This is a genomic window from Promicromonospora sp. NPDC057488 (assembly GCF_042802395.1).
Classification (GTDB): Bacteria; Actinomycetota; Actinomycetes; order Actinomycetales; family Cellulomonadaceae; genus Promicromonospora.
The window spans coordinates 1-43,184 of the sequence record NZ_JBHVEG010000036.1 but is presented as its reverse complement, the minus strand read 5'-3'; the positions used below and the strand labels follow the sequence as shown (position 1 = coordinate 43,184).

Here is a 43,184-nt window from a genome sequence, read left to right as displayed (position 1 = left end):
GGTCCATCGATGGACCGATCTCGATGCAGAGTGCCGACTCTGCGGCACAAACTGCCGACTCTGCGAGACAAACTGCCGACCTTGAGCCGCCGACCCAGGAGACTGCCGACCTGGTCGGCACTGCCTGGCCATACAGCGCCTGATCACACCGGACCTAGTCATACAGCGCCTCCAGGGACCAGGCGCCCGCCGACGACGACAGCAGCAGGCCGAGCGTGAGCCCCTCGTCCCGGGCCGAGCCGTCGACGACCACCTGCAGGAACACCCGGCGTCTGCCGCGCGGCGTCCACCAGCGTTCGGCGACCGGCCAGGGCCCGGCCCAGTCGACGACGGCGGCGTCGAGACCGGCCCGCGGGCCGCCGCTGGATGCCCCACCGCCACGTACACCGGCGCGCGCGTCTCCGGGCACCGCGCCGTCACCGAGACCGCCGTCACCGAGACCGCCGTCGTCGAGCCGGCTCTCGCCCAGACCACTCTCGCCCCGGCCACTCTCGCCCGGACCGCTGCCGCCCGGACCGCCCTCGCCGAAGAGGTCGCCGGCGCCGTCCTCGGGCACCACCACGCGGGCCGGGTCGCCGCTGACCGCCAGCCGCACGTCGACGACGACGGGGCGCCCCTGCGCGTCGAGCACCCGCGCGGGGACGGGTTCGGGCAGCACGACCGACGGCGCGGGCGGCGGCAGGGCGCCGGGCCAGGGCCGGTCGGGCTCGCGCTCGGGCGGGACCTGCTCGCCGTAGGGCACGAGCTGGACGCGGTCGCGGGGGTCGCGCCCGCCCTGGAGCCGCACGGTGAGCACGGCGTCGCCGCCGAGCAGGGCCTGCACGCGCTCGACGGCGCGGCGGGCGCGCAGGTCCTCGCCCGCGCCGGGTCCCCAGAGGCGCGGCTGCAGGGCGCCGGCGGGCGCGACCTCCTCGGCGGCCAGGGTCAGGCCCGCGATCGGGGCGGGCTGCTCGCCCCGCCCCAGGGACGACGCCGTGAGCCAGCCCTCGAGCTGCCAGCGCACCCGGTCGGTGATGCGGGCGGCCGACAGCCCGCCGAGGGTGTCGTCGGTGCGCCACAGCCGTTCCAGGGTGCGGGCCTCGCCGGTGACCGGGTCGACGGCGCGCGCCGTGATCCGCAGCCGGCCGCACGCCAGGCCGCGCCGGTGCAGGTCGTCGTGCAGGCGCTCGGCCAGGCGGCGGGCGGCGAACGTGGCGACGTCGACCCGGTGCGCCGGCGGGTCCAGCTCCTCGGCGACGGTGAGGTCCTCGACGAGCCGGCGCCGGGCGGGCGGCCGCACGTCCTGCCCGCGGGCGAGGCGCTGCGCCCAGACGCCGAGGTCGCTGAACCGGGCGGCGACGGCGGCGTCGGGCAGGGCGGCCAGATCGGCGAGCGTGCGCACGCCGAGCCGGCGCCACAGGTCGACGAGCTCGGTCAGGGCGCGGTCGGCGGGCCGGGCGTGCACGAGCACGGCCGCGGGGCGGGGCGCGAGGTAGTCCCGCGAGTCCCCCGGCGGCACGACGGCGTCGTCCCGGGCGGCCAGGACGGCGGCCAGGAAGCCGTCGGCGACCCCGACCTGGCACTCGTGGCCGGTGCGGACGGCGACCTGTTCGGTCAGCTCGCGCGCCAGGTCGTGCTCGGAGCCGTGGTAGCGGGCCGCGCCGCCGGACGGCAGCAGGAGCAGCCCGGGGCGGGCGATCTCCAGCCCGGAGACCACGGTCTCGGCGGCCACGGCGACGGGTTCGAACTCGCGGGCGTCGCGGGCGTCGTCGGCGGTCCAGAGCTGCAGGTCGGGGCAGCGCCCCTGGGCCTCGCGGCGGCGCATGCCGCGGCGCACCCCAGCGCTGCGCGCGGGCGCGGACACGGCGACGACGCGGCCGCCGGGGCCGCCCGTGACGGCTGCGGGCACCTCGGGGCCCAGGCCCGCGACGACCAGCGCTGCGACGACCGGCCAGTCCGGCACCCAGAGGCAGGCGGTGCGGGTCGCGGCCGTCATCCCACCAGCTCCAGCGGCGTCCGGCCCTCGGCGGCCTCGTCCCGCGCCACGGCACCGGCAGGCGGCCCGGCCGCCCGGCACACCGGGAGCTCGACGTCCAGGTGCACCGGGCGCGCCGCGCTCCCCCGCCCGGTGCGCCGCACCCGCAGGGTCCGGCGGCGCAGCCAGCCCACCCCGTGGTCGACGCCGGCCCAGTCCCCCGCGGTGGCCTCGAGCACCACGTGCGCCCCGGCCCAGCCGCCCGCGGCGCCCGACGAGGCGGTCGGGAGCAGCACGGTGCCCCGGTCGCGGGCGCGCGCCGTCAGCCGACGGCGGTCCTGGTCCAGGAGGGACACCTCCGGCCCGACCACGACCACGTCCATGCCGTCGATCAGCGCGGCGAGCACGGCGGGCGCGTCCACCCCCGACCCGGCGGGCAGCGGCACCACCAGGGTGCGGCTCAGGTCGCACCCGGCGTCGGCCGCGGCGGCCAGCCCGGCGGCCGGGTACCCGACCAGCACGGTCCAGGCCCCGTCGCGGGACGCCTCGGCGAACAGGGTGAGCAGCAGCGACGTCGAGCCCCGGACCACCACGGTGGTGCCGGCCCGCAGGCCGCCGTCGGGCAGGAGCGCCGCGAGGTGCGGGTGCACGGGCAGCACGCGCGTGTCCTCGCCCGGGTGCCCCACCCGGCTGCCCGACGACGGCGCGGGCTCCGCCGCGGGACGCACCTCGGCGGCCGCGGGCCGGGCCTCGGGGGCAAGCGGCACCGGCTCGGGCAGCAGCCCGCCCCGCAGCGCCCGGACCTGCACCCGGGGCTGCTCCTGGCCCGGCTGCTCGTGCGCGCGCTCGGCCCGGACCGCCTGGACGACCCGGGCGGGCGTGGCCTGCTTGCGCACGCCGGTGCGCGCCTCGGCCGACCGCAGTGCCGCGAGCGCCTGCGCGTGCCGGCTGCCGGTGTCGGCGGTCCCGGCGTCGGCTGCGGTGTCGGCCTTCGAGGAGATGGTTACGACGGTCATGTCCCTCCAGCGATGGTGCCTGCCGGTGGAGACCGGTGGTGGAGCACTTTACGAACACGTGTTCGATAGAACACCAGTACACCGCCCCTGGCGCGCGCTGTCAAACCATCCGGTCGGCAACACTGCCCGTGCGACGGAGGCCCGGCCGGGGACGACGTGGGCCGTCCCGGCGCACGATCCCGACCGCCGCGGGCAGGCGTCCAGGGCGACGCAGAAAGGCATCCCGGACGACGGCAGGTGCCCCAGAGCGACACCGGACGGGCCTCCCAGAGAGCGATGCCGGGCATGCCTCCCAGGTAAGGCATGCCCAGACAGCAGGTGCCGGCAGGGCCGAATTTCGTTCGGCTCAGGGTCGGGTCTTCCGGCTGAGCCGAACAGTTCGCCCATGCTGAACCAGGCGTGGCACGGACGAGCGATCTTCAGCCCTCCTGAACTCTCCGGCTGGGCTGCATCACTCAAGCCTGAGATGAACGTTCTCCAGCGGAGCCGACACCCTCTGGCTGACCATGCCTTGCCTGCCGGAGCCGCGCCCGACCAGCCCACCAACCAGGCAGCCCAGCCAGACCGGCGGGGAGACAGGCACGCAGACAGACAGACAGGCCGGCTAGCAGGCGGGCAGACAGACAGGCCGGCCAGCAGGCAGGCGCCGCAGCACCGCGGCCGGAGAGACGTCGAGGCCCGGACGCTCCCCGCACCGACATCGGTGCGGGAAGTGCCCGGGCCCAGGAGGAACCGAACAGCGGGCCGTACATGGCCCCCACAAACGGCCGGTCAGGTTTCCAGCACGTAGAGCGACAGCGTGTGCGCCACGAGGGCGGGCTTCTCGGCCCCCTCGATCTCGACGGTGACCTTCGACGCGAGCCGCACGCCGGCCGCCGTCGGCTCGGCCGAGAGGATCCCGGTGACTGCCCGCACCCGCGCGCCCGAGGGCACCGGGCTGAGGAACCGCAGCCGGTCCATGCCGTAGTTCATCACCATGGCGACGCCGCCCACCTCGACGAGCGAGGACGCCAGCCGCGGCAGCAGCGACAGGGTCAGGTACCCGTGCGCGATCGTGGAGCCGAACGGTCCGGCGGCGGCCCGCTCGGCGTCGAGGTGGATCCACTGGTGGTCCTCGGTCGCGTCGGAGAACGCGGCGATGCGCTCCTGCGTGACCTCGAACCACTCGCCCGTGGCGGTCCGCCCCACGGCTCCGGCGAGGTCCGCCGGCGAGGCGACGGCGATCACGCTGTCCACGCTGGCGCTCATGCCTTGGGGCCACCCGCCACGTACAGCACCTGCCCCGAGACGAACCCGGACTGCTCCGCGCAGAAGAACGACACGGCATTCGCGATGTCCTCGGGCTGGCCCACGCGCCCCACCGGCACGTCCTTCGCGGCCACGCTCAGGTAGTCGGACAGCGACACCCCGATGCGCTCGGCGGTCTCGCGGATCATGTCGGTCTCGATCACGCCGGGCGCCACGGCGTTGGCGGTGACGCCGAACTTGCCGAGCTCGATCGCCAGGGTCTTGGTGAAGCCCTGCATACCCGCCTTGGCGGCCGAGTAGTTGGCCTGGCCGCGGTTGCCGAGCGCGGAGGTCGAGGACAGGTTCACGATGCGGCCGTACTTGGCCTCCACCATGTGCGCCTGCACGGCCCGGGTCATCAGGAACGCGCCCCGCAGGTGCACGCCGAGCACGGCGTCCCAGTCGGTCACGGTCATCTTGAAGAGCAGGTTGTCGCGCAGGATGCCGGCGTTGTTGACCAGGACGGTCGGCGCGCCCAGCTCGGCGGCGACGCGGGCCACGGCGGCGGCGACCGACTCCTCGTCGGCGACGTCGACGCCCACGGCGAGCGCCCGCCCGCCGTCGGCCACGATGGCCTCCGCGGTGACCTTGGCCTGGTCCTCCAGGAGGTCCAGGACGGCGACGGCGAAGCCGTCCTGCGCGAGCCGGCGGGCCGTGGCGGCGCCGATGCCGCGGGCCGCTCCGGTGACGATGGCTGTACGAGTCATCAGGGGTTTCCTCTCGTTGCGTGAACTTCAGAACATCACGAGCTGCCGCAGCGCCGCGCCGGAGGCGAGGCGGTCGAGCGCGACGGGCAGGTCGTCCAGGGTGATGCGGTCGGAGACCAGGCGGTCCAGCGGCAGCCGGCCGGCCCGCCACAGCTCCACGTACCGCGGGATGTCGCGGCCCGGCACGGCCGAGCCGAGGTAGGAGCCCACGACGGTGCGCGCCTCGGCGGTCAGGCTGAGCGGCGAGACGCTCGCCCGGGCGTCGGGGTGGGGCAGGCCGACCGTGACGGTGGTGCCGCCCGGGGCCGTCAGCGCGTAGGCGGTCTCGAACGCGCGCGCCGAGCCTGCCGCCTCGATCACGACGGGCGCGCGCAGCCCCTGGTCGGCGGCCTCCTGCGGCCCGACGACGAGGCTCGCGCCGAGCTCGCGCGCCAGGTCGAGCTTGGCGGGCACGGCGTCGACGCCCACCACCTCGTGCCCCAGCGCGACGGCCACCAGGAGCGCCGCCATGCCGACACCGCCGAGCCCGACGACGGCGACCCGGTCGCCCGGCGCGGGCCGCCCGGCGTTGACGACGGCGCCGCCGCCGGTCAGGACCGCGCAGCCCAGCAGGGCGGCGACGTCGGGCGGGACGTCGTCGTCGACGGGCACGACGGAGGTCTCGGAGACCACGGCGTGGGTCGCGAACGCGCTCACCCCGAGGTGGTGGTGCACCTCCTGGACGCCGCCGGCCCCGCCGTCGGCCCGGGACAGCCGCCGTCCGCCGCCCACGAGCGTCCCGGCGGCGTTCGCCGCCGAACCCACCGCGCACGGCAGCCGCCCGTCGGTGGCGCACTGCGCGCACTGCCCGCAGCGCGGCAGGAACGTCATGACGACCCGCTGCCCGACGGCGAGGCGCGCACCGGGGCCGGTGGCCTCCACGATCCCGGCGGCCTCGTGGCCGAGCAGCATCGGCACGGGCCGGGCGCGGTTTCCGTCCACGACCGACAGGTCGGAGTGGCACAGCCCCGCGGCCTCGATCCGCACCAGCACCTCGCGCTCGCCGGGCGGGTCGAGCTCCAGCGGCCCGACCGTGACCGGCCTGGACTCGGCATAGGGCGCGGGCGCGCCGCAGCGCTCCAGCACCGCACCGGTGGTCAGCACACGCGCTCCCTTCAGAGCTTCTCCAGCACCATCGCCATGCCCTGGCCGCCGCCCACGCACATCGTCTCCAGACCGTACTGGCCCCCGGCGTCCGCGAGCGCGTTGATCAGGGTGGAGGTGATGCGCGCGCCGGTCATGCCGAACGGGTGCCCCACGGCGATGGCGCCGCCGTTGACGTTCAGCCGCTCGGGCTCGACGCCGAGCTCGCGCGCCGACGGGATGACCTGCGCGGCGAACGCCTCGTTGATCTCCACGCGGTCCATGTCGTCGACCGTGAGCCCGGCGCGGCGCAGCGCCTGCCGGCTGGCGTCGACGGGGCCGAGCCCCATGATCTCCGGGGACAGCCCGCTCACGCCGGTGGACACGATGCGGGCCAGCGGGGTCAGCCCGAGCTCCTCGACCACGCGGCCGGAGACGATCACGACCGCGGCGGCGCCGTCGTTCAGCGGGCAGGCGTTGCCCGCGGTGACGGTGCCGTCGGGGCGGAACACCGGCTCCAGCGTCGCCAGCGTCTCCACGGTGGTGCCGGGCCGCGGGCCGTCGTCGGCGGCGAGGACCGTGCCGTCGCCCAGGGTGACGGGCGTGATGTCCCGGGCCCAGAAGCCGGACGCGATCGCCGCCTGGGCGCGCTGCTGGCTGCGGGCGGCGAACTCGTCCTGCTCGGCGCGCGTCACGTCGCGCAGGGCGGCGACGTTCTCCGCCGTCTGCCCCATGGCGATGTAGGCGTCGGGCATTGCGCCCTCCAGCCGCGGGTCGGTCCAGAGCCCGGTGCCCGCCCCGGCGCGCTTCTCGGTGCGGGCCAGGGCGTCGGCGAAGACCGGGTTGTGCAGGTCCACGCCCGGGATGTAGTCGCTCGACCCGGTGGCGAACGAGCTGACCGACTCCACACCGGCGGAGACGAACACGTCGCCCTCCCCCGCCTTGATCGCGTGGAAGGCCATGCGAGTGGTCTGCAGGCTGGAGCTGCAGTAGCGCGTGACGGTCGCGCCGGGCACCATGTCCCAGCCGCACAGCACGGCGACGATCCGCGCCAGGTTCATGCCCTGCTTGCCGCCGGGCAGGCCGCAGCCCAGCAGCAGGTCGTCGATGCGCGCCGGGTCCAGGCCCGGCACCTGGTCGACGGCGGCCCGCACCATCTGGGCGGCGAGGTCGTCGGGGCGGACGTCCTTGAGCGACCCCTTGTGGGCGCGCCCGATGGGCGAGCGCGCGGTGGCGACGATGTACGCCTCGGTCATAACTCCTCCTTGAGCCAGTGGTGAACCAGGTGGGCGGCGCCCCTCAGACGAACGCCGCGTGTCCGGTGATCGCCCGGCCCACGATGAGCTGGTTCATGTCCTTGGTGCCCTCGAACGTGTAGACGGCCTCGGCGTCGGCGAAGAACCGGGCCACGCCGTGATCCAGTGTGATCCCGTTGCCGCCGCACGCCTCCCGGCACAGCGCGACGGTCTCGCGCATGCGGGTGGTGACGAACGCCTTGGCCATCGCGGCGTGGGCGTCCTTCTGGGTGCCGAGGTCCTGGAGCTGGGCCACGCGCACGCACATGGCGAAGCTCGCCGTGACGTTCGCGTAGGCCGTCGCAAGCTTGTCCTGGATGAGCTGGTAGCTGGCGATCGGGTTGCCGAACTGCTCGCGCTGCCTGGTGTAGGCCACGGCGGCCTCGTAGGCGCCGATCATGGTGCCCAGCGCCTGCCAGGACACGCCGTCGCGCGTGATGCGCAGCACCTTGGCGACGTCGCGGAAGCTGTTGATGCCCTGCAGCCGGTCGGCCTCGTCGACGCGCACGCCGTCGAGCACGATGTCGGCGTTCTGCACGATGCGCAGGGACTGCTTGCGCTCGATCTTGGTGGCGGTGAAGCCGGGTGTGCCCTTGCGCACCAGGAAGCCCTTGACCTGGTCGTCGGCGGTGTCCTTGGCCCAGATGACGACGACGTCGGCGAACGTGGCGTTGCCGATCCAGCGCTTGGCGCCGTCGAGCACCCAGGTGTCGCCCGTGCGGGTGGCCGTGGTGCGCAGGCCCTTGGCGGTGTCGGAGCCAGCCAGCGGCTCGGTGAGCCCGAACGCGCCGATCAGGTCACCGGCCGCCATGGGCGGCAGCCACCTCTCGCGCTGCTCGGCGCTGCCCCCGACGCCGATCGAGGTCATCGCCAGGCCGCCGGAGACCCCGATGAAGGTGCAGAACGACGAGTCGACGCGCGCCGTCTCCATGCCGACCCAGCCGCGGAACACGGCCGAGGTCTCCTCGCCCTGCGTCTCGGCCCAGCCCGAACCGATGGTGCCGAGCTGCGCGTACGGCTTGAACAGGTGCACGGGGCACTCGGCGCGCTCCCAGTAGTCGTCCGCGATGGGACGTACCTCGCGCTCCATGAACTCCCGGACGGCCAGGGCCTTCTTCTGCTCGGCCGGGGTGAGCAGGTCCTGGAACGCGTAGAAGTCCGCCTCCAGCAGGTCCGTGGCGGGCGGCTCGGGTGCGAGCGTCATCGGTTCTCCGATCGTCGTCGATCTGTATGTCCAGTATGCATCATTCTTGAATATGTTGCACCGATCCCCTGGGGTCGGTCTACGCTGGCTCGATGGGCTATCGGCACCCCTTCCCGCTGCGCTGGAACGACAACGACCAGTACGGCCACATGAACAACACCGTCTACTACGAGGCCATGGACACGGCGGTGAACACGTGGCTCATCAAGCACACCGACCTCGACCCCGCGGGCGCCGTGATCGGGCTCGCCCGCGCCTCCTCGTGCGAGTTCCTCGCCCCGGCGTCGTTCCCCGAGGAGCTGGAGGTCGACGTCGCCGTCGGCCGGCTGGGGCGCACCTCGCTGACCTGGGACCTGGCGATCCTGCGCGCGGGCGCGCCCGACCGCAGCGAGGCGTACGCGACGGGCGCCTTCACGCACGTCTTCGTGGACCAGGTCGAGCGCCGTCCGGTCCCGGTCCCGGACGCGATCCGCACGGCGGTGGAGCGCCACCTGGGCGTCACCCCGCCGAGTCAGTAGCCGGGGCCGGCGGCGCGTGCCGGGCCGTGAGCTCGCGCTTGAGCACCTTGCCGCTCGGGCCCAGCGGCAGGTCGGCCGACACGTGCACCACCCGCGGGTACTTGTACGCCGCCACGTGCTCGCGCATGTACGCGACGACGGCGGCCGGGTCCACCTCCGCGCCGTCGGACGGCACGATCGCGGCGTGCACCTCCTGCCCGCGCGCGGCGTCGGGCACGCCGAACACGGCGGCCAGCGCGACCCCCGGGTAGCGGGCCAGCACGGCCTCGACCTCCGTGGGATACACGTTGTAGCCGCTGCGGATGATCATGTCCTTCTTGCGGTCCACGATCGTCACGATGCCGTCGGCGTCGACGGTGCCGAGGTCGCCCGTGCGGAACCAGCCGTCCACGACGGCGGCCGCCGACGCGTCGGGCCGCCCCAGGTACCCCTTCATCAGGTTGTGCCCGCGCACCACGATCTCGCCCAGGTCGCTCTGCTCCGCGCCCGCCGAGCCCGGTGCCGGGACCGCCAGCAGCTCGACCCGGTCCTCCACCTCGGCCACGGCCACCGCCACGTCCACGCCCCACATGGGGCGGCCCACCGTGCCGGGCCGGATGGGCTCGGACGTCACGTTGAAGGTGCACGACGGCGACGTCTCGGTCAGCCCGTACCCCTCGTGCACCTGCGCGCCGAACGCTTCCTCGAACGCCTCCAGCAGCGCCACCGGCAGGGCCGCGCCGCCCGAGACGGCGAACCGCAGCGGGGGCCGCGCCGCCGTGCGCCGGGCCGCCTCGACCATGCCGGCGAAGTTGGTCGGCACCGCCGTGAACACGGTCGCGCCGTGCGCCACCAGCAGCTCCAGGGCCTCGTCCGGGTCGAACCGGGGCAGCAGCACGATGGACGCCCCGCGCCGGAACGCCATGTTCAGCACCGCCATCTGGCCGAACGAGTGGAAGAACGGCAGGCCGCCGTACACCACGTCGTCGGGCCGCAGGTCGAACGAGTCGATCAGCGAGCAGTGCACCTGCTCGACCATCGCCAGGTGCGAACCGACGGCGCCCTTCGGGGTGCCGGTGGTGCCGCTCGTGTACAGGATCGTGGCCGCCGCCAGGGGGTTCACGCCCGCGTGCCGCTCGATCGGGGTGGCACCGGCGGCCTCGTCCTCCAGCCGCGCCACGGGCGTGCCCCGCTCGGCGAGCTGGCCGGCAGTCTCCGACGGCAGCAGCACGGTCAGCAGCGACACCCCGGCCCGGGCGGCCGCGGGCGCCGCCTCGGCCAGCATCGGGGCCGCGACCACGACGACATCGGCCCCGGCGTCCCGCAGCACGAACTCGATCTCGTCGGTGCGGAACAGCAGGTGCACCGGCACCACCACGGCGCCGAGCGCGAGCGTGGCGTAGTAGACGCGCGCGAAGTCCGGGACGTTCGGCACGATCATCGCCACACGCGAGCCCGGCCCGATGCCCCGGGCCGCGAGCGCCCCCGCGTACGCGCGGGTCTGGGCCCAGAGGTCGCCGTAGGTGGTGGCCTGACCCATGAAGTACAGGGCGGGCCGCTCGGGGAAGCGGCGCGCGGTCTCGGCGAGCATGCTCGCGATGGACAGGGTGCCGTACCCGGGTCCGTCGACGGCGGGGTCGGGCGCGGCAGTGGCGTGGGTCATGTCGGGTCTCCTTCGACGTTCGACGGGGTTGACCGGGTGGGCGGGGCGACGCGCGCCAGGTAGGGCGCACGCCGCCGGAGCTCGGCCCGGCCGAGCGAGGCGAGGTGCACCTCGTCGGGCCCGTCCGCCAGGCGCAGGGTGCGCACGCCGGCGAGCAGCTCGGCCAGGGGGTGGTCGCCGGAGACCCCGGCGGCGCCGAACACCTGGACGGCGCGGTCCAGGATCTGCCCGACGGCGCGGGGCACCGCGATCTTGATGGCCTGGATCTCGGTCATGGCGGCCTTGTTGCCGGCGGTGTCCATGAGCCAGGCGGTCTTGAGCACGAGCAGGCGCAGCGACTCGATCTCGATGCGCGAGGTGGCGACCCACTCGCGCACGACGCCCTGGTCGGCCAGCGGCGCGCCGAACGCGACCCGCTCGGACGCGCGCTCGCGCACCAGGTCCAGGGCGCGCTCCGCGGTGCCGAGCGCGCGCATGCAGTGGTGGATGCGGCCGGGCCCGAGCCGGGCCTGAGCCATGGCGAACCCCTCGCCCTCGCCGCCCAGCAGGGCGGACGCGGGCACGCGGACGCCGTCGAACGCGATCTCGGCGTGGCCGCCGTGGTCGCGGTCGTCGTAGCCCAGCACGGTCAGCCCGCGCACGACGGTGACGCCGGGGGTGTCCCGCGGCACGAGCACCATGGACTGCTGCCGGTGCCGGGGCGCGTCCGGGTCGGTCTTGCCCATCACGACGAGCAGCCCGCAGTCCGGGCTCATCCCGCCGGTGGCGAACCACTTGCGGCCCGTGATCACGTACTCGTCGCCGTCGCGCACGATCCGGGTGGCGATGTTCGTGGCGTCCGACGACGCGACGGCGGGCTCGGTCATGCAGAACGCCGACCGCTGCGTACCCTCCAGCAGCGGGTCGAGCCAGCGCTCGCGTTGCTCGGGCGTGGCGAAGTGGGCCAGCAGCTCCATGTTGCCGGTGTCGGGGGCAGCGCAGTTCATCGCGACGGGCGCCAGCTTCGGGCTGTACCCGGTCAGCTCGGCGACGGGCGCGTACTGCAGGTTGGTCAGGCCGCCGCCGCGTTCCGCGGCAGGTCCGCCCGGGCCGCCCGGCGGCAGGAACAGGTTCCACAGCCCCCGCTCCCGCGCGGCGGCCTGGAGGTCGCGCACGACGGGCCGGAAGGACCAGTCCCCGGGGGTGGCCGCGACCTGCGCGGCGAGCACGGGCTCGGCGGGCAGCACCTCGTCCGCCAGGAAGTCCCGGACCCGGCCGGTGATGTCCCGCGTGGTGGTATCGGGTGCGAAGTCCATCAGGCTCCCCTCTCCGTGGTGCCCGACGCCGGAGTGGCGCCGCCCGGCGCGCCGCCGCCGATCCGCGCCAGACCCTCGCGGGCCAGCGGCTCGACGAGCGCGCCGATCGTGTCGAACCCGGCCCCGACGGTCTGGCCGCCGGTGTACCGGTAGTGGATGCCCTCGAGGATGACTGCGAGCTTGTAGCAGGCGAACGCCCGGTACCAGGCGAGGTCCGGCACGGCGGTGCCGGCGCGGGCGGCGTAGGCGTCGATGACCTCGGCGAAGTCCGGGTAGCCCGCACCGGGCACGATCGCCCCGGCGACGCCGACGACGCCGGCCTCCTGCGTCAGGTCGTGGATGTCCCAGTACATGCCGAGCATGCCCAGGTCGACGAGCGGGTCGCCGAGCGTGGCCATCTCCCAGTCCAGCACCGCCGCGACGTGCGGCGCCTCCGGCAGCCCGGCGACCAGCACGTTGTCGAGCCGGTAGTCGCCGTGCACGATGCCGGTGCGCGCACCGTCGTCGGGCACCGTGGCGCCCAGCCGCTCCTGGAGGGTGTCCAGGAGCGGCTGGGGCCGCGACCGGGAGGCGTCGTACTGCCGCCGCCAGGTCTTCAGCTGCCGCGCGAGGTACCCGGCGGGGCGGCCGAAGTCGGCCAGCCCGACGGCGGCGGGGTCGGTGGCGTGCAGGTCGGCCAGCACCTCGGCCAGCTCGACGGACAGCGCGCCCAGGCCTGCGGGGGTCCAGGCCGTGTTGTGCTCGGGCCGGGCCAGGACGGCGCCGTCGACGTGGTCCATGACGAAGAACACCGTGCCCGTGACCTCCCCGGCCTCGGTGTCGTCCACGACCGCCACGGTGGGCGGCACCGGGATCGTCCCCGCGAGCGCCGTGATGACCCGGTGCTCGCGCCGCATGTCGTGCGCGGTGGTGAGCACGTGCCCCAGCGGCGGACGCCGCAGCACCAGCAGGCGGGCTGCGCCGTCCACCCGGTAGGTGAGGTTGCTGCGCCCGCCGGTGATCAGGGTCGCGGTCAGGCCCGGTGCCCCGTCCGGCCCGGCGAGCTCCGGGTGCGTCCTGGTCAGCCAGGCGGCCAGGCCGGCGACGTCCAGGCCGGGAAGTTCGTGCGTCATGGTTCCCCTCTCGTGCGGTGGTTCTGGTGGCTCCCGGTCACTCGGTGAGCGGGATGCCCTCGTTCTCCAGCGGCACCTGCGCGGGCTCGACCGGCACCGCGCCGGCGTCGCTCACCTCGTAGGCGTCGTCGGTGAAGTCCTGCACGCCGTCGGTCACCACCGCGATGCGGACGGTGCGGTGCGCGAAGTGGTCGTCGGCGGAGTAGGTCAGGGGCGCGATGCCGTTGCCCTTGAGGTCACCGGACTCGACGGCCGCCACGAGCGACTCGCGCGTCGGGTCCGGCCCGGCGGCGGCCAGCGCCTCGGCGAACTGGTAGCCCACGCTCATGCCGTAGGTGGTGTTGCCGGTGTAGGGCGCGCCGTCGTTGTACTCGTCGTTGATCCGGGAGAACAGCTCGTACCACTCGGACGAGGGGCTGTTGGGCAGGTAGTTCACGGAGACGAGGCCCTCCAGCACCGGGGCGACGTCGTCGCCGAGGTACTCCACGAGCGTGGGGTGGTCGGCGCCCGAGGAGGACACGTGCCACCTCGGGAACCAGTCCATCTGCGCGGCGGTGCCCACCGCCAGGGCGGTGAAGCCGTTGATGGTGCCCAGCACGTTGTGCGTGCAGCCCGCCTCCTTCATGGCCCCGATCTGCGCGGTCACGTCCTGGTCGGCCGTCGAGTAGACCTGGTGGGTGGCCACCTCGCCCTCCCCCAGCGCCAGCTCGACGCCCGCGAGGATGCCCTCGCCGAAGTCGTCGTCCTGCCCCAGCACGCAGACGACGGCGTCCGGCTCGGTGTCCAGCGCGTACTGCGCCAGCGCCGCGCCCTCGGTCACGTAGTCCGCGTTGAACCCGAAGGTGTACGGGTACTCCTCCGGCTGGTCCCACGTCAAGGATCCGGAGGCGACGAACAGGTCGGGCACCCCGTTCTGGTCCAGGTAGTCGAGCACGCTGGAGTGCGTGGGCGTGCCCAGGCCGTTGACGACGGCGAAGACCTGGTCCTCCTGGACCAGCTCGCGCACCACGGTCTGCGTGTTCGCCGGGTTGTAGCCGTCGTCCTTGACGACGTACTCGATCTGGCGGCCGTTGATGCCGCCGTTCGCGTTGACGTAGTCGAAGTAGGCCGCGGTGGCCGCCGAGATCGACGCGAAGCCGGCCGCGGCCGGGCCCGTCAGCGGCTGGTGGGTGCCGATGACGACCGTGTCGTCGGTGACGCCGGGTACCTCGGCAGCGGCGGGCGTCGAGCAGCCGGACAGCGCAGTCGCGGCGGTCAGGCCGAGGACGGCGGCCGTGCCCACGGAGCGGGGGCTGGACAAGGAAGCAGTGCGCATTTCCGTTCACCTCACTGTGTTGGAAAGGACGTGCTGGGACGGGCCTTGCGATCGGGCAGCAGCCGGGCGAGCCCGCCCGGCCAGAGCACGGTCACGACGATGACGACCACCCCGAACAGGGCGATCTCGAGGTTGCCCTGCAGCCGGTGGCCGAGGTCGGCGGGCAGCGCCGCCGTCGCCTGGTCGACCACCCACGGCAGCAGGGTCACGAGCACCGCGCCGATCGCGGCGCCGCCCAGCGAGCCGAGCCCGCCCACGACGGCGGCGACCACGAGCAGCAGGGAGAACCCGAGCCCGTACGCGCCGGGGCTGACCTGCTGCGTCACGATCGCGAGCACCACGCCGCCCAGGCCCGCGGCGAGGGCGCTGAGCACGAACGCCCCGGCCTTGACCCGCCCGGGGTCGACGCCGGCCAGGCGGGCGGCCGTCTCGTCGTCGTGCACCGCCCGCATGCGCAGGCCGGCCCGGCCCGAGCGCAGGGCGACCAGGGGCGTGACGGCGCAGGCCGCGACAAGGACGGCAAGCCAGGCGTGCCACTGCTCGGTCGCGATCAGCAGCGCCAGCGGGTCGGGCACGGGCACGAACGGGGCCCGCACGCCCTGTTCGCCGTTCAGGCCGGGAACGGTGCTCGCCGCGGCGGGCAGCGCGATCACCAGGGCGAGCGTCAGGCCCGCCAGGTAGGGGCCGCGCAGCCGGGCCGCGGCCAGCCCGAGCAGCAGGCCGAGCAGCCCGGCCACGACGACGGCGCCGGCCACCCCGGCGAGCAGCGGCAGCAGCCAGCCGCCCGCGCCGTCGGCCAGGGTGGTGCCCTCGAGGGCGGTGGCGACCCAGGTCGCGGTCAGGGCGTACCCGTAGCCGCCGGCGGCCATGAGCACGGCGTGCCCCAGGGAGAGCTGCCCGGTGAGCCCGACCAGCAGGGTGAGCCCGGCGACGGCCACGAACGTGCCGGTCGCGGTGGCGAGCTGGTAGTTGCGGTAGGGGTCGAGCAGGAAGGTCGCGCCCAGGGCCAGCAGCGTGAGCAGGGCGGCGCGGGTCAGGAGTCTCATGCGGTCCGGGCCTCCCGGGCGGCGAACAGCCCGTGCGGGCGCACGAGCAGCACGACCGTGAGCAGGGCGAGCACCGCGGGCGGCGCCGCGGCCGCCGAGGCGTACCCGGTCACCAGGCTCGCCAGGACGCCGACGGACAGCCCGGCCGCGAGCGCCCCGACCGGCGAGTCCAGCCCGCCGATGACGGCGGCGGCGAAGGCGTTGACGAACAGCACGTCGGCGGCGTGCGGGTCCAGGCCGAGCCCGGTGGGCACCAGCAGCAGGGCCGCGAGCGCCGCCGTCGCGACGGACAGGGTCCAGCCGAGGGTGACCATGCGGGGCACGCGCACGCCGAGCAGCCGGGAGGTCTCGGGCGCGAAGGCGGCGGCGCGCAGCCGCAGGCCGAGCGACGTGCGGCCGAACAGCCACGCGAGCGCGCCCATGACGACGGCGGCGACCAGCAGCACGAACAGGTCGTACGGGCTCATCAGGGCGACGCCGCCGACGCTGAGGGGGCGCTGCGAGAACGGCGCGTGCACGGGGCGGTGGTCGGGCCCGAAGGCGATCGCGAGCCCGGCCTGGAGCACCATGACCAGGCCGATCGCCACGATGATGCCGGCCAGCGGGTTGTCCTGGGGCACGCGGCGCATGAGCCCGCGCTCGACGACGGCGCCGAGCAGCGCGCCGGCGGTCAGGGCGCAGGCGAGCCCGAGCCAGTACGAGCCGGTGGCGGAGCTGACCGCGACGGCGACGTACACGGGCACGATCGCCAGGGCGGCCTGCGCGAAGTTCACCACGCGGGCGGCGCGGTAGACGATCACGAGCGACAGCGCGAACAGCGCGAGCACGGCGCCGCGCGCCAGCCCGGTCGACAGCAGGAACACGAGTCTTTCCATCGGCTGGTCTCCTCTCCCGGGTCTCAGAAGCCCAGGTAGGCGTGGCGGAGGGCGGGGTCGGCGGCCAGGTCGGCGGCCGGGCGGTCGGCGACGACCTCCCCGAGGGACAGGACGACGCCGCGGTCGGCCACCGACAGCGCGCCGGTGACGTTCTGCTCGGCCAGGAGCACGGTCAGGCCGGTGGCGCGGGCCTGGTCGCGGAGCACGCCGAGCAGCTGGGCGACCACGAGCGGGGCGAGCCCGAGGGAGGGCTCGTCGAGCAGCAGGACCCCGGGCCGGGCCACCAGGGCCCGGGCGAGCGCGAGCATCTGCCGCTCGCCGCCGGACAGGGTGTGGCCGGGGGCGTCGCGGCGGCGCGCCAGGGGCTCGAACAGCTCGTACATCTGCCCGACGGCGGCGTCGCGCGCCGGGCGGGCGTGCCGTCCCGTGTGTCTCCACAGCGCCCCGAGGTGCAGGTTCTCCGCGACGGTCAGCTCGGCCACGACACCACGCCCCTCGGGCACGAGCGCGAGCCCGCGGCGCACGCGGTCCTCGGTGGGCAGGCCGGTCAGGTCGGCGCCGTCGAGCAGCACCCGCCCGCCGCGGGCGGGGGTCAGGCCCAGCAGGGCGCGCAGCAGCGTGGTCTTGCCCGCGCCGTTGGCGCCGAGCAGCGCGACGACGCCGCCGTCGGGCACCGCCAGGTCGAGGCCGTCCAGCACGGGGGCGCCGTCGCCGTAGCCGACGGTGAGCCCCTCGATCGTCAGGGCGCTCATGCGGTCTCCCCCGCCGGCACGCCGAGGTAGGCCTTCTCGACGGCCGGGTCCCGGCGCACCTGCTCGGGTGTGCCGCACGCGATCACGTGCCCGAAGTCGAGCACCACCACGCGGTCGGCGACGTCCGCCACGAAGTCGACGTGGTGCTCGACGAGCAGCACGGAGCAGCCCGCCCCGGCGACGTCGCGCACCGTCCCCGCGAGGCGGTCGATGTCGGCGGGCCCGAGCCCGCCGGCGGGCTCGTCCAGGAGCAGCAGCCGCGGCCGGGTGACCAGCGCCCGGGCCAGCGCCACCCGCTTGCGCTCGGGGTAGGGCAGGGTCCCGGCGGGGACACCGGCCAGCCCCTCCAGGCCGAGCGCGTCGAGCGTCTCGCGGGCGACGTCGGGCCCGGGAGACGGGCGCACACCCGTCAGCGGCACGAGCACGTTCTCCAGCACGGTGAGGCGGTCGAACAGCCCCAGGCCCTGCAGGGTCCGGGAGATCCCGGCCCCCACCAGCGCGGTGGCCGACGACGGCGCGGGCCGCCCGTCCACCCGGACCCGGCCGCGCCGCGGGCGCACCAGGCCGCACACGGCGTTGAAGACCGTGGTCTTGCCCGCACCGTTGGGGCCGATCAGGGCGACGGTCTCGCCGTCGGCCACGGAGAAGGACACGTCGGCGAGGGCGGTCAGGCCCCCGAACGTCACGGTGAGCCCCGACACCTCCAGCCGGGGCGGGTCTGCTGTGCTGCTCGTCGTCGTCATCGGCACCTCGTCGTGTCGGATGGAGCTGGGTCGGATGGGGAGAAGAAACCGACCGGCCGGTTTGTTGCGGGCAGACCGCGCCCGCGACCGGCCGGCCGGGGGCCTACCGGTGCGGGATCCCGCTGGTCATGCCGCCGTCGACCACGATCTCCTGGCCGGTGATCCAGGCCGACGCCTCGCTCGCGAGGAAGAGGACGGTCCCGGCCAGGTCGGCCGGAACGCCCGGCCGGCCGAGCGGGATGATCAGCGCCTCCGGGTCGATCCGCGTGCTCATCTCGGTCAGCACCAGGCCGGGGTGCACCGAGTTGACCCGGATCCCGGCGGGGCCGAGCTCGACGGCGAGCGACTTGGTCAGGCCCCGCACCGCGAACTTGGAGGCCGTGTAGCCGTGCAGGCTGCGGCTGCCGCGCAGGCCCTCGACCGAGGAGACGTTGATGATCGAGCCGCGCCCGGCGGCCTTCATCGTGGGCACCACCGCCCGGCAGCCCAGGAACACGCCCGTGGCGTTGACCGCCAGCACGGCGTTCCACTTGGCGAGCGTGAAGTGCTCGATCGGGGCGGCGTTCGCGATGCCCGCGTTGTTGACCAGCACGTCCACGCCGCCGAGCTCGTCGACCACGCCACCCACGACGCGTTCCCAGGCGTCCTCGTCGGTCACGTCGAGGTGCGCGAACCGGGCCCGCTCCCCCAGCTCGTCGGCGAGCGCCCGGCCCTCGTCCGCCAGCACGTCGGTGATCACCACCTGCGCCCCGGCGTCGTGCAGGATCCGCACGTACGCCGCGCCGATGCCGCGGGCCGCGCCGGTCACCACGGCCACGCGGCCGGTCAGGTCGTGCAGGCGCGCCGCCTCTTCGCCGGTCATGCGCCCGCCCCCTCGTCCGCGCCAGTACCGACCACGGCGTCGTCGGCCACCCGGACCACCAGCCGCCCCGTCGTCGTACCGGCCGCCAGCCGCGCCACCGCGGCGGGCGCCTGGTCGAACCCGACCACGTCGCCCAGCACCGGCCGCAGCACGCCGTCTGCGGCGAGCCGGGTCAGCTCGGCGTGGGCGGTGTCCACCAGGTCGGGGCGGCGCTGCTGGTAGAGGGCCCAGTGCAGGCCGAGCACCGCGTAGTTCTTCACCAGCGCGAGGTCGGGTCGGACCGTCGGCGTCCGCCCGCTGGCGAACCCGACCACCACGAGCCGGCCCTCGAACGCGAGGCAGCGCGTGGAGCGCTCGAACGAGTCGCCGCCCACCGGGTCGAACACCACGTCCACGCCCGGGCGCCGCAGCGCGCCCACCCAGTCGTCGTCGCGCAGGAACACCTCGTCCGCGCCCGCGGCGCGAGCGGCCGCCACCTTCGCCGGGCTGCCCACCACCCCGACCACGCGCGCTCCGGCGGCCGTGCCGAGCTGGCACGCGGCCGTGCCCACGCCGCCCGCGGCGGCGTGCACCAGCAGCGTCTCGCCCGCCCGCAGATCGGCCCGCCGGTGCAGCCCGAACCACGCCGTCTGGTACGCGATCGTCAGCGCGGCGGCCTGCGCGTCGTCCAGGGCCGACGGCGCCGGGTGCACCGCCTGCACCGGCACCGTCGCGTACTGCGCCAGCACCCCGATCTTCGAGCCGACGACGCGGTCGCCCACGCGCACGCGCTCCCCCTCGGTCACGCCGGGGCCGAGCGCGACGACGTCGCCGCACAGCTCGATGCCGGGGACGAACGGCAGCTCGGGCCGCTCCTGGTACTCGCCGCGGGCCAGCAGCACGTCGGGAAAGTTCACCGCGACCGCCCGGACCCGCACCAGCACCTCGCCCGGACCAGGTTCGGGCACCGGGACGTCGTGCAGCTCCAGCACCTGCTCGGGCTCCCCGTGGGAGACCACGCGCCACGCCTTCGTCGCCGTGGGTAGGTTCACTTCGCTCGCCCTCCTTCAGGGTTGGTCGCCGACGGCTCGGCGCGGATGCCGCGCAGGAACAGCTCGGTGAGCTGCTCGGCCAGCTCGGCGGTGGTCTCGGGCCCGGCGGGCGAATACCACTGGGGCAGGTAGTGCACGTCGGAGAAGAAGTGCGCGATGAGCACCGCGGGGGGCACGTCGGCGCGGAACACGCCCTCCTTGATGCCGCGCTCCAGCAGGGCCTGGAAGTCGTCGTGGTAGGCCCGGCGGCGCCGCTTGACCTCCGCCTGGCGCTCCGGCGCGAGCATGTGCTGGCTGCGCGTGTACACGGTGCCCTCGGCCAGCAGCTCGATCGAGGTGGTCACCACGTCCTCGCAGACGGCCCGCAGCACGTCCTCGACGCCGTCGCCGCGGGCTGCGCCCGCCGCCACGAGCTGGTCGAGGCGCGCCTTCTGCAGCGAGAGCATCCGCTCGTAGATCGCGAACAGCAGGTCGTCCTTGGACGCGAAGTAGTGGTACATCGCCCCCTTGGTGACGCCCGCCGCCGCGACGATCTCCTGGACGCTCGTGGTGGCGTAGCCCTGGGTGGCGAACAGGTCGAGGGCGGCCCGCAGGACCTGGTCGTGGACGTTCGTGGTGCGCATGGCCACATCCTTCACCGTCGGTACCGCGACGGCCGCGCGGCTCACCAGGCCGCCCGCACGCTCGCCCCGCCGTCGACCAGGAGGGTCTGGCCGGTGACCCAGGCGGCGTCGTCGGACAGGAGGAAGGCGGCGGGGCCGGCCACGTCGTCCGGCTCGCCGAGGCGCCGCAGCGGGTAGGCGCGGGCGGCCTCCTCCTCGCGGCCCTCGTACAGAGCACGCGCCAGCTTCGTCTTCACGACGGCGGGCGCGAGCGCGTTGACGCGCGTGACCGGGGCGAGCTCGTCGGCGAGCTGGACCGTCAGGTTGATCAGGGCGGCCTTGGAGACGCCGTAGAACCCGATGTTCGACGCCGACGTCGTGCCCGCCAGGGACGCCATGTTCACGACCGAGCGCAGCCCGGCGGCGGGGCCGGTGGCGGCCGCGACCGCCTCGCGGGTCCACTCCAGCGCGGCGATCACGTTCACCTCGAGGATCTTGCGGGCCACGCCCGTCTCCACCTGCGCGAGCGGCCCGTACGCGGGGTTGATCCCGGCGTTGTTCACCAGGTGGTCCAGCCGCCCGAACCGCTCCACCGTGCGGGCGATCGCGGCGGCGCGGTGCCCGGCGTCGTCCGCCTTGCCCGCGACGCCCAGCGCGCGGTCCGCGCCGAGCCCGGCCACCGCCTCGTCCAGCGTCCCGGCGTCGCGGCCGGTGATGACCACCCGGCCGCCCTCGGCCACCACGCGGCGGGCGATCGCGAGGCCGATCCCCCGGCTCGCCCCGGTCACGAGCGCGACCCGGCCCTCGAACCTGCGCCCGGGGGCGCCTCCGTTGCCCCTGGCGACGTCGTCGTCTGCCACGCGTACCTCCACACCATCGACATACCGTCTGGTCGGTTTGCACGAGGACCGTAGCACGCCACCACGGCCCGGAGATAGAGTGCTGAACGGAAACAGATGTCCCGTACGCATCATTCTGCATTGTGTTGCACGGCGGACCCGGGTGACGGTTGGATGACCTGATGACGACCACGACGTCGAGCATCGCGACGGTGGGGCTCGACGCGGCGCCGAGCCGCCTGTCCGCCCGGCTGGCCACGCACCCCGAGGCGCAGCGCGTGCTCGACCTGGCACGGGACACCTTCATCGAGGGCTACCGCATCGACATGGGCCCCCTGGCCACGCAGCTCGGCGTCGACCGGACGTCGGTGTTCCGCTGGGTCGGCAACCGCGACGCCCTGCTGTCCGAGGTGCTGTGGTCGCTGGCCGTGCCCACCCTGGTGCAGGCCGAGCACGCGAACGAGCACCTGACCGGCGCCGAGCGGCTCGCCGGCCTGCTGACGACGTTCGCGCGCGACCTGATCGTGGCCGACTACTTCCGCGCGTTCCTGCGCCGCGAGCCGGCCCGCTCCCTGCGCCTGCTCACCACCGCGGACAGCCCCATCCAGCGCCGGTTCGTCGCCACCGTCGAGTGGCTGGTGGTCCGCGACCTGGGCACCGAGCCGTTCGACGGCACGATCACCCCCGAGGAGCTCGCGTACCTGCTGGTGCGGGTCTCGGAGTCGCTCACCTACGCCGACCTCATCACCGGCGACGAGCCCAGCCCGGCGCGCGCCCGCACGGCGTTCCGCCACCTGCTCCGGGTCACCTGACAGAGTGAGCCCCATGGATTTCACACGTCCCTACCCGCCGGACCCCTACTCGCTGCTGCCCGCGCCCGCGGTCTTCTCGGTCAAGAGCACCGACCTGACCGACGGCGAGCGCATGCCGGACGCCCACGCCGCGCACGACCGGAACATCTCGCCCGCGCTGGAGTGGAGCGGTTTCCCCGCGGCCACCCGGTCGTTCGTCGTGACGTGCTACGACCCGGACGCGCCGACGCCGATGGGCTACCACCACTGGACAGTCGCCGACCTGCCGGCCGACGTCACGTCGCTGGAGACCGGCGCGGGTGCCCCCGACGGCTCGGGCCTGCCCGCCGGGGCGTTCCAGACCCGCAGCGACGGCCACACCCCGGGGTTCGAGGGCGCCGGCCCGCCGCCCGGTGACCACCCGCACCGCTACATCTTCGCCGTGCACGCGCTCGACGTGGCGCCGGGCGAGCTCGGCCTGGGCCCGGACAACACCAACGCGCAGGTGGCGTTCAACATCTACTTCCACCTGCTCGGCCGCGCCACGCTGACGGCGACGTACAGCCGATGAGCGGCAACGCCACCCTGCCGACGCTGGGCGACCTGGCCTGGGTCCCCGCGCTGGACCACCCGGAGCTGCTCGCCGAGCCGGTGCTCGCGGCGCTGACTGCCTGGGCCGAGGTGGACCCGCGGGTCGCCGGGCAGGTCGCCGTCACCGAGATCGACCCGGATCACGCCGACACCGCCACGCTCAACGAGCTGCACGACCTGCCGCCGGAGGCCTCGGCCAACTGTGTGCTGGTGGCCGGCAAGCGGGCCGAGGAGGAGCGCATCGCGGCGTGCGTGGTGCCCGCCAGCACGTTCGCCGACGTCAACAAGCGCGTACGCAAGCTGCTCGACGTCCGCAAGGCGTCGTTCCTGCCGACCGAGCGCGCGGTGGCCGACTCCGGCATGGAGTACGGCGGCATCACGCCGGTCGGCCTGCCCGAGGAGTACCGCGTGCTGGTGGACTCCCGGTTCACGCAGGACGGCACCATGGCGCTGATGGGGTCGGGCGTGCGGCGCTCCAAGCTGCTCATGCCGGGCCCGCTGCTCTGCGCGATGCCGGGCGTCGAGGTGATCGAGGAGCTGGGCGTCAGCCGCGCGTGACGCGGCCGTCCATCGCGGCGGCCATGCGCTCGGCGAGCTCGGCGGCGTCGAACCGGGCACCCTCCCGCGCGGACAGCGCGGGGCGCACGTAGCGGCGGAACTCCTCGCTGAGCTCCACGTAGTGCTGCAGGCGGGGGCGCGGCGTGGCGTCGTCGAGCGCCTGGCGCAGGGCGTCGCCGGCCGTGCGCTCCGGGTCGTCGGTGCCCCCGGCGCCCCCGGTCGCGAGGTCGGCGAGCGAGGCCGCCAACCCGTCCGTCTCCGCCGGGCGGGCCCAGGGCGCCGCCGGGTCCAGGTACGGCGCCTCGCGGCTCGCGGCGAAGCCGCCGCGCTCGAAGATCATCTGGTGGCTGCGCTCGTCGGTCAGGAACTCCACGAGCCGGCGGGCGGCCACCGGGTAGCGCGTGGCCGCCGCCACGGCGAGGCTCTGCCCGCCCAGCACGCCGCCGCCGGGCACGGGCATGAACCCGACGCGGAACGGCACGGCGTCCTCGCCCCGCAGCACGCGCAGCGCGCGCGGCCAGTGCCGCAGGAACACGGCGTGCCCGGCCGCGAACGCGGCGAGCGAGCCCTGCTCGTCGTACGCGAGCGACGCCGTCGCGCTCTGCCGCTCCGCCAGTGCCTCGACGGTCGCCCCGATCCGCTCGACGTCGTCGAAGACGGGGCGGCCGGCGGCGTCGACCGACACGGCGCCGGCGCCGAGCAGGACCTCCCAGAGGTTGACCGTGAACCCCTCGTAGTCGGCGAGCTGCTGGGCGATCGCGGTGTCCACGGGCGGCCGGTCCAGGCCGGGGCGGTCGCCGCCCAGCGCGGCGACCACCTCGTGCGCGAACCGGTCCAGCCCGGCCCAGCCGCCGGCCACCGGGACCGGGTCGCGCGCGGGGACGGAGTCCCCGTAGAACTCGCTGATCAGGTCCAGGTTGCAGTAGACGAGCCCCACGTCGGAGTTGAACGGCAGCGCGTAGGTCGCGCCGTCCCAGGTGCCCGCGGCCCAGGGCGCCCGCAGGAACCCGGCGGCCGAGGCGCCGTCGAGCACCCGGAGGTAGCCGCTCTGCGCGAACTGCGGCACCCACGGGATGTCCAGGTTGTAGACGTCGGGGCCGGGCGCGCCGGCCTGCGCGGCGGACAGCATGGTGCTGTACGCGAGGTCGGCGTTGCTCGACACCTCGACGATCCGGGCCGGGTGCGCCTCGTGCGCGCGGTTCCAGAGGTCGACCAGTGCCCGGCGCTGGCCGCCGTCGGTCTCGTCGCGGCCGCTGAGGATCGTGAGCTGGTCGCCCGCCCGGAACGTCTCGAGGTCGGCCGGGCCGCCGAACAGGCGCTCCAGGCCGAGCGGGAGCCCCGCGCCCACGACCAGCCCCGCGGCCCCGCCCACGAAGAAGCCCCTGCGGGTGATCCCGTGCGGGCCGCCGCCCGCCGCGCCACCGGTCACGTCACCGCCCTCCCAGCTGCCCGAACAGGCTGTCCAGGGTGCCCTCCAGCTCGCCGAACGAGCTGTCCCAGCACTCGCCGTCCCACTCGGCGGTGATCCGCCGCAGGTCGCTCGCCTGGCACGACGCCTCGCCCACCGCCACCGCGTAGACCCGCACCCCGGCGGCCGACTCGGCCCGGGCCGACCGCACCAGGTCGGCCGCCGTCAGCCGGGCGCCCGGCCCCGCCCCGGGGTGGTTCTCCCCGTCGGTCAGCACCACCAGCGCGGTCAGGTGCCTGCGGGTCGCACCGTCGGGGTCGAGGCCGGCCAGGTAGGACGTCCCCGCGTCGACGGCGTCGTACAGGGGCGTGGCGCCCTCGGGCCGCACGCGGGCCAGGCTCCGGGGCGCGGCGCTGCGCGCCTCGGCGCTCCGGGTCAGGTCCAGGACCGGCCGCGGGCTGGACGCGGCCGCCCCGGAGAAGACCCAGATGCCCGCCTCGTCGGAGCCGCTCAGGTGGCCGAGCGCGTCCAGCACGCCACGCTCGGCCACCTCGGAGCGCTCCCGGGTGCCGTCCGCGGGCCGGTCCATGGAGGCCGACGCGTCCAGCAGCACCAGGACCCGCGCCGGCCGCCGGGCCGCGCGGTACCGGTCCTCGGTGGACAGCACGCGCGTGTACGCGACGCGGTTCGCGCCCGGCTCGGCCACGGCCGCGTCCCGCAGGCCGGGCAGCGGACCGTCCTCGCCCGACGGCGGCTGCCCGTCCAGGCCGCGGACGTGCGCGCCGGCCTCCAGCGCGGCCTGCCCCTGTGCCGTCCCCAGCCACTCGACCAGGGCCTGCGCCCCGCGCGACCGGCGCTCGGCCGGCGGCCCGGCCCAGTCCAGCCGCACCGCCGTGTAGTCCAGGCCGACGGACGAGCCCGGGTAGAACGGCACCAGCGGGACACCGCTGGCCGCGCCGCCCGCCGCGGGGCACCCCACGGCGCCGTCGAGCATGGCGCGCTCCGTGGTCAGGACCGCCACGCGGGGCGGCTGCTCGCCCGACAGCTCGTCGAGGCGGCACAGGAGCGCGCCGTCCGTGCCGATCGGCAGGCCGACCCGTTCGAGCGCGTGCCCGAGGTCGAGCTCGAGGGCCGCGTCGTCGGCCGCCGTGCCGTCGTACAGCGCGACGGTGTGCAGCGCCGCGGCAAAGGACGTGTCGGGGTTGGCCCGTACGACGTCGAGGTCCGCCGCCCCCGCGGCGTCGATCAGCTCGCGGGCCGAGTCGCCCCGCGCCGTCGTCGCGCCCAGTGCCTCCGCGTGCGGCTCGGGGACCGCCAGGACCAGCGGCGACCCCGCCACGACCTGCCGGTCGGCGACCGTGAAGGCCGGACCCGCGGACGCCGCGACGATGTCGGCCTGGGACCGGGACTCCGCGATCCAGACGTCCGGCCGCGGGCCCAGGTCCGACGTGTCCTGGTCCGGGTCGTCGGCCCAGCCGGACGCGAACGCCGCGCGCAGCGCCGGCCAGCCCACGCCGAAGGTGGTCACGTGGTACCGCGGGCAGGAGAACGCCGTGACCGAGTCGCGCTCGAAGGCGTCGGCGGCCGCCGCGAGTCCCGTGGCGCCGTCCTCGGGCACCATCACGGCCAGCTCGGTGGGGTCCTCGCAGGACCGCGCGCGCTGCAGGCCGACCACGATGGTCGTCGTGCCGGCCAGCACCACGACCGTCGCCGCGGCGACGAGGATCCGGTGGCGCCCGGACCAGCGCCACGCGGCGGTGAACCACCGCGCGTACGTCCGCACGCGGACGAGCGCGGCCAGGCCCGACAGGAACAGGACCACCGAGACGACCAGCAGGACGATCTGCGTGCCGCGGTCGACGACGCCCATCGCGGCGGTGCAGATGCCCGCCACCGTGCCGAACACCGCGAACACCGTGGTGCGGTGGTCCCCCCACCACGGCCGGGGACCACCACCCTGGCGTTCGGAACTACCTGGCTGCCCCGTCGCACCCATCCGCCCTCCCAGACGTCAGGGTCCGATATTTACCACATTGACCAGGTGTTTTCCCGGGTCGACGTGGTATTCGGGGTAATTCAGTTCTCCGCGCGGCCCTTGCGCCAGTAACCCATGAACGCGACGGACTTACGGTCCACCTGGCACTCGTTGACCAGATAGCGACGCAGCGCCTTGATGACGCCGGCCTCGCCCGCGAGCCACGCGTACAGCACGGTGTCCTGCGCCAGGGGGCGGCCCGCCTCGTCGACCGGCACCTCCCAGAGGATGCCCGTGTCGATGTCGACGTCGTCCATCTCGCCCGACAGGTCCACGCCCGCGGCGGTCAGCGCCGGCGCCGTGTCCGACGACGGGCGCACACCCATGGCGAGCAGCCGGTCGGCCGCGGCCTGGACCGCCGGGACCAGCACGTCGCCGTGCTCGCGGCCGTCGCGAGCCAGCCAGTGCACGCGGACGCCCTCGGGCGCGCCGAGCTGCCAGCCGTCCTCGGGGTGCGGCACCTCCAGGAAGACCTCGCCCACGGCGTCCGCGGGCAGGGACTCGCAGATCGCGGCGATGGCGGGCACCGCGGTCTCGTCGCCGGCCAGCAGCAGCGCGTGGCTGGACGTCGGCGGCGCGAACTCGACGCCCCCGTGGATGCCGTCGTACTCGGCGTTGGGACCCATGATGACCAGCGGGTCGCCGGCGGCCGCGTTCAGCGCCCAGCGCGAGGCGGGGCCGGTGTCACCGTGCATCACGACGTCGACGTCGACCTCGCGCAGGTCCTGCCGCACCGTGCGGACCGTGTAGGTGCGCATCGGGTTGCGGTGCTCGTCGGGGAGCATGCGCCAGGCGGCGTACCAGTCGGGGTCGTCCCGGCGCAGCGCGTCCCAGCCGCCCTGGGGCGACGGGAGCAGCAGCTTGATGCGCTGGTCGCGGCCGTTGTCCGCGAACTTGTCCAGGTCCGGCCCCGTGAAGGTGAAGCGAACGAAGGACGGGCACAGGCGCGTCACGCGCGCGACCTGGACATCGAACATTCGCGAGGGCTTGACGTCGAGCCCCTCGGTCTTGGTGGTCACGACGGTGAGCCTAACCTAACTTTGCCGGGCCTGTTCCACCCCTTCCGGAGCGCGGGAAAGCCGCGGTCCCTGATACGAAAAGATCACCCCCTCGCCGAGAAAATTAGCCCCTTGGAAACGGTGCATCTCGTCCCATAGACGGGCTAACTTGTCGACGATCCGAACCGCTTCGACGTCCCCCCGGTCAGCAATTGGATCGCTCCCCCAGACAACCTGCATTCGCTGGAGAACGACATCATGATCGACCATTTCGCGCTCGGCTGGGTAACACCCATCCTCTCGTTCCTGCTCTCGTGCGCCGGCTGCGCCGTCGGCCTGACCTGCACCGCCCGCGCCCGCGTCGCCCGCGGCTTCGCCAGCACCGCCTGGCTCGGGCTCGGCGCGATCTCCATCGGCGGCACCGGCATCTGGACCATGCACTTCGTGGCCATGCTCGGGTTCTACGTGCGCGGCACCGAGACCCGCTTCGACGTGCCCCTGACCTTCGCCAGCGGCCTGCTCGCGATCGTGGTCGTGGGCCTCGGCCTGTTCATCGTGCGCGCCGCCGGCGTCGGGCCGGTCGCCCTGCTGGCCGGCGGCCTGGTCACGGGCCTGGGCGTCGCCGCCATGCACTACCTCGGCATGCGCGCCCTGCACGTGGGCGTCGAGATCACCTACGACACGCTCACCGTCGTGCTCTCGGTGATCATCGCGGTCGTCGCCGCGACCGCTGCCCTCTGGCTCTCCGCCAAGGTGCAGACCATCGCCGCGGGCGCCGTCGCCACGGTCGTCATGGGCATCGCCGTCTCCGGCATGCACTACACGGGCATGGCGGCCATGCGGGCGGAGGAGACCGACGCGATCGTCCAGGTCACCTCGGGCATCGGCGTGGGCGCGCTGCTCGGCCCGCTCATCATCGGCGTCACGATCAGCACGATCATGATGCTCCTGGTGGTCGGGCTGGCGCCCAGCCCGCAGGAGATGGAGGCCCAGGAGAAGTTCAAGGGCTGGCAGGGCCGGCAGGACGAGATCCAGCGCGAGAACGCGACGGCCCGGCGGTCCCAGCTGCTCTGAGGTGCCGCCTGACGCCGGCGCGCCGCGCCGGCGTCAGACCCGCGTGGCCCAGAACGCCACGGCGGACGCCGCGGCGACGTTGAGCGAGTCGACGTCGCCCGCCATCGGGATGCGCACCACGAGGTCGGCGGCCTCGACCGCCCCCTTGGTCAGGCCGTCGCCCTCGGTGCCGAGCACCAGCGCGAGCTTGTCCGGCGGGTTCGCCACCAGCTCGTCGAGGGTGATCGAGTCGTCGGTCAGCGCGAGCGCCGCGACCGTGAACCCGTCCTCGCGCAGGTCGTGCAGGCCCTCGGGCCACGCCTCCACCCGGGTCCACGGCACCTGGAACACGGTGCCCATCGACACGCGCACCGACCGCCGGTAGAGCGGGTCGGAGCAGCGCGGCGAGACGAGCACGGCGTCCACCCCGAGGGCCGCCGCGCTCCGGAACGCGGCACCGACGTTCGTGTGGTCGACGACGTCCTCCAGCACCGCCACGCGGCGCGCACCGGCCCCGCCGCGGGCGTTCGCGAGCAGCTCGTGCACGCCCGGCAGCGGCGGCCGGTGCATCGCGGCCAGGGCGCCCCGGTGCAGGTGGAAACCGGTGATCTCCTTGAGCAGCGGCTCCTCGGCGACGTAGACGGGCGCGCCGCTGGCCGCGATCAGGTCGCTCATCGAGTCGAGCCACTTGGGGGCCATGAGGAACGAGCGCGGCCGGTGGCCAGCGGCGAGCGCCCGCCGGATCACCGTCGAGCTCTCGGCGATGTAGAGCCCCTTGGCCGGTTCGTGCTTGGAGCGCAGGACGACGTCCGTCAGGCTGTTGTAGTCGGCGAGACGCTCGTCGGCGGGATCGTCGATGCGGACGACGTCGAGGGTGGTCACCGGACCATTGTCCCCGACGGTCCGGTCAGATCCGCCCCCGGACGGGGGTGCGCTCTGTCGTGTCGCCGCCGTCGGGCAGCACCATCTCGGCGCGGACGCCGAGCAGGCGCACCTCGCGGCCCGGCTCCATGTCCTCGGCGAGGGCGAGGACGGCGGCGGTCAGCTCCCCGAGCGACCGCGTCGGGGCCGGGAGCTTCTTCGAGCGGTCCCTCGTGAAGAAGGGCGCGTAGCGCACCTTGAGGCCCACCCGGAACACCGGCCGGCCCTCCGCCTCGGTGTCGGCGTGCACCTGCGTGACCAGGTCCCGCAGCGCGGCCTCCACCTGGTCGGGCGTGGTGAGGTTGCGCTGGTAGGTGGTCTCGCGGCTGTGCCCGCGGGCCACCCAGGGCGTGTCGTCGACGACGGCGGAACCGTGCCCCCTGCCCAGGTCGCCGTACCAGGCGCCCATGCGTGGCCCGAACTCGGCGGCCAGGACGTCGGCGTCGGCCGCGGCCAGGTCCGCGACCGTACGGATGCCGAGGGCCGCGAGGCGCTTGGACACCTTGGGTCCGACGCCCCACAGGTCGATGGTGGGCCGCTGCCCCATCACCTCGGACCAGGTCTGCGCGGTGAGGCGGAAGACGCCCGCGGGCTTGCCGAACCCGGTGGCGATCTTCGCGCGGATCTTGTTGTCGCCGATGCCGACCGAGCAGTGCAGGCCGGTGGCGTCGAGGACCGCCCGCTGCACGCGGCGCGCGACCGCCTCCGGGTCGTCGGCGTCGCAGCCGAGGAACGCCTCGTCCCAGCCGAGCACCTCGACCACCGTGCCGAGCCCGCGGAGGGTGTCCATCACGCGCCCGGAGGCCTCGAGGTAGGTCTCGTGGTCGACGGGCAGGATGACCGCGTCCGGCGCCTTGCGGGCGGCGACGCGCAGCGGCATGCCCGACCCGACGCCGAGCTCCCGCGCCTCGTACGAGGCGGTCGAGACCACCGCCCGTTCCGTGGGGTCGCCGCGCCCGCCGACGACGACCTGCCGCCCGGCGAGCTCGGGGCGCCGCAGGACCTCGACCGCGACCAGGAACTGGTCGAGGTCGACGTGCAACACCCAGCGGAAGGCGCGCGGGCCCATGGCACGAGTCTCCCGGAGGGTGCCCGGGATGTCATGCGCCTGGAACGCTCGTTGCCGCGCACCGCCCGGCTGGCACACCGTTATCGTCCCGTTATCTCTGACAGCGAAACTCCTTCCTCTTCCCATGGAGCCCCAAGACTCCATATTCTCCGGGGCAAGGAAAGTTCGTCTCACTCAAGAGGAGAGCTGCGATGAGAACTGCCAGGAATTCCCGGTCCCCCCGCCCGCGCCGCGGCAAGGAACCGGCCCCGCACCCGGCGTTGCCGCAGTCCTACGCGGCGATGATCGAGCGCACGCCGTCGCTGGACGACGCGCAGCTGGAGTCCCTCCTCGAGCGAGCCATCGCCGGAGCGGACGCCGCGCGCACCCTCGACGCCACCGCGGTCTCCCCCAGCCTGCGCGCACAGCTCGAGACCAGGGTCAAGGACGGGCAATACGCGAAGGAGCGTCTCGTCCTCGCCCACCTCCGCCTCGTCCCGGCGATCGCCGGCTCCTACGCGGGCCGCCTGCCGTTCATGGACCTCGTGCAGGAGGGCAACGTCGGCCTGGTCCGCGCCGCCGACTCGTACGACCCCGCGCACGGCACGTTCGCCGCGTACGCCCACCGCTGGGTCCGCCGCTCGATCGTCCGCGCGGTAGCCGCCGCGGAGCAGGCCGAGAGCCCGAGCACGAGCCGGCCCACCCCCGAGCAGAGCATCCTGCGCCGCCGGGTCCGGCAGGCCGTGGCCCGCCTGGACGCCGTCGAGGCGCGTGTCCTGGAGATGCACTTCGGCCTCGTGGACGGCACCACGCGCACCATCGACGAGATCAGCCGCCGCCTCGGTGTGACCAAGGAGCGCGTGGCGCAGATCCTCGAGTCCGCGCTGGCCCGCCTGCGCGACGTCGTCAGCCCGGCTCCCCTCGCTGCGTGACCGCCGGCTGGGCACCCGACTGCCCGGCCGGCGTCAGCCGCGCAAGAACTTCGTCCAGCGCCTCGTGATAAGCCCACGACGCCGGATAGCCCGAGTGCGTCGCCACGGCGAAGAGGTAGGCCGACCGGTCCATCTCCTCCGCCCCGCGGTCGACCTCGTTCACCCCGTAGCCAAGTACCGGGAAGCCCAGGAAGTCGGTGCGCCGCCACAGGTTCACCCACGCGGGCTTCGCACCGCAGGTCAGCAGTGACATCAGCGTGACCTGTTCCCCCGAACCGGGCTCGGGGCCCTCCGGCGTCAACGGCGCCGCCGGAGCCGCCCCGGGTCCGGAACCCTCCACCGCGGCCGCGGCGGCAGCCCTGACCTGCCCGCCCCACGGGTCGGCCGACCAGGCTGGTCCGGTGCAGGGCGGCTCGCCGGTCGCCGTCGGGCCCAGGAGGTCCGGGAAGAACCGGCCGAAGAACGGGCGCAGCTGCACGCCGTAGGTCAGCAGGCCGAGGCGGCCGTCCGCGGCGTCCGGCGCGGTGTCGGTCACCGGGTTGCCCGCCCGGATCAGGATCACCGCCGCGGCCAGGACGCCGCCCATGGAGTGCGCGGACAGCACCACCCGGCGCGTGGGGGCCACGCGGGCGCGCTCGGCGTCGTCGGCGATGTCGGCGCCGGTCAGCCACGCGTCGACCCGCGAGCGCACCTCGGGCACCACGCGCTCGGCGTAGCTCGGCGGGCCGAACGGGTGGGCGCTGCGCGGCAGGAAGCACATCAGGTCCCACAGCAGGCCCCACGGGCGTCCGGGCACGCCGCCCGAGGCGCCCGCCAGGGCGCTGAGCACCAGCGTCGCCGCGAGCACGCCGAGGGCCGGTACCGCGAGCGACGACAGCCAGGACGGCACCCGGACGATGCCGGTGCCGTCGTGCTGGGCGAGGAGCGGGATGTGGGCGAACAGGGCAGCGACGTAGCAGGCGGCGGCCAGCGCCCCGGCCGCGAGCTCGACCCGGTGCGACATGGCCGCGACCTGACGGCCGCGCAGCACGCGCTCCAGCACCGGGTTGGCGCCGCCGTCGGGGTCCGGCGCCTCGGCGACGGCGCGCCAGGCCGGCGCCGCCGGGCCGTACGGTGGCCCGAGCGTGCGGGGCGCGCCGGGGATCCACAGCGTGCGGGACCGGAGGGTGTCGATGAGGTACGGACCCGCGGCCGCCACGACCAGGAGCACCAGGAACACCAGCGCGATGACCACCGACGTGGTGCCGAACTCGGTGTAGACCGGCGGCACCCGCACGAGGTCGGGGTCGGGCACGGTGCGGTCGATGCCGACCAGGCCGTCCCCGAGCGGCTGCGGCGTCGTGGCGCGCTCGCCGTAGCGCAGCACCCACTGCACCCCCAGCACGAGCAGGCTGGAGTAGACGGTCGCCGCCGCGACGGAGACCAGCAGGAACACGCCCGGTCCGGCCCCGTTCCACCCCTCGGTGGCCCGACGGCGCAGCACCACCGCCGCCAGCACCACCACGACCGGGCTCAGCACGGCGAGCAGCGCGACCGCGACGAGCAGGTAACGCAGGCCCGGGCCCGGCTCGGTGACCAGCACCACGCCCACGCACGCCGTGGCGACCACCGGCACCGCGGACCACGCGGCCACGCCCCGGGTGCCGCGCGTGGTGCGCCAGGCGAGCCCCGTCGCGGCGATGCCGCCCAGGCCGACGCCGAGCAGCGCGGGCACCAGGTCGAGGCCGATCAGGGCGGGCATCGTCTCCGGCTGCGGCCCCGCGAGGCAGGCGGCGCACGCCAGGAGCCAGACCAGCAGCCCGGCGGCGAACACGGCGAGGCCCGCCCGGGCCTTCCAGCGTGGGGTGACGGCCTGGACGCCGTCGTCGTCGGTGCGCAGGGCGACGAACAGGCCCGCGCCCAGCAGGACCACCAGGGCCGCGACCGGGAGCCCGGGGGCAGGCAGGCCGGCGTCGGCGTAGCGGGTCCAGGTGAGGTACTGGCCCGTCAGGGCGAGCGCCGCGCCAAGGTGCGCCCACAGCAGGCCCGAGCCCGAACGCTGCGACCAGAAGCCCGCGCGGTGCAGCGCCGGGCCCGACGGCGCCACGGTGCGCCCCGCCCGCATCACCGAGAACTTGGACTCGAACCGCACCTGGCCGCTGTGCGCCACCGCCACCAGGATCGCGACCAGCAGCACCGGGGCCAGGGACAGCAGCGCCAGGCGGTCGCCGACGTCGAGCCGCGCCAGGCCGTACAGCGCGCTCGGGATGCGGGCGCAGACCGGGACCACCGAGTCGGGCCCCGGGGTCGCCAGCCCGATGCAGCGCGTGCCGATCACCGACAGCGCGACCGTCGCCACGGCCGAGACGAACAGCAGCGTCAGGCCCAGGGAGAACACCCGGGTCAGGGCCGCGGTCGCCTCGGGACGCAGGCTGGGACCGGGGCCAGGCTGGCCGGCGGGCGGCGTCCGCCGGTGCGCGGCGGGGTCGGGGGCGGGGATGCGGCGGGCCCAGTACGCGGCGTTCACCAGGCCGAACGGGACCATGGCCGCCCACAGCAGGCGCACCGCGACCGTGCCCACGAAGCCCAGCACGCCGCCGAACGGGAGGCCGCCGAGCCGCGCCATCGCGCCCCAGGAGTAGGCCTCGCGGCTCACGCCCGCGCGGATCGCGTGCACGTCGCCCGGCGGGAGCGACCGGCCGCGCTCCTCGGCGGCCGGCGTCGGCACCCAGAAGCTGCCCAGGCCGTCGCCACCCGTCTGGGTCACCTCCTCGCGGCGCAGGCCGAGCGTGCCGTGCGGAGGCGTGTTCGCGATGCCGTGGATCCGGAGCTCGAGGACGCTGGGCGCCGGCTCCTGCTCCGCTGGTGGCCGTGGCGTACGGGGCGGGCTTGCGGGCTCGCTGTCCATACCGCCAAAACTAGGGCGGGCCTGCGGCTGCGCGCATGTCGCCACGCGCGAGACCGGCCGGATCCGCCTCACGGCGCGAGCGTCACCGCCACCACCGCCGCGGCCAGCAGCACGTCGAAGACCACGCACGTCTCGGCGTACCAGCGCCACACCACGGCGCCGGCCCGGTGGTGGAACGCGTCCCAGACCGCGTGGCCCACCAGGCCGGCCGCGACCACGTACGCCCCGGTGTCCTGCCCCGCCAGCACCGTGGCCAGCACGGCGACCCCCGCGAAGACCGCGAGCCCAGCGGCCTGCAGCAGGACCATCTGCCGGCCGCGGATGCTGCGGCGCACGAGCCCGACCACCGGGTAGACGAGCGCGACCGCCAGGATCAGCCACGGCGGCAGGGCGCCCACGCCGCCCGCGAGGGTCAGGGCGAGCAGCGTCAGCCCGAGCAGCACGGGCCAGCGGCGGCGCAGCCACGCCAGGTCGAACCCGTGGACGTGCTGGGTGTACTCGGCCGGGCGCAGCAGCATCGCCGCCGCCATGGCCGGGACCATCAGCACGTGGCCCCAGAGCATCACGTCGCCCGCGGTGGCGGCCCCGGCCCAGAACAGCGCCAGCAGCACCGCGAACGGCACCGCCATGGCGGCGTTCATCTCCCAGATCGCGCGCCACGAGTGCCGCCGCAGGCGCATCCACACCGTCATCGCGGCGACCATGTCCAGGAGCATCACCACGGCGCCGACGTCGGGCCGGCCCAGCGCCGCCTCCACCCCGAGCGCGGCGCCCGCCCAGTCCCAGGCCGGGCCCAACAGCAGCATGCCGAGCACCATCACCACGACCATCTCGGCCAGGTGCGCCAGGAACCTGCCGACCGTCCGCGCCCTCGTGGCGGGGGCGGCGGTGTGGACCGCGGTGTCTCCCGTGCCGTCGCCGTGCCGTGCCGTCGTGCCCGTGTGCGCCGTCGTCTGCGTCATCGCTCCGTCTCCTCGTTCCGTGCGGCGCTCCTCGCCGCGCTGTTCTCCACGCTGTCCGACGGCGACGACGGCCTGTAGTGCGAGACCGCACCCCTGCTCGGGCACCTGTCACAAGGTCGTATGACAGATGTCATCGGGGCCTCGCGGTACGCCCCGGACCGGCGGCGACGCTGGCAGGATGGCGTCATGAGCACCGGCCCGGCCGTCGCGGACGACGGCGGCAGCGGACTCGCGAGCTTCCGCCGCAACGTCTGGTGGGGGCTGGCGGGCACGGTGGCGTGCGTGCTCGGATTCGCCGTCGGCGACTGGGTGCTCGACCCCGACGTGCCCGCCGGGCTGCGCGCCCTGACCGGCCTGGCCACCGCCACCACGATCGTGGCGTGCGGCGCGCTGCTCGGGCGGCGCATGCGGGACCAGGCGCCGTCCACCGGCTGGCTCGTGACCGCGGCCTGCGCGGCCGTGCTCGCCGGCGCGGTGCCGCTGGCGGCCGGCAACTTCGGCATCTGGTCCATCGCGCCCGCCGCCACCGTGTCGGTGCTGGTCATGTTCCTGCCCACCCGCCGGGCGTGGCAGTCCCTCGGCGTCGCCCTGGTCGCGCTGCCCCTGGTCGGCCTCGTGACGGCCCTGGCCACGGGCGAGCCCAACGTGGCGCACGCGGTGTGGATGCCCGCCCTGATGGTCGTCGCGTTCGGCCCCGCCATGCTGGGCATGGTCCGCGCCTGGCAGGTGACGGCCCGGCTGGACGACGCGCGGCGGCTGGCCGGACAGCTCGCCGTTGCGGACGAGCGGCTGCGGTTCGCCGCCGACCTGCACGACATCCAGGGCCATCACCTCCAGGTGATCGCCCTGAAGAGCGAGCTCGCCGCGCGGCTCGCGGAGGCCGACCCGGCCCGCGCCGCCGAGCAGATGCGCGAGGTGCAGCAGCTCGCCGGGGACGCCCTGCGCGAGACCCGGGCGCTGGTGCAGGGCTACCGGCGAACCACGCTCGACGCGGAGATCGCCAACGCCTCCCGGGTCCTGGCCGCCGCGGGCGTGGCGGTCCGGGCCGACGTCGACGCCGACCTCGCGGCGTCCCTGCCGCAGGCGCCGCGCAGCCTGCTGGGCCTCGTGGTGCGCGAGGCCACCACCAACGTGCTGCGGCACAGCCACGCCACGCGCGCGGCGATCGTCCTGCTGCCCGACGACGCCGGGGCGCGCCTCGTGATCGACAACGACGGCGCGCGCCCGGCCGGGTCGGGGACGGGGGCCACGAACGGGGGCGGGAACGGGACGGCGTCGGACGGCACGGGTCTGGTGTCGCTCGCGGAGCGCCTCGACGCCGTCGGCGGGCGTCTGTCCTGGGTGAGCGACGACGACCGGTTCGTCGTGACCGCTACGGTGACCGGATGATCCGCCTGCTGCTGGCCGACGACGAGGAGCTGCTGCGCGGGGCGCTGTCCGCCCTGCTCGACCTCGAGGACGACCTGACGGTCGTGGCGCAGGCCGCCACCACCACGGACGCCGTGCGGCTCGCGGAACGGCACCGGCCCGACGTCGCCGTGCTCGACCTGGAGATGCCACCCACCGACGGGCTGCACGCGGCCGGGCAGATCCTGGCGGCCGCCGACGGCACGCCGCCGCGCGTCATCATCGTCACGCGGCACGCGCGCCCCGCCGTCCTGCGCCGGGCGCTGGCCGCCGGGGTGAGCGGGTTCGTGCCCAAGTCGACGCCCGCGGCGCGGCTCGCGCAGATCGTGCGCGACGTCGCCGTCGGGCACCGGTACGTGGACCCCGAGATCGCGGCCTCCGCGCTCACGGAGAACGAGTGCCCGCTCACCGACCGCGAGCTGGAGGTGCTGCGGGCGGCCCGGGCGGGCGCGCAGGTGTCCGACATCGCGGCCGCCGTGCACCTCGCGCCGGGCACGGTGCGCAACTACCTGTCCTCCGCGATGGCCAAGCTCGGCGTCGCGACCCGGCACGCGGCCGCCCACCGTGCGTGGGAGGAGGGCTGGATCTGAGGCCGCGGGCTGACGGGACATCGATGACCTGTTCCGGAGGCAGTGGTCGTGGGGGTGCTGGTGCTGGTGCTGGTGCTGGTGCTGGTGCTGGTGCTGGTGCTGGTGCTGCGATGAGCGTCCTGCGACTCGGGTAGGGGCGCGGCTGGGCCGGCTCATCGAGCGGGCCCAGGCGGAGGGGCGCGCGGAGGTGCTCGCCGGGCGGGGCTGAGGGCTTCGCCCCGGGCGGGTCTCGTTGCCTGATCGTTGATTCCCAGGATTCAGTGGTCGTGGGTCGCGGGTCGCGGGTCGCGGGTCGCGGGTCGCGGGTCGCGGCGCGGGTCGCGGGTCGCGGGTCGCGGGTCGCGGGTCGCGGTGCGGTGTTGGGCGAGGTGCTGGTGCGGGCGTTCGTGAGGTTCGTGCACCCCCGAGCTTCTGGCGCGATCGACGAGACGGGCGGGCAGATCCTGGTCGCTGATGTCCCGCTATCCACAGGGTCGGCAGCCGGATTCTGCTGCTGGCAGATCGAGCCGGTTCGGCGAGCGGTGCGTACGGGTGTGCCATATTTTGATGGCATGACGCGAACCGGTGTAGTGCCAGAACGAGCAGGCGAGCAGCCTGCTCGTTCGGTGCTGCCCGGGAATGGGCCGGAGCTGCCTGGTGGGTCGAGACTGCCCGGCGGGTCGAGGCGACTCGGCGCGTCGGTGCTGCCGGACGGTGCCGGGTCGCCGGGAACCGCGGGTGCGTCCGGTGCCACGGGAGCCGCCGATGCGCCCGCGCATGGCGGAGCCGTGGACGTGGCGGGTGTGCGGGCGGTACGGGAGGCCCTGGCGGAGATGATCTTGCCCGGAGCCGCTGACATCCGGTCTGGTGCCGTGGTCTCGGGCGCGATGCAGGCCGAGTGGGTAGACCTGCTCGGCGAACTGGAGGCCGTGAAGAGCGCGATCACCGCGACGCAGGCCCGCCTCGCGGTCGTTTTGGATGAGGCGACACGTGCTGGTGAGGCCGCGCAGAGCATCCGGGCCGACCGGCGTGGTCGTGGTGTCCCGAACCAGGTCGGTGCTGCCCTCCGGGTGAGCCCGCATGCGGGGGCGGGGTTCGTGTCCACGTCCAGGGTGTGGGTGACCCAGATGCCCCACACGTTCAGCGCGTTGCAGGCCGGGGTGCTGTCGCAGTGGCGGGCGACCCTTCTGGTGCGGGAGACGTCGCACCTGTGCGTGGAGCACCGTGCCCTGATCGACGAGGAGATCTGCGGACCCACCCACCTGGCCGAGCTGGCCCGGATGAGCACCCGCCGCCTCGTGGCCCGGATCAAGGAACTGGCCGCACAGCTCGACGTACACGCCTGCGTGAAGCGCAACGCCCGTGCCGTGACCGAACGCCGCGTCTCCATCCGCCCGGCACCGGACCTGATGGTGTACCTGACCGCGCTGGTGCCGATGGCGCAGGGTGTGCAGGCCTACGCCCAGCTCAAGGCCACCGCTGAGTCTGCCAAGGCGTCCGGGGATGAGCGTGGGGTGGGTCAGATCATGGCCGACACCCTCATCGAACGCGTCACCGTCCGCGAGCCCGGGCAGGCGAACGATGTGCCGGTCACGATCAACCTGCTCGTCTCTGACGACACCCTCCTCGCCGGTGGCGGCCAGCCCGGTGTGGTGGTCGAGGGCGCACCAGCAGGTGTGGGCGTGGTCCCAGCACCGGTCGCCAGGAACCTCGCCGCACAGGCGATCGACACGGACTCGGCCTGGCTGCGCAGCATCTACGTGAACCCGTACGGTCGGCTGCTGGCGACGACGTCGACGTCCCGGTTCCACCCGCAGGGCCTCGCAGCGTTGTTGCGGGCCAGGGAGCAGGGCATCTGCGCGACGACCTGGTGCGATGCCCCGGTCCGGCACACCGACCACGTCACCCCACACGCCGAGGGCGGCCTGACCAGCCTCGACAACGGTCAAGGCCTGTGCGCCCGCTGCAATCACGCCAAGCAGGCATCGGGCTGGCACCAGAAGACCACCCAGCTCAACGGCCTCCACGCCGTCGAGACGGTCACTCCGACCGGGCACACGTACGTCTCCGTCGCGCCCACACCGCCGGCACCGGTCAGGACCTGGGACACGGCACCCGCGCGTGACACGTCCTCCGTCCCAGACGAGTCCTCCGTCCCTGCTACTGCCTCAGCCCGTGAGACGGCATCGATCGTGGGCTCTACCAGGCTCGGCGACACGTCGGCAGACCGGCCGGCACGCGTCACAGACTCCGCAACACCCAGTAACAAGCCGGCGACCGCTGCGGCGGGACCGACCCTCGACCCGGACCAGGCCGGGGACCCCGCAACGACACCTCTCGCGCCGACGACCGACGAGCCCGACCACGTTCCGGACACCACGCCGACCCGCGATCGCACCACGACACCACCCTGGACCCCGGCGGTCGGCATGTCCGGCCCGGCACCCGGCCGCACCCCACGCAGCCGCTACCAGATCGGCTGCCAGCCCACCCACGACCGAGACGCCATCCCCTACCGACCGAGCGCCCCGCCCCGCCAGCCACGCGCGGCGCAGCAACCACAGCAACGGCCGGGCAATCGGGCACCCGGCCGGTCCCGACGCGCCGACCTCTCCTGGACCCACCCCACCTGAGGCACACCCATGGCCAACGACAGCCGAGAGGTCACCCACCGCACCCTCTGGAGCTGCCTCTCTAGCTGTCGCTCGCCTCGCGGTCGCCGTCGACGTAGAACCAGCGGCCGCCGGTGCGGACGAACCGGCTGGTCTCGTGCAGGCTGCCGCGCACGCCCGTGTCCGGGTACCGGTAGAAGGCGGTGAACTCCACGATGCCGCTGGTGTCGAACGGGCCGCCGCGCTCGGTGCGGTGGATGTCGAGGCGGCGCCACTGCTCGTCGCCGACGCCGGCGCTGTCCGGACGGGTCTGCGGCGCCCAGGTCGCGAGCAGGTAGGCGTCGTCGCCCACGGCGAAGGCCGAGTAGCGCGAGCGCATCAGCGCCTCGGCCGTCGGGGCCGTCGCAGCGCCGGAGTGGAAGCGCCCGCAGCAGGCGCCGTAGGTGTCGCCGGAGAGGCAGGGGCAGCGGTCGTCGTCGTGCACCAGGCGATCTTCGCACCTCGGGCGGGTGCGGGGTGCTTACGCGAACGTCTCGTGGCCGAGCACGGCGAGCAGGCGGACCTTCTCCTCGGCCTCGGTGTTCGGGGCCGGGGTCAGCACCAGGAGGGCCTGGGCCTGGTCCTCGGTGAACAGCGCCTGGCAGTCCACGTCGATGCGGCCGAGCTCGGGGTGCACCAGCGTCTTGTGGTCCTCGAACCGGCGGGCCACCTCGTGCAGCTCCCAGAGCCGCACGAACTCGGGGCTCTGGCGCAGCAGGGCGCGCAGCACCTCGTCGGCGGGCGAGCCAGGGCCGGCCGCCGCATGGGCCGCGCGCAGGGACGCGACCTGGCTGCGGGCCTGCCGCTCGTGGTCCTCGGGCGGGTACACGTCCCGGGAGGCCGGGTCGGTGAACCATCGGTAGGCGGAGCTGCGGGCCAGACCCGTGGTGGGCGCCGGGCCGAAGATCGCCTCGGCGAGGCGGTTCTGCACGAGCGTCTGGCCCAGGCTCGAGATGATCAGCGCCGGGGTGTCCTCCAGCCGGTCCAGCACGCGCAGCAGGGCGGGCGCCACGTGGGAGTCGGCGGGCGTGCGCCGCGGCACGCCGTGCCCGGCGAGGCGGAACAGGTAGTCGCGCTCCTCGGCGGTCAGGCGCAGCGACCGCGCCAGGGCGGCGAGCATCTGCTCCGAGGGCTGCGGCCCGCGCTGCTGCTCGAGCCGCGCGTAGTAGTCCACGGACATCCCCGTCAGGGCGGCGACCTCCTCCCGGCGCAGCCCCGGAGCACGACGGCGGGGCCCGGGCACCAGGCCGACATCGGACGGGCGCAGCGCCTCACGGCGTCGGCGGAGGAAGTCGGCGAGGGCTGCGCGGTTCATGCCCCCATGGTGCGCCGCACCCGCCGGGTGAGCCAGGGACCGCCGGTCCCTGGTTCACCAGGTCTCTCCCGCCGACGGCGCCGAGGCCGCACGGTGGAGCCATGAACACATCCGGAAACACCGTCTTCATCCCCGGCGGCACGCGCGGCATCGGCCTCGCCCTCGCCGTCCGCCTCCAGGAGCTGGGCAACACCGTGGTCGTCGGCGGCCGCGACGTCTCGGTCCTGGACACGCTGGCCGCCGCGCACGGGTTCGGCACCGTGCGCGTCGACACCAGCGACGCCGCCTCGATCGCCGCGGCATCCGCCGACGTCATCGAGCGCTTCCCCGAGGTGAACGTGCTGGTGCCCATGGCCGGGATCATGCGCGCCGAGGACTGGCGCACCCCCGGCTTCCTGCCGGACGCCGAGGCCACGGTCGTCACCAACGTGCTCGGCCCGATCCGCCTGATCGCCGCGTTCACCGAGCACCTGCAGAGCCGCCCCGCGGCGACGATCCTCACCGTGTCGTCGGGCCTGGCGTTCTCGCCGCTGCGCGTGACGCCGACGTACAACGCGACCAAGGCCGCGGTCCACATGCTGTCGGAGAGCATCCGCCTGCAGCTCGCCGGCACGAGCGTCTCGGTGGTCGAGCTGGAGCCGCCGTCGGTGCAGACCGACCTCATGCCCGGGCACGCCGACAACCCGCACGCCATGCCGCTGGCCGAGTTCATCGACGAGGCGCTCTCGCTCCTGCAGAGCCAGCCGGACGCCCACGAGATCCAGGTGGAGCGGGTCAAGTTCCTCCGCTACGCGGAGGTCCGCGGCGACTACGACCAGGTGGTGGCCACGCTCAACGCCACCGACCCGCACGCGGCCGCCGCGAGCTGACGGCCCGCGCGGCTCAGGGGGCGGCCTCCTCAGGCAGGACCACGAGGAGGTCGCCCGGGGTGCAGCCGAGCGCGTCGCAGATCGCAGTGAGCGTGGAGAAGCGGATCGCCCGGGCGCGGTCGTTCTTGAGAACCGACAGGTTCACCACCGTGACGCCCACCAGCTCCGCGAGGCGCGCCAGCGTCATACCGCGCTCGGCCAGGAGCTCGTCGAGGCGGCAGTGCACCCGGGCTTCGTCGTCGTCCGCCGGCATCAGACCAGGCCCTCCGTGTCGCGCTTGAAGCGCGACCCGCGCTGGAACGCGTACCCGACAGCGCCGAGCAGGAACCCGGCCAGGAGCAGCCGCATGTCTATGCCGAGCACCACTCCTTGGCCGAAACCCGCGCCGACGCTCGCCAGCGCGCTGCTCCCCGCCGTCCCCTGCAGCGACGGGATCAGCAAGGAGGTCACGACCAGGACCGCCGCCGCGGTGTTCACCGCCACCAGGTTCCCCCTGGTGAAGAACTCGCCGCGGAAGAACGACCAGCCCAGCAGCGCGAAGCAGGCCGCGACCACCAGGATCGTGACGGGCGGCAGCACGGCGGCGGCCAGCACCAGCGCGAGCGGCACGGCGTCCAGACCGGAGACCCGCACCACCGCCTCGGTGGCCTCGGCCGTCACCGCGCCGTCCAGGACCAGCTCGTGCGCCACGCCGTCGAGGTCGACCCGCACCGGGACGTCCCGGTTGGGCAGGATCCGCGCCAGCTCGCGAACGATCGCCAGGACCCCGGCGAGAGCGGACAGGCCGGCCGCGAGCACCAGCGCCACGAAGTCGGGCCGCGGACCGTTCAACCATCGCCTTGCCATCGTCAGTCACCTCTCGGTCGCCATATCGTTTGTCGATACTATCGAAACACGATATGCCCGCCCACGTCAACGGCGTCGCCGCCACGGTGCCGGCCCCGTGGCGGCGACGAAGAAACGACCATGCGG

Annotated in this window: 40 protein-coding genes; 10 read left to right on the top strand and 30 right to left on the bottom strand. The window is 74.6% G+C overall.

The genetic code is table 11. The features are described 5' to 3' along the window. Positions 1 to 154 precede the first annotated feature (154 nt). The 7 genes from ACFU5G_RS10200 to ACFU5G_RS10170 all read right to left on the bottom strand — a co-directional run bounded on the left by ACFU5G_RS10200 (position 155) and on the right by ACFU5G_RS10170 (position 8,585). Positions 155 to 1,975 (bottom strand): DNA polymerase Y family protein, encoded by a 1,821-nt coding sequence (locus tag ACFU5G_RS10200; protein ID WP_377243277.1) that lies wholly within the window; start codon positions 1,973 to 1,975, stop codon positions 155 to 157. After that, positions 1,972 to 2,970: a hypothetical protein gene (locus tag ACFU5G_RS10195; protein WP_377243275.1), complete on the bottom strand. Its 999-nt coding sequence runs from the start codon at positions 2,968 to 2,970 to the stop codon at positions 1,972 to 1,974. Before ACFU5G_RS10195 ends, ACFU5G_RS10200 begins: the two co-directional genes overlap by 4 nt. A 771-nt stretch (positions 2,971 to 3,741) precedes the next feature. Further along, on the bottom strand, positions 3,742 to 4,218 hold the full coding sequence (locus tag ACFU5G_RS10190) for a MaoC family dehydratase (protein ID WP_377243273.1): 477 nt from the start codon (positions 4,216 to 4,218) through the stop codon (positions 3,742 to 3,744). Then, a complete protein-coding gene (gene fabG / locus ACFU5G_RS10185) occupies positions 4,215 to 4,964 on the bottom strand; it encodes a 3-oxoacyl-ACP reductase FabG (RefSeq protein ID WP_377243272.1) in 750 nt (249 codons plus the stop codon). The genes ACFU5G_RS10190 and fabG overlap by 4 nt, the downstream gene beginning before the upstream one ends. Before the next feature lie 27 nt (positions 4,965 to 4,991). After that, a complete protein-coding gene (locus tag ACFU5G_RS10180) occupies positions 4,992 to 6,107 on the bottom strand; it encodes a zinc-binding dehydrogenase (RefSeq protein WP_377243270.1) in 1,116 nt (371 codons plus the stop codon). Positions 6,108 to 6,118: 11 nt separating this feature from the next. After that, positions 6,119 to 7,342: an acetyl-CoA C-acetyltransferase gene (locus ACFU5G_RS10175; RefSeq protein WP_377243268.1), complete on the bottom strand. Its 1,224-nt coding sequence runs from the start codon at positions 7,340 to 7,342 to the stop codon at positions 6,119 to 6,121. Positions 7,343 to 7,385: 43 nt separating this feature from the next. Continuing rightward, positions 7,386 to 8,585 carry an acyl-CoA dehydrogenase family protein gene (locus tag ACFU5G_RS10170; protein ID WP_377243266.1) on the bottom strand — a complete coding sequence of 400 codons (1,200 nt, stop codon included), beginning with the start codon at positions 8,583 to 8,585 and terminating at the stop codon, positions 7,386 to 7,388. A gap of 92 nt (positions 8,586 to 8,677) precedes the next feature. Between ACFU5G_RS10170 and ACFU5G_RS10165 the strand changes: the two genes are divergently transcribed. Continuing rightward, positions 8,678 to 9,103: an acyl-CoA thioesterase gene (locus tag ACFU5G_RS10165; RefSeq protein WP_377243264.1), complete on the top strand. Its 426-nt coding sequence runs from the start codon at positions 8,678 to 8,680 to the stop codon at positions 9,101 to 9,103. Here the strand turns inward: ACFU5G_RS10165 and ACFU5G_RS10160 are convergent. From ACFU5G_RS10160 to ACFU5G_RS10105, 12 genes are all read right to left on the bottom strand, one after another. Further along, positions 9,084 to 10,745: an AMP-binding protein gene (locus ACFU5G_RS10160; protein WP_377243262.1), complete on the bottom strand. Its 1,662-nt coding sequence runs from the start codon at positions 10,743 to 10,745 to the stop codon at positions 9,084 to 9,086. The two genes, ACFU5G_RS10165 and ACFU5G_RS10160, sit on opposite strands and share 20 nt — an antisense overlap. Further along, positions 10,742 to 12,040, bottom strand: coding sequence for an acyl-CoA dehydrogenase family protein (locus tag ACFU5G_RS10155; protein ID WP_377243260.1), 1,299 nt, complete (start codon positions 12,038 to 12,040; stop codon positions 10,742 to 10,744). Before ACFU5G_RS10155 ends, ACFU5G_RS10160 begins: the two co-directional genes overlap by 4 nt. After that, positions 12,040 to 13,152: a phosphotransferase family protein gene (locus tag ACFU5G_RS10150; RefSeq protein ID WP_377243258.1), complete on the bottom strand. Its 1,113-nt coding sequence runs from the start codon at positions 13,150 to 13,152 to the stop codon at positions 12,040 to 12,042. Before ACFU5G_RS10150 ends, ACFU5G_RS10155 begins: the two co-directional genes overlap by 1 nt. A 37-nt stretch (positions 13,153 to 13,189) precedes the next feature. Beyond that, entirely contained in the window at positions 13,190 to 14,467 is a 1,278-nt protein-coding gene (locus tag ACFU5G_RS10145; RefSeq protein ID WP_377243256.1) for an ABC transporter substrate-binding protein, read from the bottom strand. An 11-nt stretch (positions 14,468 to 14,478) separates the two neighbouring features. Beyond that, positions 14,479 to 15,513, bottom strand: coding sequence for a branched-chain amino acid ABC transporter permease (locus tag ACFU5G_RS10140; protein WP_377243254.1), 1,035 nt, complete (start codon positions 15,511 to 15,513; stop codon positions 14,479 to 14,481). Further along, complete coding sequence (locus tag ACFU5G_RS10135) at positions 15,510 to 16,388, bottom strand: branched-chain amino acid ABC transporter permease (protein ID WP_377243252.1); 879 nt, start codon at positions 16,386 to 16,388, stop codon at positions 15,510 to 15,512. The genes ACFU5G_RS10140 and ACFU5G_RS10135 overlap by 4 nt, the downstream gene beginning before the upstream one ends. 23 nt (positions 16,389 to 16,411) lie before the next feature. Then, positions 16,412 to 17,140, bottom strand: a complete 729-nt coding sequence (locus tag ACFU5G_RS10130) for an ABC transporter ATP-binding protein (protein ID WP_377243250.1) — start codon at positions 17,138 to 17,140, stop codon at positions 16,412 to 16,414. Further along, entirely contained in the window at positions 17,137 to 17,883 is a 747-nt protein-coding gene (locus ACFU5G_RS10125) for an ABC transporter ATP-binding protein (protein WP_377243248.1), read from the bottom strand. The genes ACFU5G_RS10130 and ACFU5G_RS10125 overlap by 4 nt, the downstream gene beginning before the upstream one ends. 103 nt (positions 17,884 to 17,986) lie before the next feature. After that, positions 17,987 to 18,745, bottom strand: a complete 759-nt coding sequence (locus ACFU5G_RS10120; RefSeq protein ID WP_377243246.1) for a glucose 1-dehydrogenase — start codon at positions 18,743 to 18,745, stop codon at positions 17,987 to 17,989. Further along, the gene (locus tag ACFU5G_RS10115; protein WP_377243244.1) at positions 18,742 to 19,776 is read right to left on the bottom strand and encodes an NADPH:quinone oxidoreductase family protein; all 1,035 of its coding nucleotides are present in this window, start codon (positions 19,774 to 19,776) and stop codon (positions 18,742 to 18,744) included. The genes ACFU5G_RS10120 and ACFU5G_RS10115 overlap by 4 nt, the downstream gene beginning before the upstream one ends. Beyond that, complete coding sequence (locus tag ACFU5G_RS10110; protein ID WP_377243242.1) at positions 19,773 to 20,399, bottom strand: TetR/AcrR family transcriptional regulator; 627 nt, start codon at positions 20,397 to 20,399, stop codon at positions 19,773 to 19,775. Before ACFU5G_RS10110 ends, ACFU5G_RS10115 begins: the two co-directional genes overlap by 4 nt. 41 nt (positions 20,400 to 20,440) lie before the next feature. Beyond that, a complete protein-coding gene (locus tag ACFU5G_RS10105; protein ID WP_377243240.1) occupies positions 20,441 to 21,238 on the bottom strand; it encodes an SDR family oxidoreductase in 798 nt (265 codons plus the stop codon). A gap of 161 nt (positions 21,239 to 21,399) precedes the next feature. Here ACFU5G_RS10105 and ACFU5G_RS10100 point away from each other — a divergent pair, with 161 nt between their 5' ends. The 3 genes from ACFU5G_RS10100 to ACFU5G_RS10090 are packed head-to-tail and all read left to right on the top strand — an operon-like array spanning position 21,400 to position 23,157. Continuing rightward, a complete protein-coding gene (locus tag ACFU5G_RS10100; protein WP_377243238.1) occupies positions 21,400 to 22,029 on the top strand; it encodes a QsdR family transcriptional regulator in 630 nt (209 codons plus the stop codon). Positions 22,030 to 22,042: 13 nt separating this feature from the next. Further along, entirely contained in the window at positions 22,043 to 22,579 is a 537-nt protein-coding gene (locus ACFU5G_RS10095; RefSeq protein ID WP_377243236.1) for a YbhB/YbcL family Raf kinase inhibitor-like protein, read from the top strand. After that, positions 22,576 to 23,157, top strand: a complete 582-nt coding sequence (locus ACFU5G_RS10090) for a YbaK/EbsC family protein (RefSeq protein WP_377243234.1) — start codon at positions 22,576 to 22,578, stop codon at positions 23,155 to 23,157. The genes ACFU5G_RS10095 and ACFU5G_RS10090 overlap by 4 nt, the downstream gene beginning before the upstream one ends. Here the strand turns inward: ACFU5G_RS10090 and ACFU5G_RS10085 are convergent. The 3 genes from ACFU5G_RS10085 to ACFU5G_RS10075 form a co-directional block, all read right to left on the bottom strand. Next, a complete protein-coding gene (locus ACFU5G_RS10085; RefSeq protein ID WP_377243232.1) occupies positions 23,144 to 24,586 on the bottom strand; it encodes an extracellular solute-binding protein in 1,443 nt (480 codons plus the stop codon). The two genes, ACFU5G_RS10090 and ACFU5G_RS10085, sit on opposite strands and share 14 nt — an antisense overlap. Position 24,587: 1 nt before the next feature. Continuing rightward, positions 24,588 to 26,561 carry a VWA domain-containing protein gene (locus tag ACFU5G_RS10080; RefSeq protein WP_377243230.1) on the bottom strand — a complete coding sequence of 658 codons (1,974 nt, stop codon included), beginning with the start codon at positions 26,559 to 26,561 and terminating at the stop codon, positions 24,588 to 24,590. A gap of 80 nt (positions 26,562 to 26,641) precedes the next feature. Further along, complete coding sequence (locus ACFU5G_RS10075; RefSeq protein WP_377243228.1) at positions 26,642 to 27,619, bottom strand: siderophore-interacting protein; 978 nt, start codon at positions 27,617 to 27,619, stop codon at positions 26,642 to 26,644. 237 nt (positions 27,620 to 27,856) lie between these two features. Between ACFU5G_RS10075 and ACFU5G_RS10070 the strand changes: the two genes are divergently transcribed. After that, positions 27,857 to 28,672, top strand: coding sequence for an MHYT domain-containing protein (locus ACFU5G_RS10070; RefSeq protein WP_377243226.1), 816 nt, complete (start codon positions 27,857 to 27,859; stop codon positions 28,670 to 28,672). A 33-nt stretch (positions 28,673 to 28,705) separates the two neighbouring features. On the opposite strand, the gene ACFU5G_RS10065 is transcribed toward ACFU5G_RS10070, so the two are convergent. After that, the gene (locus ACFU5G_RS10065) at positions 28,706 to 29,533 is read right to left on the bottom strand and encodes a TrmH family RNA methyltransferase (RefSeq protein ID WP_377243224.1); all 828 of its coding nucleotides are present in this window, start codon (positions 29,531 to 29,533) and stop codon (positions 28,706 to 28,708) included. A gap of 25 nt (positions 29,534 to 29,558) precedes the next feature. Continuing rightward, entirely contained in the window at positions 29,559 to 30,641 is a 1,083-nt protein-coding gene (locus tag ACFU5G_RS10060) for a DNA polymerase IV (RefSeq protein WP_377243222.1), read from the bottom strand. A 191-nt stretch (positions 30,642 to 30,832) separates the two neighbouring features. On the opposite strand from ACFU5G_RS10060, the gene ACFU5G_RS10055 reads away from it, so the two are divergent. Continuing rightward, positions 30,833 to 31,552, top strand: coding sequence for a sigma-70 family RNA polymerase sigma factor (locus ACFU5G_RS10055; RefSeq protein WP_377243220.1), 720 nt, complete (start codon positions 30,833 to 30,835; stop codon positions 31,550 to 31,552). Here ACFU5G_RS10055 and ACFU5G_RS10050 read toward each other — a convergent pair. Beyond that, positions 31,527 to 34,439 carry a hypothetical protein gene (locus tag ACFU5G_RS10050; protein ID WP_377243218.1) on the bottom strand — a complete coding sequence of 971 codons (2,913 nt, stop codon included), beginning with the start codon at positions 34,437 to 34,439 and terminating at the stop codon, positions 31,527 to 31,529. The genes ACFU5G_RS10055 and ACFU5G_RS10050 overlap by 26 nt on opposite strands. A gap of 68 nt (positions 34,440 to 34,507) precedes the next feature. Next, positions 34,508 to 35,401, bottom strand: coding sequence for a hypothetical protein (locus ACFU5G_RS10045; RefSeq protein WP_377243216.1), 894 nt, complete (start codon positions 35,399 to 35,401; stop codon positions 34,508 to 34,510). A 186-nt stretch (positions 35,402 to 35,587) separates the two neighbouring features. Between ACFU5G_RS10045 and ACFU5G_RS10040 the strand changes: the two genes are divergently transcribed. The 3 genes from ACFU5G_RS10040 (at position 35,588) to ACFU5G_RS10030 (ending at position 40,010) form a co-directional block, all read left to right on the top strand. Then, positions 35,588 to 36,790 carry a sensor histidine kinase gene (locus tag ACFU5G_RS10040; protein ID WP_377243214.1) on the top strand — a complete coding sequence of 401 codons (1,203 nt, stop codon included), beginning with the start codon at positions 35,588 to 35,590 and terminating at the stop codon, positions 36,788 to 36,790. Next, positions 36,787 to 37,398 carry a DNA-binding response regulator gene (locus ACFU5G_RS10035; protein WP_377243212.1) on the top strand — a complete coding sequence of 204 codons (612 nt, stop codon included), beginning with the start codon at positions 36,787 to 36,789 and terminating at the stop codon, positions 37,396 to 37,398. The genes ACFU5G_RS10040 and ACFU5G_RS10035 overlap by 4 nt, the downstream gene beginning before the upstream one ends. 812 nt (positions 37,399 to 38,210) lie before the next feature. Beyond that, positions 38,211 to 40,010 carry an HNH endonuclease gene (locus tag ACFU5G_RS10030; protein ID WP_377243279.1) on the top strand — a complete coding sequence of 600 codons (1,800 nt, stop codon included), beginning with the start codon at positions 38,211 to 38,213 and terminating at the stop codon, positions 40,008 to 40,010. A 61-nt stretch (positions 40,011 to 40,071) separates the two neighbouring features. Here the strand turns inward: ACFU5G_RS10030 and ACFU5G_RS10025 are convergent, their stop codons facing one another. Together ACFU5G_RS10025 and ACFU5G_RS10020 are read right to left on the bottom strand one after the other, a co-directional pair. Continuing rightward, positions 40,072 to 40,473, bottom strand: coding sequence for a YchJ family protein (locus ACFU5G_RS10025; protein WP_377243210.1), 402 nt, complete (start codon positions 40,471 to 40,473; stop codon positions 40,072 to 40,074). 36 nt (positions 40,474 to 40,509) lie between these two features. After that, on the bottom strand, positions 40,510 to 41,343 hold the full coding sequence (locus tag ACFU5G_RS10020; RefSeq protein ID WP_377243208.1) for a helix-turn-helix transcriptional regulator: 834 nt from the start codon (positions 41,341 to 41,343) through the stop codon (positions 40,510 to 40,512). Between the two features lie 101 nt (positions 41,344 to 41,444). Between ACFU5G_RS10020 and ACFU5G_RS10015 the strand changes: the two genes are divergently transcribed. Then, a complete protein-coding gene (locus ACFU5G_RS10015) occupies positions 41,445 to 42,212 on the top strand; it encodes an SDR family oxidoreductase (RefSeq protein ID WP_377243207.1) in 768 nt (255 codons plus the stop codon). 13 nt (positions 42,213 to 42,225) lie between these two features. On the opposite strand, the gene ACFU5G_RS10010 is transcribed toward ACFU5G_RS10015, so the two are convergent. Both ACFU5G_RS10010 and ACFU5G_RS10005 read right to left on the bottom strand, forming a co-directional pair. Further along, complete coding sequence (locus ACFU5G_RS10010; protein ID WP_377243205.1) at positions 42,226 to 42,465, bottom strand: helix-turn-helix domain-containing protein; 240 nt, start codon at positions 42,463 to 42,465, stop codon at positions 42,226 to 42,228. After that, positions 42,465 to 43,058 carry a hypothetical protein gene (locus ACFU5G_RS10005; protein ID WP_377243204.1) on the bottom strand — a complete coding sequence of 198 codons (594 nt, stop codon included), beginning with the start codon at positions 43,056 to 43,058 and terminating at the stop codon, positions 42,465 to 42,467. The genes ACFU5G_RS10010 and ACFU5G_RS10005 overlap by 1 nt, the downstream gene beginning before the upstream one ends. Between the last annotated feature and the right edge of the window lie 126 nt (positions 43,059 to 43,184).

Excerpts from the sequence above, each read along its gene's own strand:
- ACFU5G_RS10145 (WP_377243256.1), bottom strand. The coding sequence starts at position 14,467 with ATGCGCACTGCTTCCTTGTCCAGCCCCCGCTCCGTGGGCACGGCCGCC.
- ACFU5G_RS10120 (WP_377243246.1), bottom strand. The coding sequence starts at position 18,745 with ATGACCGGCGAAGAGGCGGCGCGCCTGCACGACCTGACCGGCCGCGTG.
- ACFU5G_RS10175 (WP_377243268.1), bottom strand. The coding sequence starts at position 7,342 with ATGACCGAGGCGTACATCGTCGCCACCGCGCGCTCGCCCATCGGGCGC.
- ACFU5G_RS10155 (WP_377243260.1), bottom strand. The coding sequence starts at position 12,040 with ATGGACTTCGCACCCGATACCACCACGCGGGACATCACCGGCCGGGTC.
- ACFU5G_RS10045 (WP_377243216.1), bottom strand. The coding sequence starts at position 35,401 with ATGACGCAGACGACGGCGCACACGGGCACGACGGCACGGCACGGCGAC.
- ACFU5G_RS10165 (WP_377243264.1), top strand. The coding sequence starts at position 8,678 with ATGGGCTATCGGCACCCCTTCCCGCTGCGCTGGAACGACAACGACCAG.
- ACFU5G_RS10055 (WP_377243220.1), top strand. The coding sequence starts at position 30,833 with ATGAGAACTGCCAGGAATTCCCGGTCCCCCCGCCCGCGCCGCGGCAAG.
- ACFU5G_RS10170 (WP_377243266.1), bottom strand. The coding sequence starts at position 8,585 with ATGACGCTCGCACCCGAGCCGCCCGCCACGGACCTGCTGGAGGCGGAC.
- ACFU5G_RS10015 (WP_377243207.1), top strand. The coding sequence starts at position 41,445 with ATGAACACATCCGGAAACACCGTCTTCATCCCCGGCGGCACGCGCGGC.
- ACFU5G_RS10195 (WP_377243275.1), bottom strand. The coding sequence starts at position 2,970 with ATGACCGTCGTAACCATCTCCTCGAAGGCCGACACCGCAGCCGACGCC.
- ACFU5G_RS10140 (WP_377243254.1), bottom strand. The coding sequence starts at position 15,513 with ATGAGACTCCTGACCCGCGCCGCCCTGCTCACGCTGCTGGCCCTGGGC.
- ACFU5G_RS10040 (WP_377243214.1), top strand. The coding sequence starts at position 35,588 with ATGAGCACCGGCCCGGCCGTCGCGGACGACGGCGGCAGCGGACTCGCG.
- ACFU5G_RS10005 (WP_377243204.1), bottom strand. The coding sequence starts at position 43,058 with ATGGCAAGGCGATGGTTGAACGGTCCGCGGCCCGACTTCGTGGCGCTG.
- ACFU5G_RS10135 (WP_377243252.1), bottom strand. The coding sequence starts at position 16,388 with ATGGAAAGACTCGTGTTCCTGCTGTCGACCGGGCTGGCGCGCGGCGCC.
- ACFU5G_RS10110 (WP_377243242.1), bottom strand. The coding sequence starts at position 20,399 with ATGCGCACCACGAACGTCCACGACCAGGTCCTGCGGGCCGCCCTCGAC.
- ACFU5G_RS10100 (WP_377243238.1), top strand. The coding sequence starts at position 21,400 with ATGACGACCACGACGTCGAGCATCGCGACGGTGGGGCTCGACGCGGCG.
- ACFU5G_RS10125 (WP_377243248.1), bottom strand. The coding sequence starts at position 17,883 with ATGACGACGACGAGCAGCACAGCAGACCCGCCCCGGCTGGAGGTGTCG.
- ACFU5G_RS10060 (WP_377243222.1), bottom strand. The coding sequence starts at position 30,641 with ATGGGCCCGCGCGCCTTCCGCTGGGTGTTGCACGTCGACCTCGACCAG.
- ACFU5G_RS10190 (WP_377243273.1), bottom strand. The coding sequence starts at position 4,218 with ATGAGCGCCAGCGTGGACAGCGTGATCGCCGTCGCCTCGCCGGCGGAC.
- ACFU5G_RS10035 (WP_377243212.1), top strand. The coding sequence starts at position 36,787 with ATGATCCGCCTGCTGCTGGCCGACGACGAGGAGCTGCTGCGCGGGGCG.
- ACFU5G_RS10030 (WP_377243279.1), top strand. The coding sequence starts at position 38,211 with ATGATCTTGCCCGGAGCCGCTGACATCCGGTCTGGTGCCGTGGTCTCG.
- ACFU5G_RS10095 (WP_377243236.1), top strand. The coding sequence starts at position 22,043 with ATGGATTTCACACGTCCCTACCCGCCGGACCCCTACTCGCTGCTGCCC.
- fabG (WP_377243272.1), bottom strand. The coding sequence starts at position 4,964 with ATGACTCGTACAGCCATCGTCACCGGAGCGGCCCGCGGCATCGGCGCC.
- ACFU5G_RS10020 (WP_377243208.1), bottom strand. The coding sequence starts at position 41,343 with ATGAACCGCGCAGCCCTCGCCGACTTCCTCCGCCGACGCCGTGAGGCG.
- ACFU5G_RS10070 (WP_377243226.1), top strand. The coding sequence starts at position 27,857 with ATGATCGACCATTTCGCGCTCGGCTGGGTAACACCCATCCTCTCGTTC.
- ACFU5G_RS10130 (WP_377243250.1), bottom strand. The coding sequence starts at position 17,140 with ATGAGCGCCCTGACGATCGAGGGGCTCACCGTCGGCTACGGCGACGGC.
- ACFU5G_RS10160 (WP_377243262.1), bottom strand. The coding sequence starts at position 10,745 with ATGACCCACGCCACTGCCGCGCCCGACCCCGCCGTCGACGGACCCGGG.
- ACFU5G_RS10200 (WP_377243277.1), bottom strand. The coding sequence starts at position 1,975 with ATGACGGCCGCGACCCGCACCGCCTGCCTCTGGGTGCCGGACTGGCCG.
- ACFU5G_RS10150 (WP_377243258.1), bottom strand. The coding sequence starts at position 13,152 with ATGACGCACGAACTTCCCGGCCTGGACGTCGCCGGCCTGGCCGCCTGG.
- ACFU5G_RS10090 (WP_377243234.1), top strand. The coding sequence starts at position 22,576 with ATGAGCGGCAACGCCACCCTGCCGACGCTGGGCGACCTGGCCTGGGTC.
- ACFU5G_RS10010 (WP_377243205.1), bottom strand. The coding sequence starts at position 42,465 with ATGCCGGCGGACGACGACGAAGCCCGGGTGCACTGCCGCCTCGACGAG.
- ACFU5G_RS10080 (WP_377243230.1), bottom strand. The coding sequence starts at position 26,561 with ATGGGTGCGACGGGGCAGCCAGGTAGTTCCGAACGCCAGGGTGGTGGT.
- ACFU5G_RS10050 (WP_377243218.1), bottom strand. The coding sequence starts at position 34,439 with ATGGACAGCGAGCCCGCAAGCCCGCCCCGTACGCCACGGCCACCAGCG.